Source organism: Listeria sp. MAN/IMW/UF555 (assembly GCF_058684075.1).
The window spans coordinates 1,210,031-1,267,701 of the sequence record NZ_JBZWZS010000001.1 but is presented as its reverse complement, the minus strand read 5'-3'; the positions used below and the strand labels follow the sequence as shown (position 1 = coordinate 1,267,701).

Genomic DNA, 57,671 nt, shown 5'->3' with positions numbered 1-57,671 from the left:
GGTGACGAAATGATAGTATCGGAAGAACAATTATTTTTAAATCAGCATCTAAGCACAAAAGAAGAAGTGCTAGCTTTTATTGCAGACAAGGCAGAAGAAATCGGTATCACAACAAATTCAGCTCAGGTGGAACGTGACTTATGGGCGCGCGAAAAAGAATACGCGACAGCAGTACAACAATTAATCGCCATTCCACATGCGAAAACAGAGGCAATATCGGAAGCGAAACTGCTTTTTATTCGCCTAGTTGAACCGATTGATTGGGATTCCAAAGAAGGCTTTAAAGCACAAGCTATTTTTGCGATATTAGTTCCAGCAAGCGAGGCAAGTCAGCAACATTTGAAAATTTTATCAAGTGTGGCTGTGAATTTACTAGAAGAAGCGTTTCAAGAACAAATTTTAACGATTCAAACGGAACATGAGCTAATGGATTACTTGAAAGATAATTTGGAAGGAGAATTGATATGAAAGTTGTAGGAGTTACGTCATGTATTGCAGGGCTTGCGCATACACCAATGGCAGCCAAAGCACTAGAAAAAGCCGGAGTGAAATTAGGACACGATGTCAAAATTGAGCAACAAGGAGCAATGGGCACTATCGATGAAATTACGCCAGCCGAAGTGAGCGCAGCAGATGTAGTTATCATCGCGGCGGATAAAGTAATCGACGGGGAAGACCGTTTCAAAGGAAAACCAGTCGTTCGTGTGAAAATTGGTCAATGTGTTGCGAACGGGGAAGCGGTGTTAAGTAAAGTAGTTGCAGCAATTGAAGCACGTAAACAAAAGGAGGCTAACTAAGTCATGAAAGGGAAATTAAACGAAGCAAAAGACCACTTAATGTCGGGTATATCTTACGCGCTACCAGTCATTATCGCAGGATCACTTGTTGTAGCTGTTGCAAAATTGATTGGAATTATCGGTGGCGTTACAAATTTAGATGCCTACGCAGATGCAAGCGGATTTTATCATTACGTTTACTTATTCCAAAATGTAGGTTGGGCGGCAATTGGTTTACTTAACTTAGTACTTGCGGGATATATTGCTTATTCGATCGCTGGAAAACCGGCTCTTGCTGCTGGTTTTGTCGGCGGGGTACTTGCTACTAGTACAAATGCTGGTTTCTTAGGTGCCGTGGTTGCTGGTTTCTTCGCTGGTTGGTTAACAAACTGGGTTAAAAAACATGTTCGTATCACTGGACCAGCTGCTAGTTCTTTACCACTAATTATTTTGCCACTTATTACAGTTGGTGCCACAGGGATACTGATGTCACTGATTCTCGGCGGACCACTTGGTTGGTTAAACCAAACGTTACTTGATTGGGTAACTGAAATGTGTAAAAACGATACAAACGTCATTATTCTCGCACTTATTTTAGGAGCAATGATTGGATTTGACCTTGGTGGACCGGTAAACAAAGCTGCTTGGATGGCTGGGAATGCGCTATTTATGAGTGGCATTTACCTACCTTCGATCATGATTAATGTCGCAATTTGTATTCCGCCACTTGGCTACGGAATCGCTACACTTTTACGCAAAAAGAATTATTCTACTACATTCAAAGAAGCTGGAAATGGTGCACTAATTATGGGACTGATTGGCGTTACAGAAGGTGCGATTCCATTTACACTACGTAGCCCTGGTAAATTAATTCCACTAAATGTGATTGCCTGTGCGATTGGTAGTGCAGTAACAATGGGACTTGGCGCTTATGTGAAAATGCCGCCGATTGGTGGAATGTATGGTTTCTTCACCATTGGTAACGGCTGGGCTTACTTAGTTGGTGGCTTGGTTGGTGCATTTATCATCGGAATCTGCGCTAACTTATTCGTGAATTTCACCGAAGAAGAAACAGCTGCTGCAGATGACGCTGTAGATGATATTGATATTAGTTTTGATGAAATAGAGATTAAATAATAGTTGGAGGATTTAATTAAAATGGCTAAAACGAAAGTACATGTAATTCCGCATTCACATTGGGATAGAGAATGGTATTTCACTTCAAGCCGTTCGACAATCTATTTAGTGAAGCATTTAAAAGAAGTGATTGAAACTTTAGAAGCGAAAGACGATTACCATTTTTACTTAATGGATGCCCAAAGTTCTTTAATAGAAGATTATTTACGCTACTGCCCCGAAGATAAAACTAGATTAGAAAAACTTATTGCTGAAAAACGGCTTATTACAGGGCCTTGGTATACACAAACGGACCAATTAGTCATTTCACAAGAATCAATCGTTAGAAACTTGCTGTATGGAACGAGAATCGCTCGCGAAATGGGACATAGTATGGCTGTCGGCTATGTCCCCGATGCATTCGGACAAGGCGGGAATATGCCGCAAATTTATAAAGAATTTGGGATTTCAAAGTTTCTATTTTGGCGCGGGGTTGCCGATAATCGCTTGAAACAAACCGAATTTATCTGGCGCGGTGATGATGGAACAGAAATGCTAGCAGAACAAATCCCATTCGGCTACTACTACGGAGCGAACATTCCGGAAAATGAAACAGAACTAAAAACGTATTTGGATGAGCAAATTGGCGCTCTAGAAGAAAAAGCATCCACGCCAAACGTATACTTCCCGAACGGCTTAGACCAAGCGCCAGTCAGAAAAAACTTACCAGAATTAGTTGCGAAATTTAATGAATTAGATTATTCGCGTGAATACCAAATCGCTTCTCCAGAAACATTTTTTGCTGATTTAGAAAAAGATGTAACTGATTTGCCAGTGATTGCTGGGGAATTAACAGAAGGTAAACATAGCCGTCTGCACAAATCGATTTTCTCCACTCGGGCAGATTTAAAACAAGCAAATAATGAAATCGAAAACTTTTTAAGCAATGTGCTAGAGCCGGTTCTGTCGATAAGCTACTCACTTGGAAATCGCTATCCACATAATGAGCTCGCGGAAATTTGGAAATTGATGTTTGAAAATGCTGCGCACGATAGCATTGGCGGCTGTAACAGTGACACGACTAACCGTGACGTCAAACATCGCTATAAATTAGCTTCTGATTTAGCAACCAATTTACTCGATTTAAACATGCGTCTAATTAGCGAAAAAATCGCACAAAAACAACCATTCCAATTTACCGTTTTCAACCCACTGCCATACGAAAAAAGTGGCGTGATTAAAATGACCGCGTATATCCCAGAAGACAATTTCACCATAGAAGATACGCGAGGAAACGAGCTTGAATACACAATTCTAGAGAAAAAGGACTTAACGGAATATGTCTTAAATCAACATATTTATCTGAACCCAAGCAAACCAGTTTATTTACCAGAAAAAGTCTTTTTAGCAACGATGCTAGTAGATGTGAACAGCATTCCAGCGCTTGGATATGACACAATCTACTTTAATTTAGAAAAAGAAGTAGCTGAACAACAACCAAAACAATCTGCTGAAACAAAAATCGAAAATGAGTTTTACAAAATTCAGTTAGCAGATAATAATTCATTAACAATCCATGATAAGAAATCCGGCAGAACCTACACAGACCAAATGATTTTTGTGGAAAATGGTGATGACGGAGATTCCTACAATTATTCGCCGCCGCGTAAAGATCTATTAATTTCATCTAAAGAAGCGATAATAGATAGCGTAGAGACGAGTGTATCGGGTATTAACCAAGCTTTAACTATTTCCTTCAAGTTAAATGTACCGTATAATTTAGAAGAACGTGCGAATGGTGAAAAAACAAAAGAAATGACAATCAAAACGTTAATTTCTTTACGGAAAAACGAAGAGCTTATTCGCTTTGATGTGCAAGTTATCAACCAAGTACTGAGCCATCGTTTATGCGTCACTTTCGCAACTGAAATAGCTAGCAAATTTTCCACAGCTGACCAATTATTCGCCCCAATCAACCGTCCTGTACGACTGCCAGAAATGGACGTATGGGAAGCGGAAGAATGGCAAGAAGCACCAATTTCGATTGAAGCAATGCAAAGCTTCGTAAGTTTACATGATGAATCGCACGGGGTTGCCGTAATGACAGAAGGCGTGCGCGAATATGAAATCATTGGTGAAAATTATGATACGATTTCGCTAACATTATTCCGCACATTTAGTCATATGGGTAAAACGGATTTACTGTACCGTCCTGGCCGCGCTTCCGGTGAATCCATCGTTGAAACACCTGATGCTCAATTACTTGGCGAAATAAATGCCACATTTGCGCTAACCTTATTTGAAAGCTCTTTTGACGAAGCAAACATTGCGAAAAAAGCAAAAGAATACTTATCAAACCCACCAGTTTACCAAATGTCTGATTTTCTTAATGGTCGATTGATTTACGTATACCGCGACGAAGAAAAAACATTAGACAGCACGTATAGCTTGGGACTCCCAGTGATAGACGGGGCGATTATTAGCGCGGTGAAAAAAGCTGAGGATAGTGATGCCTTCATTACCCGCTTTTTCAACCCTTATTTACAAAAAGAAATTGCCATCCCAGAAATTTTCCAAGGCAAAGAACGCCACTTGGATGAAAGCAATGAAGCTGAAACAAAAACAACCTTAACACACGCTAAAGTGCAAACATATTTATTTGAAAAGTAAAGTTTAACTACCTCAAAAAGGAGCTGCTTATGATGGGATATTTCGCTTATAAACGTTTAGAAACACTATATGGCATGCTCCTTGATGCGGGTAGCCACCTGTCAGCTCAGAAACTCAGCCAAGATTTACATATTTCAGAACGAACAATCCGAACGGACATAGCCAAATTAACCGAATTCCTCAAAACAAACGGAGCAACTATTACACTAACTAGAGGAGCTGGTTATAAAATAGAAATCCTTGATTCTACTGCCTTTGAAGCATTTCAGGCCGAAAAAAATAAACCGAAAAATGCGGATTATTTTGACTTAGATAACCCGGAAGAACGCGTGAAATACGAGATATTCTTACTACTTTCTAGCGCTGATTATATTAAATTAGAAGATTTGGCAGACACCCTTTTTGCTAGCCGGGCGACGATCTCTAATGACATGAAACAGGTCCGAACAGTTATCGCATCTTATGATTTAACGCTCGTCTCAAAACCAGGATGCGGCGTGAAAATTGTTGGAGAAGAAGAAAAAATGCGCTACACACTAACGGCTCTGATTGCCTCAAAAAAAGCGCCAGAGTCCTACTTAGAAACATTTTTTGAGTGGCATAAACAAAAAGAGAAGTTGCAAAAGTTAATGTCAGCCGTGACGGATTATTTTTTTGCAACCAACATTCGTTTTACAGATGAAGCACTTCAAAATTTGCTCTTACATATGATGATTTTAGTAGAGCGAATTGAACTAGGGCATTCTTTAGAACAATTTGAGTTAACGGATGTTAGCGAAGAAGAAATCGCTATCGCAAATCATTTAGCTGGCATTCTAGCTTCTCTTTTTGAAATTGAAATCTCAGAAGGGGACAAAAACTATTTGCTTCTCCAAATTGCTAGTAAACGGATTTTGAATGTGGAAGATAAAGAAATTAGCGAATTCGATGATTATGCCTATATTGAAGGGATGTTAAATCGGATTGAATCGCAATATTTTTATCGTTTGCAAGATGATTTACAGCTAAAAAAAGATTTAATCGCACACATTCATTCCATGCTATATCGCGTGAAATATCATATGACTGTAAAAAATCCAATGACCGAGCATATCAAACGATACTACCCACTGGCTTACGAAATCACGCTAGATGCAGTGGAATCACTAAAAAAAGATTATCCATACGATATTAATCAAAATGAATTAGCTTATTTGGCGCTTCATATCGGTGCTTCATTGGAACGAAACTATCAAATATCCTATTATCGCCATAAATCAGCGCTCATTGTGTGCGGTTCGGGATTTGGAACTGCACGAATTGTGGAAGCGAAAGTAAAATCAGCCGTAAGTAATTTAGACATTACTAAAGTTGTTTCCATTCAAGAATATAATCGTTTTATTCATATTGAAGAAGATATTATTCTTTCCACCGTCAGAATTCCAGAAAAAAACAAACCAGTTATTAAAATCAGCAATATCCCAACGAACGAAGAATTGAAAATGCTTGGAGCGATTATCGAGGAGCAGACAGACCCTAATCGTGGCTTTTTATCTTCCTTCTTTGACGCTGCGTTTTTTGCAAGAAGTACGCTTACTAATAAGACGGCGATTTTGGAAGAGATGGTTGAGTCACTAAAAAGCAAAAATATTGTTGGCGACGAGTTTTTGAATTCTGTAATAGAAAGGGAACGGCTCGGTTCAACGGTACTCGGAACTGGAATCGCCATCCCGCATCCTCTAGGCTTAATGGCTAAAGAGACGAAAATCGTCATCAGAATTTTAGATAATCCGATTAAATGGGATCAAAAACAATCTGTTCACGCTGTCTTTTTATTATGTATTAGTAAAAATGATTATGAAGAAGCAATCAATATTTATGAATTACTTGTGGAATTAGTTCGCGAAGAGTACGGCGAAAAACTTGCGGCTTTACAAAGTTTTACGGATTTTACTAGTTTAGCGAACGATATTTTAAAGAAAAAGTAAAAGCTACCTCCTTTTTATCAAGGAAGTAGCTTTTTTGATGAAGTTTTAGTGAACTTTTTGATTTTACCATTTGGTCAAAGGCGATTTCATGGTACACTAGTAAGGAGAATAATTATACAGATGGAGGATTTAATGAATAGACAAACAGAATTTATTTTGCTTATAATAGGCGCTTCTTTTAGTATCATCACTTTTTTTGCAGCAGCATTATATGCACTGGTTTTTGGATTTAGCGCAATTGTTTTATCGGGTTCACCAACGACTTATGGTGGTTCTGAAGAAATGATTATGTCTTGGATATTTACTTTCTTTTCTATTATTGCTGTGATTTTTACAGTAGCATCAGCTGTTTTTGGATTTATTGGAGCTTTTAAAATTAAAAATAACAGCTCTAAAGTAAAAACAATTGCTGTTTGTTTTATCGTTTTAGGAGGATTGCAAGTTTTTTCAATACAAGGTATTCTATTTTTAATCGCAGGAATTTTAACTCTTACAAAAAAGGAATACAAAACAAATTTTAGAGAAAATGAGGGGATAAAATGGGAATAGCAGTCTTCTTTCCAATATTTTTGATTTTTGCTATGTTTCTAGGACTCGCAGCAAAAGTGCTATTAGCTATTTGGATTTATAAAGATGCAGAACAACGCGGTATGAATGCGATTCTGTGGTGCCTATTAATGATTTTCATCAATGTAATTATTATTCTAGTTATTTATCTTATCGTTCGTACAAAAGGCGAGGTAATGAGAAAAAACTTAGGTCTACTTATTAGTGGAATTGGTGTAGCAGTAGTAAATACCTTTATCGTCATTATTGCCTGCATTTTCTTGCTATTTTTCGTAGCAAACGATGGTGGAATGCATAATATGATGAACGATTATAACTACGATTATGACAATGAATATCAATATGATATGGACAACTGGCAAGAATTTTAATAACATCTGTAAGAATCTGCTACCAAATATGGAGCAGATTCTTTTTATATTTACATAAAAGGGGTATAGACTATAAAAAAGTGAATCTCGACAAGGGGAATTGTTGAATGGATACGGTTATTTTAATAACGGTTATTATCGTTATAATGGGGTTAGCGTTTGATTTTATAAATGGGTTTCACGATATTGCAAATGCCGTTGCTACGAGTATTTCCACTAGAGCGTTAAAACCACGTGTGGCGATTGGGATTGCTGCTGTGATGAACTTTTTAGGAGCGATTTCTTTTACTGGAGTAGCCGAGTCGCTTACAAAGAGTATAGTGGATCCTTTTTCATTAAATAACGGAGAATTTGTGGTTTTATGTGGTTTAATTGCTGCGGTGATTTGGAATTTGATGACTTGGCTTGTGGGGATGCCGAGTAGTTCCTCGCACGCTCTTATTGGTGCGATAGCAGGTGCTTCTATTGCTTCTGCTAGTAGTTTTAGCGTGCTTAATTGGTCTGGATTTACAACGATTATTATCGCGTTAATAATTTCGCCAATCATTGGTTTTACAGTCGGCTATTTAATATATTCGCTGTTTAAAACCCTTTTTCATGATAAAAAACTTGGTAAAATGAATCGGCGTTTTCGTTTTATTCAAATTGGAACTGCTGCCGTTCAAGCATATTCTCACGGAACGAATGATGCCCAAAAAACAATGGGGATTATCACGCTAGCTTTAGTTGCAAGTGGACTTTTAAAAGAATCAGCTGGAATTCCATTTTGGGTTCAAGTTAGCTGTGCGGCTTCCATGGCGATTGGTTCATCTGTCGGTGGTTACCGGATAATCAAAACAGTTGGAACAAAGATTATGAAAATTACACCAGTAACAGGAGTAGCTTCGGATTTAAGTTCGCTTTCGGTAATCATGTCAGCTACTTTAATCCATTTACCAGTGAGTACAACGCAAGTAATCGATAGCTCCATTATGGGTGTTGGAACTGCTAATCATAAAAAAGAAGTAAACTGGCGTACCGGTAAAAATATGGTGGTCACCTGGTTCATCACGTTACCATTAGCTGGACTCTTAGCGGCAGTGGTATACTGGATATCAGCAGCCATTTTCTTATAATTAGGAGGAATTTAAATGAAAATAGAACATGTAGCTTTATGGACAAAAGATTTAGAAAAAATGAAACAATTTTATGTGACTTATTTTGGTGCAACAGCCAATGAGTTATACGAAAATAAAACAAAAGGCTTCAAATCCTATTTTCTCTCTTTTAAAAGTGGGGCAAGGCTGGAAATTATGAGCCGCATCGATGTTGCTGGAAAAAACACCGGCGAAAGTTTAGGCTGGGCACATATTGCGATCGCAACGGACTCAAAAGAAGCCGTGGATGAACTAACAGAAAAAATAAGACAAGCTGGTTTTAGTGTCGCTGGTGAGGCGAGAACAACTGGAGACGGCTACTATGAAAGTGTAGTTCTTGATCCAGAAGGCAATCGAATAGAAATCACTTGTTAGTACCTATTTGTCACTAACTTATTTATCATGTAGTATACAGTTATACATATTATTGATGAGGTGAATTTATGGATATTGTAACTAATAAAATTGTCGTAGAGAAATACAACTTTGAAACAACGATGGAAGAAAATCAACCGTTCGAAAACAAAATTGAATTAGAAGTCCATGAAGTAGAACCAGTTGATGGAAACGTAGAATTAATGGCTAAAGGTAAGATTTTTAAAATCACGATTCCGTTTTTACTAGTTCTTGAAAATTTCCGGATTGACGGTCGAATTAGCCGTATTATCCAGTTAAAAGACTTTTTTGGTCAATTTTCTGACTTAGAAGCAAAAGATGTGGAAGGTTTATCAAATCCACTAATTGATTATATTAAACGTCTTACTTACGATGTGACCGAAATTGCATTTGATGAGCCAGGGGTTAGTTTAGATTTTAATGCTAATCATAACGGCTAGATAGGAGAAGAAATGCGCCAATATATGAAAATGGTACGCCCATTTGATTTTGTAATTATCGTTGCACTGATTTTGGGTTCGTTTTTACCACTATTGTTATTTTCCGTTGCTGAGGCTAAAAATACCGGCGATGAAGTCGTAGCAATCATTTCACAAAATGGCAAAGTAATTCGGGAAATTCCGCTAACAGGTCATAAAGGAAATGAGCAATTTACGATTAAAGGAAAAGGCGCACAATATAATTTGATGGAAGTAGACGGCGAGCGAATTCGCATCAAAGAAGACAACAGCCCTGACCAAGTTGGTGTGAAAATGGGCTGGAAATCTAAAGCTGGTGACACCATTGTTTGTTTACCCCATAAAGTATTCGTGGAAATAAAATCAACACAGAAAGATAGCAAAGATCCTGATACAGATTTAATTGTGCCAAATTAGAAAAACAGCAAGCCCAGTATTTGGGGCTTGCTGTTTTTTATTTAATCAAGGAGTTCGATATATCCTTCTGTTCCATTTATTCGAATACGTGCGCCATCCTGTATAATTTTAGTGGCATTTTCGACACCAACAACAGCAGGGAGACCATATTCCCGAGCAATTACTGCACCATGTGTCATCAGCCCGCCAACCTCGGTGATAAGCCCTTTAATCGAAACAAACGCGGGAGTCCAGCTTGGATCGGTAAAAGCTGTAACTAAAATATCGCCATCTTCTAAATCAGCTTTTTCCATATTTAAAATAACGCGTGCCCGACCTTCAACCACACCCGATGAAACAGGCAGACCGAGAATCGTATTTTCCGGAAGGTTTTCGCGGTGATATTGCCCGCTAATCATTTCGCCGTCCGATGTAAGAATCCGCGGTGGCGTCAATTTTTCATAAGAAGCAAAATCGCTTTTTCTAGTATTAATAAGTTGATAATCAGCTTTATTTGTACGTACAACTTCGCGTAATTCCTCAAAATAAAGGAAATAAATATCTTCTTTTTCTGAGATAACGCCACTTCTCACAAGCTCTTCGCCAGCTCGGAGTAACGCGCGCTTATAAATAAAGTAACGATTAATCATTCCGTATTTTGGATACTCGCGATAGCCGATGAAATTACGTAAAGTATCGATTTTCGTTTTTGTTTCGGCTGCTTTTTCAGCCCCGTCTGGAAGCTCTGCCAACTGTTTTAAAAGGGTTTGTTCTTTTTCGCGCGCTTCTTTTTCGCCTTGTTCGAACTTGTGTTTACTTGCATTTGGTTCGAAATTTTTAATATTACTCAAAATTAATGGGACGAGCGCTAGCGGGTTTTCAATCCAGCGCGTTTTTGTTAAGTCGATTTCGCCGGCACAGCGCATTCCGTATTTTTCTAAATAGGCTTCAATTGCATGTTTTGCTTCTTTACCACCTTCTAAATGAGCTAAATCAGCTAAGAAATCTGGATTTTTAGTTTGTTCTAAATAGCTTCTAACAGCAGGATACGGTCGAATAGCATCGGCTACATCTAACAATTCTAAGCCCATCTGTGAAGTAATATTATTGGGTGCAGATTCCGAAAGTGTATCTGCTACATTTTTTTCACCAAGCCATTTGCTAATATGCTCGTTTAACCATGCAGAAGCGTCCATACCAGCCATAATTGCATCGATGCTTGTCTGGTTAAATAAAACGCTTTTAAGCTCCAGAAGGTCCTCTACAATGAAATCAAACAAGGCGGAACCTGATTTCGTTTTAATCGTCTCATTAAGTTGGTTAATGGATGCTTCACTATTTTTTACTAATTCAAAAACGACAGCGGGATCAGGAACATTTCGTACAGGTGGTTTGCCTGGTGCGGTCGCATGATTGGGTGTGTTTTCCACTGGTAATGGTGGCAAGAAATCTTTTTTATTAATAACTGTCAAAAGAGCATCTTTAATTAATGGGTCAGACGCGCCAAGTGTATTTACCATCATATCTCTTGAAGTGGGGGAGGATAGGCTTTGGGTAATATCCACGAATAATCTTCCACCAGCTGGATACATCGAAGCAGGGGTTGTCATTAAATAAAAGGAAAGACCAAGTGGCTTCATTGCATCAGTCATCATTTGTTGATGAGCCACAGATATATAGACCCGATTTCCTGGCTCGTCCACCTCAGGAACTGGATAAAGCGTAGTAATCGGACGACTTTGAACAATATAAAATCGCCCCTCAGCCAAACACCATTCAATATCTTGTGGTTTATTAAAATGAGCTTCTACGGTTCTGCCAAGTTTAGCTAAAGTTAAAATTTGTTCATCGGTTAATGTTTGAGCTGTTTGCTTGGATGGCTCCAGTGGCCTCGTTTCCGTTCCGCCTTCTTTTAACCCATATATGGCGATTTTTTTAGTGGCAATGATTTTATTTGTAATAGTATTTTCTTGGACGGTATAGGAATCTGCTGACACTAAACCGGAAACTAGAGCCTCAGCTAAGCCGAAACTTGCATCAATAGCTAGCGATTTTCGATTAGACGTGATTGGATCTGCGGTGAATAGGATGCCAGAAGCTTCAGGGAAAATCATTTCTTGAACAACTACAGCCAAATGCACCTTGCTATGTTCAAAATGGTTTTCGTTTCGGTAAATAATAGCACGCTCGGTAAATAAAGAAGCCCAGCATTTACTAATATGGCGCAGTATTTCATCTCTACCAATAATATTTAAATAAGTATCATGTTGCCCAGCAAAGGACGTATGAGGGAGGTCTTCGGCGGTAGCGCTAGAGCGAACAGCAAATGCCGCCTTTGCATCAATATTCATAATAGCAGCATCAATTTCAGCGCTGATTTCTGGAGCAATCGGGATATTTTGAATGAGTGTGCGAATCTTTGCGCTAATTTCACGAATGGCCGCTGTGTTTTCGTTTTCTTGGAGTGTGAGTTGTTCCAGGAGTTGCTTGAATTCATGGTTTTCTGCTACGGTTTCTTTGTATGCTTCGGTCGTAACGGAAAAACCGGCTGGTACGCGCACGCCTTGAATCTTTGCGCACTCGCTTAAATTCATTCCTTTGCCACCAACTAAGGCTTCATTTGTTTCGTTGGTTTCCTGAAATTTCAATACGTATGACGTCATTTCGTTCCCTCCCAAATTTTCGCAAAAATAAATTCTTGACTGTAAAGCGGCAATGTTATATAATTAAAGTAGGGATTGCTTTACGTAAGTCTATTTAAGCGATTATATCTTTATAAATTTACCATGAATCCAGCTATTTTTCAATTAAAAACCAATATAAAAAGCAAAATTTCTCGTATTAAGAAATTTTGCTTTTATTTTTATTGCTCGAATTTACATAGTGATAAGTTTCTAGATTTAGCTTCTGCAATGGTTACAGCTGTTTCGCCGTTTGAGTTGTTTAAACCGCGACAGTTTTGGTCGTAATGGTATTTTTTACCAGTTGCAGTGATATAAACCATTTCGCCTTGTTTATTACTTGTATCTGGTTTCGGAGCAGAGCGTTTTGCTTCAGCTCGCTTTGCCTCAGCAGCTTTCTTTTCGGCGGCAGCTTTCTCGGCAGCCGCTTTTGCATCGGCAGCTCTTTTTTCAGCGGCAGCTTTTTCATCTGCAATTCGTTTTTCTTCTGCGGCAACTCGTTCACGTTCTACTCGCTCTGCCTCAGCTTTTTCAGCAGCAACACGCTCGGCTTCTGCTTTATCAGCAAGCTTTTTCGTGTAACCGGGGCTCATTTCTAATGATAGTGTTTGTTCTTTCGTTTTTCCATCAATAGTAATAGAAAGAACAGCATCTTGGGCACGGTCAAGTTCATTTACACGAAGGCTGAATTTTCCGTCCTCGTCTGCGGTTGCAGTTGCATCTGGATTATCAATAAAATCTAGCGTTACTTCAGCACCAGGGTTTGTTTTTCCTTCGACAACAATAGCTCCGTCATCCGTTGTTTTAAAGGTCTTTTCTGCTTTTAAAAGTGGTTCAACTGTGACTTTCTTTGTTTTTTCTTCTTGCTTAGGTTTCTCTGTGGATGCTTCCTCTTTCTCGCTTGGCACAATAGCAGAGCCAATAAAAATAGCTAAAATCGAACTAATAATTACAATTTGCGTTTTTCTACGTGGCCATTTTTTCTTTCTAAAACTTATAAGCCCATAAATCAACACACCAATACCTACTAGAAACAGTATTGTCCCAAATCCCGTCATAAAAAACTCCCTCTCCCTTTTTTTGTCTAACGATTTATTATAGGCATAATGTGAGGTTGTGCACAAGAGGGTTTAAGTAAAAAAAACTATTTTTTTGTACGTTCTGCTAAGGCATTGCATAAAATTCCAATAAAAAGCATTGAAATCATAAAAATTGTCACAGATTTCATCCATATTATATTAGAAAAAAAGGTGCTGTTGAAATTAAAAAAAACCAAAACAGGACCGATAAATGCTAGTAATAAGCTAATTGGAATCAGATAAAAGGCAAGTTTGCCAAGTTCTTTTAAGTTGTTTTTAATAGCAATCATCCTCCTTTTTTAAGCTTTCAACAGGAGTATACTATAAAAAATGGCAAAAAAGAACCCTCTTGAATAATACAGATGATTGCTTTATGATGAAGGAAAGACAAGCGTTTTGGAGGTGCTTAAAGATGACGAAACCAATAGAAGAAATCGGCGCAGAGATTGGCGCTAAAACAGAAAAAGTTGCATGTAAAACTGGAGAAATTGCAGGAACTGTAGCTAAAGTTTCTATTTATGGTTCGATTTGGGCTGTAAAAACTGGGGTAAACAAGTCTCGTGCCTTTACTCGAGGATTTAAACAAGGTTGGTCTGGTAAATAATATAGATAGAAAAGGGAGAAAGTGAATTGTTAAGTTACTTATCGACGCTAAACCCGGTACTTTTAGCATTACTAGCAGGAATCTTCACCTGGGCTTGTACAGCAGCGGGAGCTTCACTCGTGTTTTTCTTTAAAAATTTAAATAAAAAATGGGGCAATGTAATGCTCGGATTTGCTGCTGGTGTTATGCTCGCAGCTAGTTTTTGGTCACTTCTTGCACCGGCAATCGAAATGAGCAAGGATTTAGGGAAATTTTCTTTTATGCCAGCTTTAGTCGGTTTTTTACTCGGGGGCATATTTTTGCGTGTCATTGATCGCATTATTCCTCACTTGCATTTTGGATTTCCCGAACAAGCAAAAGAAGGTCCTAAAACATCACTTCGAAAAAGTATTTTGCTAGTGCTTTCGATTACGATTCATAATATTCCAGAAGGCGCGGCTGTTGGTGTGGCTTTTGGGGCTGTCATAACTGGTGATACGGAAACGCTTATTACTGCTATTGTATTAGCACTTGGAATCGGTATTCAAAATTTTCCAGAGGGAGCAGCTGTTTCGATTCCATTACGCGGGGAAGGTTTATCAAGAGGGAAGAGCTTTTGGTACGGACAGTTATCTGCAGTAGTTGAGCCGATTTTTGCCGTTATCGGTGCTGTTTTAGTTGTTTTTGTTACACCTATCCTGCCATTTGCGCTTGCATTTGCCGCTGGAGCGATGATTTTCGTGATTGTGGAAGAGCTAATACCTGAATCTCAAGTGGAAGGTTCAGCCGATTTAGCAACGGCTGCAACTATGGCTGGTTTTGCAGTTATGATGGTTTTAGACGTAGCTTTAGGATAAATAATAACCTGCCGTAGAAACGTTATTTAATATTTGCGAAATACGTTTTTTTACGGTAGAATAAATAGTGAAATATTTCACAATATGCTAGTTCTCAGGGGTAATCCTGTAACTATAAATTGGACACGGAAAAAAGCTCCCACTTTATCCGTGTCTTTTTTGTAACAAATGTTACGATTCTGTTGGTTCTATTTTCCTATTTTAGTACAAAAACTAGAAACTTGTTTTTTTTCATGTATAATTGTTTTATACGAAAAACTGGGGAAGGTTTTTCTAAAGGTGAGGTGCATAATGTGAAAATAAGGTGGATTAAAGTTTCACTAGTTACGATTCTCATTATTGCCGTGGTTTTTGTTGGTGTCATAGGGTTCCAAAAATACCAATTTTCAAAGTCGCGCAACAAAGTAATAATGCAGATGGACAGACTAATGAAAGACCAAGATGGAGGTAATTTTCGCCGCTTGGATAAGAAAGAGGATGGAGTAGAAATTATTTCTTATATTCCTAAAACTTCCACGAAACAAGACAACGAAATTATCCAGAAAGAAATTGAAAAGGCTAAATCTGCAGAAATAAAGAAATTAAACAGAGATAAAGATAAGCAAGGGATTATTTTTTACACTTATCAAAAGCAGAAAATGGCCGAGCAAGTAGTATCTTACAAAGCTGTCCAATCTGAGTACGTAAAAGAAGGTAAAACTAAATTTGTACTTAAGGACAAAAAAGATATTTGCAAAAACATTGTCACTGACGCCAAAACAGGCGCTCTGTTAACACTTGGGGATGTGTTAATAAAAAATGACGAAACAAAATTAAACTTAAAGACTGCAGCAGAGCAAGAACTTATTAAAACAGGGGACATTCCTTTAAAAGATGTTGGGAAACTCGGAGGAATAAAGAGCTTAGTGAAATGGGATCAAACTGATTTTGAACTTACTAACTCTGAACTAATTGTACTAGTTGAAGCACCAGGGATTTCTGGACCGAAAAAAGTAAATCTAAAACTTGCTGACATTGCTAGTTCTGTGAATAAACGTTACTTACCAAGCAGCGTAAAAGTCCCAGAAATACCAAAAGCAAAAACAAACAAACGTATTGCACTTACTTTTGATGATGGCCCAAGCGCTTCAGTAACACCAGGCGTACTAGATACATTGAAACGCTATGATGTAAAAGCGACATTCTTTGTACTTGGCTCTAGTGTTGTGCAAAATCCAGGTTTAGTAAAACGTGAATTAGATGAAGGGCACCAAGTTGGTAGTCACTCATGGGATCATCCACAGTTAACTAAACTATCGGAACAAGAAGTTTACAACCAGATTCTACAAACACAAAAAGTTGTTTTTGATCAAACAGGTTATTTTCCAACGACAATGCGTCCTCCTTATGGCGCAGTAAACAAAAAGGTTGCTGATGAAATTGGACTTCCGATTATTCAGTGGTCTGTTGATACAGAAGATTGGAAAAATAAAAACGCAAAAGTAGTTACTCAAAGAGTCCTTGCTGGTGCAACGGACGGAGCGATTGTGCTAATGCATGATATTCATAAAACAACTGCTGCGAGCTTAGATGAAACGTTGAAACAACTGAAAAGTCAAGGCTTCGAATTTGTAACTATTAACGAACTTTATGGCGAGAAATTGCAGATTGGTAAGCAATATTTCGATAAAACAGAGTCGAGAATGGTGAAGTAAAAGAAGAGTAGCTAAGATGAGTAATCATTTTAGCTATTTTTTTATATTTCATGTTAAGTTTCCTTTACGTAAGAGGATTTTTATTTTATACTAAGTGTAAACATATCTTTACATGGTGGTGGTTATTTGAAAGTTAGTAATAAAGTGAGGCAGTTGCGAGAAGAAAGAGCTATTGGCCAAAATGAGTTAGCTCTTGCATTAGAAGTTTCGCGACAAACAATCCATGCCATTGAAAAAGGGAAGTATAATCCTAGTTTAGAGCTGAGTTTGAAGATGGCGAGGTATTTTCATTTAACGATTGAAGAGATTTTTCAACTAGAGGAGGATTAGTATGAAACGATACATTATTAATCGAGGTATTACGGTAGTTGCAACAATTATATATATGTTTCCACTTCTAGGAATTATTAAAGGGGAAAAAATATTTGGGGATATCGTTACGCCAATTGTTATGATTATTACGGCTTTAATTGGGACACTAACTTCTATGTTCTTATTTGAAAATAAATCAAAGCGAGAATATGAGAAAGATAAACTAGAAAAAGATGAAAGATATGTCAACAATCGCAAAACGTTTTCTTATTATGCGCTTATCGTTTTAGCTTTGACGATACCAATTGTGTTGATTGTTCTTAATTTATATGGGATTGAACAAATCTCCATTTCGAGTTTGACAATCATTTTTCTTATCTTCTGTTTTGCATATATGATTGCGCTGGAAATTATCCGAAAAAAAGTATGATTTTAAGCAAAATAAAAAACATCCAACTTTTTCGTTGCATGTTGCCTAGCATTTACCAAATTTTGGTGACAATGCCATAAATACTATTACGTGTAATCCAACCATTCACGTGTTTGTGATTATTAGAAATTTGATATTGTTTGCCGCGAATTTTACTAATCTTATGTGTAAAAAAGCTGCCGCGAACTTTGCAAAATACAATGTCATTTACTTTGAGTTCTCTCGTGCCAATCGGTTCTAAACGAACAGGTTGCATCGATTTAATCAAAGGCAACATCGAATTTCCGCCTTCTTTATAACGCTCAATGGTTTCGCCACGTCTGAGTATTTCTACTGCATCAAGACTTCTCATAATTATGCTCCTTTCTTGTTGTTAGTGCCAGAATAACAAAATAGTAAAGTGAAGTCAACGAAATTTTTCGCTGATTTTTTTGTGGAGCGAAAAAACTTATAGTAACAAGCTCGGTAACAAATATGAAATTGATACTTCGGAATTTCCAATTATAGCCTATTTTAAAAGCAAAAAGCAATTCTGTTATAATAGAATAAAATCAACTTTAAAAAGGAGTTTAAACGGATGATTAGAGCGATTTCTGTAGATATGGACGGGACTTTTTTAGATGGAAATGGTGAATATAATCGCGCTAGATTTGAGAAGATTTATGCAGAATTAGTGAAGCGTGAGATTAAATTTATTGTTGCGAGTGGTAATCAATATTATCAGCTAAAATCATTTTTTCCTGGAAAGGATGAGGAACTTTTTTATGTGGCGGAAAATGGGGCGGTTATTTTTCATCAAGGGGAATTACTTAGTGTGAATCGTTTTGATGAAAGATTGGTTCAAAAGATTTTGCGGACGTTGATTCAAGAATATCAGGATTTGCAAGTGATACTTTGTGGTGTGAAGAGTGCGTATTTGTTAAAAGCTGCCGATCCGGATTTTAAAGCATTCGCGAAAAAGTATTATTTTGAGTTGCAAGAGGTGGATTCGTTCGATGTGCTTCCGGATGATACGTTTATTAAGTTCGCGCTTGATGTGGAAGTGGCTAAAACTGGGCAAATTGTGGAAGATCTGAACCAAACGTTTGCTGGGGAAATTCGCGCTGTGTCGAGCGGGCATGGGAGTATTGATATTATTATTCCGGGTGTGACGAAAGGGAGCGCGATTCAGCAACTATTGAATGAATGGCAAGTGGCGCCAGATGATTTACTCGCTTTTGGCGATGCGAATAATGATATCGAAATGTTGCAATTAACGTCGCATAGTTACGCGATGCAAGAAAGTAGCCCGGAAGTTCTTGCAACTGCAAATCATGTGGCTCCTTCTAATAAGGAAGCGGGCGTGTTACAAGTTATAGAAGATTATATGGAAAAAAGCCAAAGACCATGAAGTGGTCTTTGGCTTTTTTGGGGAGTGGTAAATGTGCCGATGTTTCGTAACGGTTATATACTAAATCAATTTACCAGTGTAGATTCTACAATATCTTTTCTGCGATAAACGTTCAGAATAAGGCCGAGTAGTGCAGCGTAAACTAGTAACATGCTTCCCCCGTAACTGATAAACGGCAGGGGGACTACCATGATTGGAACTATTCCAAGCCCCATAAGAATATTCCAAAAAGCTGGAACGGTAAATAATACAGCCCCTCCGATTGTTAATAATCTGCCGAATAAATCCTTTGTTTTAAAAGCGTTTAATGAAATCCGCAATATAAATACAAGCAGTAGTAGACAAAGGAAAATTCCGAATACCCAGCCAAAAGAGTAGACAAGGAATGGAAAGACAAAATCTGTGTGTGCTTCAGGGATTGTCAGATTGTTGTGAAGTCCCTTGCCGAACCAACCAGCCTGCGAAAGGATAGCTTTCACAGATATGAGATTATCAGAGAGATAACTACTAGAGAATTTAAGAATCATCGTACTAATGAAAATAACACCTACAAGCAAATTACCAAGCACTACTTTAATGGCAAATTGGTTACGACGATAATAAAAAATATACATCACTAATACACACAAAAAGTATATAATACTAAATACAAATTGGCTGAGTATAATGTAGAAAATAACTGGGAGCCAAAATAGGATTAGTAGACCTACTAGTTTTTTCCAACCTTTAAAGTCAGTAACTTTGGTGAAAATACCAGCCCACGCTATTAAGAATAAATATAAGCATATAGCTGGACCATTAATCATAATACCCCCGAAAGAAAGCCATATTCCTCCTCCAGTAAGCGTAGTACCAACAAAAAAAGATGTGAAAAACAGGATTAAAGCAGCGCCATAAAAATACATCCATAAATCTTTCAGTTTCCTATAATCAAAGAAAAGAAATCCAATCAGAGCAAGAATCGCAAGGGCGAGCCAGACGATTTGTTTTTTTATAAAGAAAGAATTAGGTGATACTACATCACTCATCAGTGGAAGAAAACCAATACCGGCAAGTAGGATAAATAACGCAATAAGGAGCCAATCCATTCTTGGTTTATGAAGCTGATTCATGTTTTTGCCAACAGTCGAGGGATCTCCCATTTCTTGCATCGCCTTTTTATCCGCATCTTCTAAGGATAATCCTCTCTTTTGAAAGGAGTGACTTAGCTCTTCTAAGTGATTACTAAGCTCTTTTTTAATCATACTGTGAGCTTGTTTGGATTTTACTTTAGCTATTACTTTACCTAAATATTCCTCAAATATAGCAGAACTCATAAAGAAGCCTCCTCAATTAAATTTTTTAGTAATCCGCGTTGTTTAGAGCCTCTATGTTCACAAGTAGCTACAAATTTTTTCCCTTTTGCAGTTAGAGAATAATATTTCTTATCTTCTATCCATTTTGATGAGAGGATTTTCTTATTTTCAAGTAGATGTAAAAGGGTATACAGCTGACCTTCATTGTTTTTGAAGCTAAGTTCATTTTTTTGAAATAGTTGGGTGGAAATCTCATAGCCATGCTTTGCTTCATCGTGCAGTGAATCTAAAATGTTTTTAAGCGTTTCTTCTTTCCAGTAGTGAAGTTCTAGGTGAGATTGCTTCTTCCGGATTGTTTCTTTTACTGCAGTTTTTCGCTCCTCGGAAAAAGAAAAACCCTCAAAATCTTTTTTTATAGAATCCTTTAAATTATAGAATGGATCATCCATGATTATACCTCCTTTTTCATCTTGGTTTTTAATAATTCTCTGGCGTGTTTTAACCTGGTTTTCAATGTATTGCTATTTACACCAGTAATTTTGCTGATATTCGCTAAAGAGAGTTCTTCGTAGTAATGTAAGAAAACAACTTCCCTGTATTTTACGGGTAAATCCATAACCGCGCTCATTAAGCTGCTTGCTACATCTTTTGCGATAATTTCTTCCTCAACGTGTTTTGACTTGGACGGGAGATAGTCCCAAATTTTATCACTGAAATTTAGTTTGCGATAATGCCAACTACCCAAGTAATCTTTGCAATGATTAATAGCAATTCGATATAGCCACGTTTTTATGGATGACTTGTTATTAAACTGACCTAGCTTTTCGTAGCATTTAATAAAGATCTCTTGCGTTAAATCTTCCGCTGTCGTTCGATTCTTTACATAAGAAAAAACTAGATGCAGTACATCATCGCTGTAGTTATCCATTAACTGGCTGATTATTTGTTCGGTATTTTCTATGCTATTAATATTAATTCCTATTTCTTCAAGTTCAGTCATTTAAGTTTCACCTTCTTCTGCAATATTAGACGAAGCAAGTATCATTTGGGTTTGGAAAAATTTTATTTATATCCCTAAAATAGCGATAGTCATCTTATAAAGTATTAACTATCTGTTGAAAATACGCAATAAAAAAAAGACTGTAGACAAAATGATTGCTCTACAGTCTTTGGCTTTTTCTATTTCAATAAACTAAGGAATACAACACCCACCATAATTAACAGTATGCCAGAAAGGATAAAAGTCCATTCCAGCGGGCTTTTTTTCTGTTTGAAAATGAGGATACCGCCGATTGTTGCGACGATAACGCAAGCTTGCGAAATCGAGAAGCTCGTTGCGACACCAAGTACAGCAGTTGCTAAGAACATGCCTAGATTGGCGATTGACCACGATAATCCGGTCATTAAGTTAAATGTAACATTTTTTCGGGAAATAGCCGTCTTTTTCGCTAAGTTAATACCAATGGCGCATGTCAGCATACCGATTGCTTGTGGTAAAATGATAGAAAAGCCAGTGACATCAAAAAGCTGGTTTGTCACTACGTAAAGCGTTAAAAAGAACGAAGATAGAATAACGATACCGTAGACATGAAATGAAACCGACTCCGTGATATGATTCCCGCGTTTTTGAAACCCGGTCATTACTACCCCAATCAAGATTAAAATTACTGCTACAACTCCGATGATAACAGCCGTAACCGTTTGCCATTCCCGGAAAACAAGAACTGCAAAAAGCGTTGCGCCAACGAGTTGTGTACCATTTGAAATCGGCATTGCCTTCGCGACACTAGAAGCCGCAATTCCTTTAAACTGCAGTAATTGCCCAAAACTCCAAAAGATACCCGAAATAAAACTCACTATAAAAGAAAGAACTGTTATTTCTGGCGATAAAATCCAGAACAAAATGAAAGCAAATAATAGCGCGCTAATCGAAGTCCCCAGTAGTTGTTCCTCGGGGGTGCTTTTTCGTAAGTTCGCAATTATCGGCATAAATCCCCACCCAAGAACAGGGAGTAACGCAATAAGATAAATAGACATAAATAAGCTTCCTTTCTAGGTTAGTGGTGCTAATTTAAATCTACCATTCTCCAAAATGAACAGCAATATCCCAAAATTACGGTATTCAATGCGGTAATTTTCGTAGTTTTCTGGGGATGAGTCTTTGTAATAGAATAAGCGTAGGGAAAGGAAAATTAAAAATGAAAGCGGTAACGAAAATGATTGCAAATCGCGAAAAAAATATCATTCAGTTTCTAATGAAGACAGGTCAAACACGTGTTGGAACTATCGCGAATCATCTCGGACTTTCAGAAAAAACAGTCTCAAATTCACTGAAGGAAATCGATGTTTTTCTAAAGGATTTTGATATGACAGTGGTCCGTAAACCAAAAATCGGTGTGTATATTGAAGGTGATAACAAGGCTTTTGCCGAAGTTAGCCGATTCCTAGATAACCAAGTCAGCCAAATCCCATCTACTAAAGAAGAGCGGGTTATCTACATTTTTAGTAAATTGCTTAAAGCAGACGACTATATCACAATTCATCAACTGGCTGACGAACTTTATATAAGTCGGAGCACGATTGAGAAAAACATGGTTGAAGTTACGAAAATGCTGGAAAAAGAAGGTATTACTTTGTATAAGAAACCTAGTAAGGGTATGAAACTCCTTATTAGTGAACGAGAAAAGCGCGCCTTAACATCGAAATTTATTAATAATTTTTGGGGCAATAATTGGTATTTAAAGCAAGAAGGCGAAAAGGTCCTCCAAGCTTTTGACACGATTAAAGCCGATGTCACCGGAATTTTTCCAGAAGAGGGCTTGAAAGAAATTATTGCGATTGTTCAAGAATTTAGTGAGCGACATGATTTTGCTTTTACCGATTATGCGTTTCAATCGATTGTCATTCACCTTGCGATTGCTGTAGAGCGTATTCGAGCAGGAGAGTATATCGAAAATGTTGAGAGCGACCCAATGAAAGATGTATTTGATTCGCAGCGAAACAATACGGAAATCCTCGTTAGTATGCTAGAAGACCGTTTGGATATTAAAATTCCAGCATTTGAAGTTGGCTATATTCAGTTGCATTTAACAGCAGCATATAACCAACAGCATGATGAGTTACTTGTAAGTGTTCGACCAAAAGAAGACGATGTGGCAGAATTTGTCAGCACGTGTTTAGCGGAAGGTAATTATGATAAGAGCTTACTTGATGACCTGACGACGCATATGAAATCAGCCATTAACCGCTTAAAACTTGGTATGCATTTTAAAAACCCGTACCTTAGCAAAATTAAGCAAAACTTTCCCCAAGCGTTTGAAGAAGCGCTATATTTTAAAGCTAAATTTGAACAAAAGTACGATGTGCAAGTGAACGAAGATGAAACGGCGTATATCGCGCTACATTTTGAGGCATACAAAGAAAGAAGTCGTTCTTTCCCCGACCAAATTCGAGTTGTACTTGTATGCAGTACCGGGCTTGGTTCATCACGATTACTTGCGGCGAGAATTAAAAAATATTTTCCAATGATTACGATTGAAAAAATATTATCCGTTCAGGCGTTAATGGAAACCGAAGTCGATGTGGATTTAGTCATCAGCACGATTTATCTCGAACTGGAAGATATTCCAAGTATTGTTGTTAGTCCAATGATGAGTAAAGCCGATTTACAACAGGTTGAAAGTCAAATCGAACGAACGAGACGCAAGAAAAAGAAACGCAGCCAACCATTTGTTGACTTGATTGAACCGAAAACTATTTTTGCAAAGCTAGATGTTGCAACGATGGAAGACGCAATCGCGCAAATTGGTGATAAGCTTGTGGATCTTGGTATTGCTAAATCAGGGATTGTTGAAAGTGCGCTAAAAAGAGAAGCGTTATCGTTCACTTCTTTTGAAGAAATGGCGACACCGCACGCAGATCCTGCACTTATTAATGAATCGCACATCGCTATTGCTACACTTAAAAAACCAGTGAAATGGGGCTTAGTCGAGGTTGATAAAATCTTTTTTATCGCTTTGACCGAACAAAATGGTATTAATTTAGATGCGATGTATGAACAATTTTATAAATATATTGATAATAAAAAATGGCTTGAGAAGCTGACACAACTAAAAAGTGCCGCAGAAATTTATGAGCATTTGTTAAAGGATGGGATGTAATGGAAGTAAAAGATATTTTAACAAAAGAATTAGTTGTCTTTGATTTAGAGGCGACGACCAAAGAAGCAGCGATTGAAGAAATGGCAGAACTGCTAGATGAACGTGGTATTTTAGCGGATAAAGCGACTTATGTCCGAGCAGTTTTGGATCGTGAAGCGCATTCAACTACTGGAATAGGTAATAACATTGCTATCCCACATGGAAAAAGTGAAAGTGTCACAAAATCGGCCATCGTTTTTGCAAGAACGAAAGAAATGATTGAGTGGGAATCACTGGATGACGAACCGGTAAACATGATTTTCTTACTGGCGATTACTGATTCCGACAAAACAGACGGACATTTGAAAATCCTTGCTGAAATCGCGACGAAACTAATGGACGATGATATTGTCGAAAGTTTAAAAAATACACGAGATAAAGAAGAAGTTATTCGAATTTTAAATGGAGGCGTAGTAGAGATATGAAACGTAAAATTATCGCAGTAACCGCATGTGCGACAGGAGTGGCGCACACATATATGGCAGCACAAGCACTTAAAAAAGGCGCGAAAAAAATGGGCAACCTTATTAAAGTAGAAACACAAGGCGCAACAGGAATTGAAAATGAACTAACTGAAAAAGATGTAAATATTGGCGAAGTAGTTATTTTCGCAGTGGATACAAAAGTGCGTAACAAAGAACGTTTTGACGGTAAAGTCGTGCTGGAAGTTCCAGTAAGCGCACCAATTAAAGATGCGGAAAAAGTAATCAACGCAGCTCTTGCGTTAATTGACGAAAAATAAGGAGGATCTACCATGTTCAGAAAAATTGGGAGTGAACTGAAAAAACACGTTTTAACAGGTATTTCATATATGATTCCGCTCGTTATTGCAGGCGCCGTTATTATGGCGATTGCGCGGGTTGGTGGTTCGTTTTTCGGAATTACAGATATTTGGGACGCGAAATACGCAGACAGTGCGAATAGTTTAATTTCACTACTGCATAGTTTAGATGGTTTTGGTGGCTTGGCGCTTGGAATGATGTTCCCGGTTATTGCAGCATTTATCGGGTATTCCATTTCGGACAAATTAGCACTGGCACCTGGTCTTGTTGGTGGTTTACTGGCACGTGATATTGGCGCTGGTTTCCTCGGAGCACTTGCAGCTGGTTTAATCGCTGGTTACACATGTCTTTTAATTAAAAAATATGTGAAATTACCAAAAGCAGCGGCTTCAATTGTACCAGTATTTTTAGTACCAGTTTTTGGCACACTTATTACCGTTCTTATTATTAATTATGTGGTTGGTATTCCTTTTGCTGACTTAAATACAGCTCTTGAAAATTGGCTTAATGGTATGTCTGGATCAAACCAAATTATGATGGCGGCTATTATTGGCGCGATGGTTGGTTTTGACTTAGGCGGACCAGTAAACAAAGCGGCTGTAACAACGGCGATGGCTCTTTTAACAAGTGGAATTTATGCACCAAATACAGCAGCACAAGTAGCAATCATCATCCCGCCACTTGGACTTGGTTTAGCTACATTAATTGCAAAACGTAAATACAATGCAGAAATGCGTGAAGCTGGGAAATCCTCGCTTATCATGGGACTTGTTGGGATTAGTGAAGGAGCAATTCCTTTCGCGGTAGAATCTCCACTGAAAGTTATTCCGGCTACAGTGCTTGGTTCTGCTGTCGGCGGTGCGCTAGCTGTAGGTCTTGGCGCAATTAACCAAGCGCCAATCAGTGGTTTTTATGGCTGGTTCACAGTTGAAAATTGGCCAGTTTATATTTTAGCGATTGCAGTTGGAACGTTAATCGTTGCGGGTATGTCAGTCGCTTTACGTAAATCGAGTGCTGGTGAGGAAATGGCTGGTTCAAGCTACGATGACGAAATTGACGAAGCAGAATGGGAAGCTTAAAAAACGGAGGTAACTATGGTTAAAGCACATATTGTGAACCATACGCATTGGGACCGAGAGTGGTATTTCACCTCGGCCGATGCACTGGTTCTAAGTGAACAACTTTTTACAGAAGTAATTGACGAATTGAAAAAGCACCCAGAAGCAAACTTTGTACTTGATGGGCAGTTGTCGATTTTAGATGATTATGTCGCACTGTACCCGGAAAAATTAGCGGATATTAAACAATTAATTGCGGATAAACAACTTTTCATCGGTCCATGGTTTACACAAACAGATGCCTTTTTCGCGCATGGTGAGTCGATTTTGCGCAATGCGATGATTGGGATTTTTGATAGTAAAAAATACGGCGACTACATGAAAATTGGTTATTTGCCAGATACATTTGGTTTTAATGCCCAAATGCCGACTTTACTTGAGCATGCTGGCTTTGATAATGTGATTTTCTGGCGTGGGATTCATCTTGGTGAACATGTTGCGTCTCCGTATTTTAAATGGCAAGGACTTGGCGAAGAAGCGTCTATCTATGCGATTAACATGCCACAAGGATACGGCACAGGTATGCTGCTGGAACCAACTTCGGCATACGTGGATGGGCGCCTTGATCCAGCGATTGATTTTATCGAAAAATATAGTAAAACGACCGAAGTATTAATTCCATCTGGAAACGATCAGCTGAATATTATTAGCAATTTTGCCGAGAAATTAGCAGAAATCAACAAGATGGGACGCCATGATTATCAACTTAGCACCTATCAAGATTTTATTCAATATGTAAAAGAGTTACCAGATTTAGAAGAATATCGAGGCGAATTTAGAAGTCCGGTGCTTGCGCGAGTGCATAAAACCATTGGCTCCAGCCGAATGAATATTAAGCTAAAAAGCGCGTCACTCGAGCAAAAACTGCTAACACGTATTGAGCCACTTCTTGTTATTGCTAAAGCATCTGGAATTTCTATTAGCGAACGGTTACTAATGCATACGTGGAAGAAACTCCTAGAAGGTCAGGCGCACGATAGCTTGGCGGGCTGCGTTTCTGATCCAGTTGCCGAAGATATTTTGCACCGGATGAAAGAAGCTGACGAACTATGCGATAGTATTGAAAACACGATTGTGAAAAAAATTGCTGATGATTTGTCACTTGCGGCGAACGAAATTATCATTTTTAATACGGATTTACATGATTTTGACGGATATAAAGAAATACAAGTAGTAACTGAGCATAAAAACATCCATTTCCCAGCGTTTCCGGATGCAACGATTGTTCAAGAAGAGTTCATTCCATCGCGCGAAAATGTGCTAGAAGAAACGCCAGCCGGAAACCGGTTTATTGAAGAACCTGGCTACTATGTGCTTCAAGTGCGCATCAAAGTGGAGCTTCCAGGCCTTGGTTACCGGGTGATTGCTTTTGAAGAAAATGACCGCGAACTGGATTCGATGATTGCTTCCAATGATCTGGCAATCACGAATGATTTCTACAAAATCACTTTTGAAAATGGCGAAATTGCTCTTGAAAAACCAAACGGCGAACGCCTGACTTCTTTCATTACGCTAGAGGATGACGTGAACGCAGGCGATACGTATGATTATTCACCACTAGCTGGGGATATTGCAGAACTGTTCACTTTTTCCACAGCAAATACAGAGAAATCGAGCGAAGTCGAACGTTTAATTTTAACAGGAAAAAGCGATTTCCCGCTTGATCGTTTGACGAAAGAAGGGCACGGCGACCTACAAATCAAACTCATTTTAGAGGTGAAAAAAGGTAGCGAACTGCTGGATGTTAAAGTCGAAGTAGATAATCAAATTAAAAATCATCGCCTACGCTTAAAAGTAAACACAGGTGTGAAAACAGACTATAACATCGCCTCACTGCCATTCGGATATATCACAAGAAAACCAGTTGTACCAGCGAATTGGCAAGAAACGTATAGCGAAATGCCAATCGACATCGAACCACTGGAACAAAGCGTGACATTAACCAATGAAACAGCTAGTTGTACAGTTTTCACACGTGGGGTTAAAGAATACCAACAGTTGGATCAAGATATAGCACTGACGCTACTGGCAACAACCGGACAACTTGGAAAACCTGATTTAGCTTACCGACCAGGCCGGGCATCAGGCGACACAACGAAAAAAGGTCATGTGCTCATAGAAACAGAAGGTGCGCAGTTACTTGGCAAACATCAATTCACACTAGCCATCTATCTTGGCGACAAAGCTTTCGATGAACATAAAACAGCTGAACGAACAAAAGCGTTCAACCAAGCAAACGTGTCTTATCAACGCCAGCCGTTCAACCACTTTTTACATCGCTTGGACAACAAAATTCAAAAAACAGAACGAAAATTAGGTGCAAAACAAACATTAGCTATGTTGAATTTACCGGAAGAATACTTAGTGTCAGCGTGCCACCCATCCTACTACACAGCAGATAAATACATCATCCGCCTGGAAAACCCAACTAACACACCACAAAAGTTGGTATTACCGGATGTGTCATTTGAGTATGTGAATGCTATCGAAGAAGTTGTCGCAAATGACAACAACACGATTCCAGCATACGGCGCTGTTACGTTACGATTAGAAATATAGAATAAAAACTTGCTCAAAGCATTTATTTTGAGCAAGTTTTTTGTATTAGTCGTAAAAATTCCTTCGAAGCACTGGAGAAAGTTTGATTCTTTTTCCATACAATACTAATACCAGCAGTTAGAGGCGGCGAAAAAGGGATAAACTTTAAGTTAGTATTTTCCGTATTGATAATACCGTCAATGCAAAGAATACTTGCGATGTTCTCCTTAGCGAGCAAAGAAGCGTTATACAGTAAGTTATATCTCCCAATAACATTCAATTGTTCAAAATGCCCTCCAAGCCAACTAGCTAGCTGATTATCAATGAACGACTGGTTTGAAACGACAATCGGATTAGCATCAATATCACTAGGAGTTACAACTACTTTTTTCGCTAAAGGATGTTTTGTATTGACTAAAATCCCCCAAGTATCTTCTATAGTAAGTGGTAAATATTCATATTGTAGTTTTTCGACAGGGTTAATTACCAACCCAAAATCCAGTAATCCATGCTCAATTTTTTCTAAAACATCATCCGCATTGCCGCTATGCAATTGAAAAGTAATGTCGGGATGTTTCTCTCTTAGTTCATGTAACACGCTGCCGATAAATTCAAATCCTCTTGTTTCAGCAGCACCAATCATTATTTTTCCACTAATCGTCTCATTTTGCAGCAAATTCGAAGTAGTCAACTCCACTAAAGACAAAATTTCTTTTCCACGATTCGCTAAATAAAGCCCATCCTCCGTCAACGTAATAGACCTATTTCCACGAATAAATAAAGTTACCCCTAGTTCTTCCTCAAGTTCCTTCAATTGTTTAGAAAGCGTTGGCTGAGAAAGATGAAGCACTTCCGCAGCTCGACTAATCGTTTTTTCACGTGCAACAGTTAAAAAATAATTCAACACACGAAGCTCCATTAAAACCACCCTTTCCCATAAATAAAATGAATAGTTGGATATGCTTTATAAGTATTATTCAATTATAACTTCTCTCGCTATAATTAAATAGTAAAAGATTTTCGAGGGGGAAAGAGCATGATAGAACAAGATTTACAGAAAAGGCTAGTTGACCAAGAAATTCTCCAAGGGTCGGATTTGTTAGACGAAATTCACAAAGTAAAGCAAAACAATGAACAACTTATCATCGAACTAAACACCAAGTACCACACAAAAAAAGAAGTGACTAAATATCTCAGTGACATCACCGGAAAACCAGTCGATCCGTCAGTCGATGTCTCACTTCCTTTTTATAGCGACTTCGGGAAACATATTACTTTTGGGAAAAATATCTTTATCAATTTAAATGTAACTTTCGTGGATTTGGGTGGGATTACGATTGAGGATAATGTCTTAATTGGCCCAGGAGCAAGACTTGTGACCGTTAACCATTTAGTTAGCCCGAAAAAAAGACGTGGCTTAAGAGTAGCCCCAATTTGTGTGAAGAAAAACGCCTGGATTGGTGCAAACGCAACGATATTGTCAGGTGTAACAATCGGCGAAAATGCCATCGTTGCTGCGGATGCTACCGTCACAAAAGACGTCCCAGCAAACGTCATCGTCGCCGGAAGCCCAGCCAAACAAATCCGTAAAATTATCGAGGAATAAGGAGAGGTAGCAAATGACAATCAAAAACAAAGTAATTATTATAACCGGAGCATCATCCGGAATTGGTGAAGCAACAGCCATACTTTTAGCCGAAAAAGGGGCGAAGTTAGTTCTTGCTGCTCGTCGCGTGGAAAAACTGGAAAAAATTGTCCAAACCATTAAAGCGAGTTCAGGTGAAGCAATTTTTGCCAAAACGGATGTGACAAAACGCGAAGATAATAAGAAATTAGTAGAATTAGCGATTGAAAGATACGGAAAAGTAGATGCAATCTTTTTAAATGCGGGAATCATGCCGAATTCGCCATTATCTGCTTTAAAAGAAGACGAATGGGAGCAAATGGTTGATATTAATATTAAAGGCGTACTGAATGGAATTGCGGCAGTTTTGCCTTCTTTTATCGCCCAAAAATCAGGTCATATCATTGCCACTTCATCTGTTGCAGGTTTAAAAGCATATCCCGGCGGTGCGGTTTATGGCGCGACTAAATGGGCAGTCCGCGATTTAATGGAAGTTTTACGAATGGAGTCAGCCCAAGAAGGCACCAATATCCGCACAGCGACCATTTATCCAGCAGCTATCAATACGGAATTACTAGAAACAATCACGGATAAAGAAACCGAACAAGGAATGACGAGCTTATACAAACAATACGGCATCACACCTGATCGTATCGCGAGCATTGTTGCGTATGCTATCGATCAACCCGAAGACGTCAACGTAAACGAATTCACAGTCGGACCAACGACCCAGCCATGGTAAATAGAAAAGCCTTGAACTGATTGATTATTCGTTCAAGGCTTTTTTTGGTATTGCAGGAGCGGATTAAACATGGTATCTTAAATTGAAAGCGCTTAAAAAGGAGATGACCCAATGAACCGTAAACAATTAGAACAACTAAACCCAAAGTGCCTTTATGAAGTATATGATGACGAGCAAGAAACAAATGATTTTCGTGTGGGATATATCAGAGCTATTTTTGATTCGTTCATTATATTGGAAAAATACCATACTAGAGTGGGATTTGATGGTTTTGCACTCGTAGCAAATGAAGCTATTTTTAAAGTTCAACAAGATACTCAATATTTGAAGCCGTACCAAAATTTAAATCGCCCTCAGGAACAAATACCTGAATTAAGTAAGGAAGGCGACACACTATTGAATTTTCTGGAATGGACGAAAAAGAACAACAAATTAGTGGAAATAATGACTGTCTGGGATGAGCTAATTATCGGGACGATAGAAACAATTGAAGAGAATTTGGTGATGCTTAATACCGTTGTGCCTGAAGACTTTCAATCTGACGGGAAATGCTTTATAGAATGCGACAATATTGTTGATATTTGTATTGATACAGCACGACTGAAATTTATTACTACTTAACGTTAATTATAATTAAGAAAATTAATAATTCAAATAAAAAGTAAAAAAATTACAATTCCGTTCACCAAAAAAGAAAAATACATGCTATAATAATTTTGTAATATTAAGAAAAGGACCAGTTTTATTTCAATTAAAACTGGTCCTTTTTTAGAAAGAGAGGGCAGTGAGGTAGATAACGGGAGATAGAAAAAGAAATAAAAGGTAAGGCATCGACATCGAATGAAATTACATTAAAAGAGGGAGAGCTTGACACATGAAAATACATGCAAAAGCAAAAAAAGTACTAGTGAGCTTGATAGCATTTATGTTATTCTTTTCACTATTGCCTGGTTATGCACCATTAGCGGAAGATTCACCTGTAGAAGTGGATGCGCCAGACAAGAAAGCGGGAGAACAAGCACCAACAGAAGTTAAAGAAGAACGAACAGAAAATGAAGTGGTTTTTGATAACCACGACGGGAGCTTTACAAAACAAATCTTTGCGGATCCTATCAATATGGAAGTTGACGGGGATATGAAGCGCATCGATGCGAATGTGGAGAAAGAAGCAGATTCTGACATGATTGTTCCAAAACAAACCCCATTAGAATTAGGCTTCTTAGAAAAAATGGAAGACGGGGCATATCAGAAACTAACAAAAGCTGGCGCAGAAGTTACTTTTCGCTTAAAAGGAGCACGTACAGGCGAGAATGAACAAGCAGTAACAGACCAACCAGCGACCTACAAAGAAAATGAAGTTACTTATGAAAACGTATTTCCTAAAACAGATCTAAGGCATTTAACTTTTCCACAATCAGTTAAAGAAGACTTAGTACTACAGGAACCAAATCAAGTAGATACGTATGTTTATCAAATTGAAACAAAACTAGATTTAGAACTAGCGGAGAATGGCGATGTGCTATTCAAAAATAAATCCGACGAAACAATGTATACGCTTCCAAAACCAGTCATGACAGATTCCAATGTCGGCACTGAAACCGGGGAAGCGGCACAATCCGAAAATGTTTCCTTTAAAGTGAAACAACTGACCAAAACAGTGTATGAACTACAACTAAAAGTAGATACAGAATGGCTAAATGATGCCGCTCGCGAGTACCCTGTCTATATTGATCCATCTGTTCGTTTAGATAAAATTTATAATGCCAATATTAATTCGGCTAAACCAACCGAAACAAACATCGGTAGTAAACTATGGGATTCTGGCCAAAATGCTTATACTTTAAAACTCGGTAAATGGGACAATTCAACAGGAAATAATGCCGCTTTTTTAAAAATGGATACATCTACTTTAAATAAAGCGACTATTTCTAAAGCAACATTGAAAGTCTATAACATTTGGCATATGTCCCCAACGGTTAAAAATGATCTTTGGTATTACGAGGCAAATGCAAAATGGTCTCCGTGGCAAGTGACTTGGAATACAGTGCCACCTGTAACGAGATTAGGGAGTGTTAACGTTGGTCGTGGTGAGTGGGCGAACTTAGACGTAACCAAAACTGTCCAAGCATGGGCAAGTGGCTCACGAGTGAACAACGGTTTTCGCTTAGGTACTAACATTAACAAAAACTATTGGAAAAAAGTTGTAGCAAGTGAAAACAATAAAAATTATCCCTATTTGGAAGTGAATTATACGTACGCACAACCAGAAAAACCAACCGTAAAAACAAGTTCAAACGGTGTTGGAACTGGAACAGGATACATGGATTTATCTTGGAAAGCGGTTCCTGGTGCGACTAGTTATAATATTGTTATTTCTAATGGATATAAATACGAATATTTTAATACAAAAAGTACAGCAACCACTTGGAGTACCAAAGGAAAGAAAATTTTCCCAACAAATGACGAAATTGCTAAAGGAGAATTTGAATTCCATCATGATGGCAAGGGAACCGACTTCGCTCTTGATCCGCGAGCGCAATATGAAAATGCCTTTCAAGCCGGAAGTACTTTTGGACTTCGCAATTTAACACGCTATTTATTCAGAGTACAAGCCGTTTTCCCGGGTGGAGAAAGTCCGAATTCCGACTTAGTATTCGCCTACATGCCAATCGAAAAACCACAAGCTCCTGTTGCAAAAGCGTATTCTAACTTGGCACATAAAGAAACAGGTTACGTGGAACTTAACTGGGAAAAGAGCCCAATGGCAGATGGCTATAAAGTACTTGTCTTTAATGGGAAAGCCTACGAAGAATACGATGTCGGCGCAGAAACAAAGTGGACGACACAAAACAAAGGTATTTGGCCAACCAAAGAAGAAATTGCTGAAGGGAAATATGCTCTACACCATGACGGAAAAGGCGCAGAACTCGCAAAAGACCCTTCCCCAGTATATACCAATTCTGGCGGGAATTATAAAGAGCGCAAAAACTACTGGTTCCGCGTTATCGCTTATCAAAAAGCAGGAAATAACACAACTAGCGTGCAATCAGAACCAGCCACACCATCTATTCCAGAGGCACTCAATAAACAACTAGGAATGGTTGATTACTGGACAAGTGTGCCAGTTCGTGGTGGCGAAGTGAACGCTACAAACGGAAACTTTTTATTCCATGAAACAGATTTCAAATTAGAAGGGCGCGGTCCAAGCATTAATGTCGACCGTACGTTTAATAGCCAAGATGATGCAACTGGCATTTTCGGTAAAGGCTGGACAAGCACGCTCGAAGAAAAACTCGTAGAAGAAGAAAACGGTAATATCGTTTGGGTGGAATCGGACAAGAAAATCCATCGTTTCACTAAAAAAGGCGATAAATACGAAGCACCACCAGGCATTTACTCCGAGATTACTAAAAACGCAGATGGCTATTTGAAAATAGAAGAAGATAAGTCAGAAACACGCTTTTTAGCTGACGGACGATTAAAATCCGAAAAAGATACAAAAGGCAACGAATTAACATACGAATATACTGACGGCAAACTCACAAGCTTGCGCGACGCTTCCGGACGTACCGTTACTCTCACGTATGAAGGCGAGCTAGTAAAAGAACTTGTCGGACCAGAAGACCGTAAAATCAGCTACACGTATAATGACAAACAAGAGCTAATCAGTTCATCTACTGCCCGCGGGAAAATATATCGTTACGGCTACACAGATGGCTTATTAACCTCGATTTACGATCCAAAACATACAGAAGAAAAACCATACGAAACAACTTTTGCCTATGAAGAAGAAAAATTAACAGAAATAACCGATCCAGTCGGCAAAAAAACAACACTTTCTTATGACAAAGCAGAACAACAAACAACTTTAACAAACGAGAAAAAGAAGAAAACCATTTATTCCTACAATGATGCTGGAAATCCAAAGAAAGAAATTGTAGATGCAGATGGTCTCAAACTTACAACGACTTATACGTATGAATCAAACAACCTAGTAAAAGAAGTGAATCCTAAGGGACAAGAAGAAATGTACGCTTACGACGCAGATGGTAATATTACGAAAGCGACAGATGCATACGGAACAGAATCATACACTTACAATGATAATAACGATGTAACGAGCTCAACCGATACAGAAGGACGCAAAACAACCGTTACTTATGACGGAGCAGATGCGGTATCAGAAACACTTGCGACAGAATCCCAAGTATCCTCTGTAACACAGTATGACACCTATGGAAATCCAATTCGCGGTAGTGGCGAACTTTCTTCAGGCGGTAACTTACTTCAAAACAGCGGCTTTGAAAAAGGAGCAGGAGTTTCCAACTGGACACTGATTCAATCTGATGCAAAAGGTAGCATGACATTCGATAACACACAGTCAGCGCCAGGAGCACTAGGCGGTAGCGGTTCCGTTAAACTAACGAGTGAAGCAAGTTCTACTGTAAAAGGTTATTCATCCGTTACCCAACGCGTCGATGTAGAACCAGAAACAACGTATACATTTAGCGCCTGGATTAAAACATCCGGAATGACAAACGCCGATGCACTTCTCATTGGCCGTTTACAAGATGCGAATGCAAAAGATATTACCGATGCCGGCGTATGGCAATCCAACCGCGCCACATCCATCAAAAAGAATGGTGACTGGGTAAAACGCCAACTAACTTTTAAAACATCTAAAAACACACGCCAAGTCTTGCTTTATTTGGACAATGAACAACCAGCTCCACATAAAGGAAAAGGAACGATTTGGTACGATAATGTTCAATTTGAAAAAGGCAGTGTTGCTTCCAGTTACAACCCAGTAGTCAATAACAGCTTTGAAAATCATAATGGAACACTTCCGACTGGCTGGATGCGTACAGGCAATACCGCGCTGACACAAGCAAAAGTAGTCGATAATCAAAGCCACAGCGGTGATAGCGCCGTTTACTTCGAGCGAAAAGCAACAAGTGAAGCTTACACGCATATTGTCCAAGATGTACCCGTAAATCAAAAAGAAGCCAAAGCATTAACAATTTCCGCACTATCCAAATCAGAAGACGCCAAAGCAAACGGTTCTGTTGCAACGATGTCGAACGATTATTCGGTATGGGGCACAGTATATTATCAAGATGGCACAACTTCTTCTGTACAAGGTCAATTCCCACTCGGAACGAACGACTGGAACCGAAGTGCTGTAGTTGTTAAACCGACCAAGCCAGTCAAAATGATTAAAGTTTACACCATGTTCCGCAATGGTTTAACCGGAAAAGCTTGGTTTGACGATGTACGTGTCATAGAAGGCGAAGTATTAACAAAAAATGAATATGACGCTTCCGGCAACTATGTAACAGCCAGCTATGACGAAGAAGGCCGCAAAATCAGCTTCACTTACGATATTTACGGCAATAAAACATCCGAAACAGACGAAAAAGGCAACAAAAAAACTTTAACCTATGATGCAGACAACGCGCTTATAGACACCAAACTAGCGAACGGCACATCCGTAGCCTATAAGTACGACGACAATGGCAACACCACCGAAAAAAATGTCACTGCATCTGGCAAAACGCAAAAAAACATCTATGAATATGACGTAGATAACAAAATTACCGCATTTACCGATGCACTTAATCGCACAATCAAGTATGAATACGATGCAGCCGGTAATGAAACAAAAGCAATCATGCCAAATGGTCGCGTAACCGAAAGCACATACGATTCCGCTGACCGCATGGACGGGATTAAATGGAATGATAAACTAGCATTTAAATTCCAATACAATCCAAACGGCAACCAAACAAAAGTAACCGACGAAATTAACAACATCGTAACCGACAAAACTTACGACGATGCCAACCGAATCACCAAAGTAGCCGAACGAGGTGGCGACGTAAGCTACACTTACAAAGACAAACCAACAAAAGACAACAAAGGGAAAACAGACAAAGTCGGCGAAGTAGCCATTAACCACGGCGACTACACAGCAAAAACAAGCTACACTTACAACGACTTAGACCGGAATACCCGAGTAAATGACGGAAGCAAAAACGCCTATTTCGAGTTTGACGAATTTGGAAACATCAACGTCTACACAGCAGGAAACGGCACCGCAGCCAACTACACCTACGATAGCACCCAAAAAGTCACCAACGCAGCTATTAGTAGTGCAAGCGGCACCCAAATTTTAGACGAAAACTACACCTATGACGCAGCAAGCAATCGCACAAGCATCGACAACAAACAAGACGGAAAAACAACCTACGAATATGATGCAGTCAACCAACTAACCAAAGAAACACTACCAAACGGCACCGTAAAAGCATACACATACGATGGCTTCGGAAACCGTACACAAGTAGCAATCAGCGGAAGCGAGACAAAAACAATTGCCGCAAGTTATAATGATGGTAATCAACTGGTTTCGTGGAACGGAGAAGCTCTGACGTATGATGCCAATGGTAACCGTACAAGCGATGGCAAGTACACGTATACATGGGATACCGGCGACCGTTTAAGCAGCATCACGAAAAAAGGTGCGAGCGAGCCGTATACGAGTTATACGTACGATGATGATAACCGCCGCTTGTCGAAAACAGTCGATGGTGTGACGACGAATTATCATTATGACGGAGATAGTATTGATGTTCTGTATGAGACTGATGGTGATGGAAAAGTAGTTCGTCAGTATGTTTATTCGGATGATAATGTTCGTTTAGCAATGAAGATGAATGGAAAAACTCTCTATTATCACTATAATGCGCATGGTGACGTAATTGCACTCACGGATGAAGCAGGTAAGATTGTCGCAGAATATGCGTACGATGCTTGGGGAAATGTGCTGAAAAACACTGCCTCTACAAAAGAAGCCAAAGCCAATCCTTATGCATATGCGGGATACACGTATGACAAGGAAATCGAACAATATTACTTGATGGCGCGTTATTACGAACCAGAGCAAGGCGTGTTTACCGCTTACGATCCAGACCCAGGCGATGAAGACGACCCGCAGACGATGAATGGGTATAATTATGCGAATAATAATCCGGTGATGATGGTTGACCCGGATGGGAATTTAGCTTGGTGGATTGGTGCAGCTGGTGGAGGTGCTGCGTTGGAATTAGGTAGGTACTTAGTGAATAATCGTAAAAAAGGATATTCATGGAAAGGTGCAGGTAAAGCTGTTCTATGGGGTGCAGCAAAAGGTGTATTATCAACAGGAGGATTTAGGTATCTTCTCGGCGTTAGGAAACCTTTAACATATGTTATAAAAGGTGTAAGGAAGGGGAAAATACGACGTGAACTAAGAATTGGCATTAAAAGCATTAAAAGGACATACAGAAAATATACAAAAGTAAATAAAAAAAAGTCCAAACAGGTTAAAAAATTTGATTACAACAAAAAGAAAGTATATAAAGGGAAGATTGTAAAAAAAAGAAAAAGAAAATAAAAATATAAAAAAGGTTGAGGAAAATGAATATTCTAATTGGTTTAAGTTGTCTTATATTAAGCATGCTAATATTCGGTTTATGTTTTTATATTGCAGGAAAAGTAAGCAATGAAGTAATTGCATATATTTGGGTATGGCTTGGCATAGTTTTATCTTCTATAGGACTTATTATGTTCTGGATAATAACCTGAATTTTTAATAGAGTTCACATACCAAAAGATAATAATTTTAGAATCATTAATAATTTACTAATAAGGGGGAACCAAAAAATGTCCACAAAATTCATGTACGAAAGATTACTAAAATGCCAGGAAGTAAATAAACTAGTAGCTATCTACGCATCACGCGAAGACGATTATTTCGAAGCTGGCTACATTGAAGCAGTTACAGCGAGTGATGTTATGTTTCGTTCGCGACGTTCGGATGGTTACGAAGAAGGACATGTTGTTCTTCCATTAGAATTAGTGTACCGAATAGAAATTGACACAGCACATTTAAAAACAGCTGAACTACTCGCAAAACATCTTAATCAACCAATCAGCTCAGGATTATTTGAGAAAGCACCAAACAAAAAGCATTCTCTTTTCGAAATTGCCGCTGATTATGTATACCAAAGTAAAGAGATAATCTTTATTGACATCATAGGCGACGAGACGCCAGTAATTGGAATGATCGCTGAAAACGAATATGAAGGATTAGAAATTACTTTAGTGGATGACGAAGGTCGATTAGATGGGACTTGTTGGATAAAGAAAGAAGATATTCTAGCCCTGCGTTTCGGCGGCAGTGTAGAACAAGATTTGATGAACAAACTAAAAAAATAAACTAAGAATAAGCCCTCCACTTTTACAGGGAGGGCTTATTCTAAAAGTAAGAGAACCACTGTGGAGGTTAAATCATGATGAATCAAGAACTTATCAAACTGCATGAAGTGTTACTAAAGGATATTTCCAATTTAGATGATGCTGAAAAAATCTCCATCATTCAAGAACGAATTACACATGCCTTAAATCTAGATAAACGCAGGTGGGATGAGAAAATGCTTTCCAATGTTTCCATCCGCACAAAAAAAGCAACCCGACCGAAAATGCAGGTGGGAGATGTGTACGAAATTTATTTAGAAGAAGTAAACGTATATGGCTATGTAGCTATACTAAAATTGGAAGATGATAAAGAGGAAGATGATTTCTCCGTATTTGGGCTCTTTAATTATTTCAGTAAATTACCGGAGAAGCTTGAAAAAATAATAGCTAAATTAACTAGAGAAAATATCTTTATGTTTGCAGATTCAGGTCACACAGGAATTATTCGCAAAGAGTGGAAGAAAGTAACCAATTTAACATTTGATTGGCAAGTGGATTTTGCTAAATTAGAATATCTTAAAGTAGATAACGGAGGAGTCTTACGTCCTAATGAACGGTTCTATTATAAAAGTGTAGGTCATCCAAATAATGGAAATTATATGCGAATTGATTACAAAGAAGCCGTAGATATTAATAATCCATATGGACTAAATGGTCAACATTGGATTGAGGGATATTTGGCGGGAGCGTATAGTGGAAAGAAACTTATTGAAATAGCGGAAGAGGGCTTGAGTCAGGTGAAGTATGATTAAGAGCTCGAAAAGAAATCAATACTTGTTTTAAATGGGTATTCATCAAAAATAAAAAGAAGAAAATAACCAAATTAGGAGATTGAAATGGATTCAATTTTGAAATTAATAATGGATTTGGAATTCATCAGCATAATTATAATGTGTATAGTTATTATAGATTTTAAGAAAGACAACTTCTTTTCTAGGTGTATGCAAGTATTAATATTGTTAACTTTATTTGCGGTTACGGGAATAACTATCTACTTTTAAGAAGGATCGGGGGATAATATGTTACTTGTGATAATAATATATTTTGTTTTTCTACTTTTATTAATTATTGGCTATGAAACGAGACGTAAGAAAAACAATAAAACCGTCCTTAACAGTATAGCTATCATTATTTTCCTGCTAGCCCTTATAGTTTATTGTATAATGCTAGTCCCTCGGTTGGGTATTTAAGGAATGAAAGTCGCTATAGAAGTTAAGAACAAATTATTTTTATACTTAGTTTTAAACTTAAAGAAAAAACTTTTAAAGTACAGTTTGTTATAACATTGGTAACGGTGTTTGTCTGCTTTCCTACATATGTAATATTGTTTGTTTATAGGTTCTATATTCTTTTCTAACCCATGCAAGGAATAAAAATTTTAGAAAGCCTATTGCAAAATGCAGTGCAAAAACGTGAGGAGTGACAACATGATATACAGTGTAGGTATGACTACCATGGATTCATATGATGAAAAAGAACAAGAGTATTTTAGTATTATGTCTGAAATAAGAACAGTGGTAAATCCACTATTTGATAAATATGATATATATGAATATACAGTAGATAGAAAGAAGCGAAGTGAGCTAGCATTCCCATTAAAGCCTAAGCGTTTTCTAAATATTTTTAAGACAGAGCCGATGAGGGAAAACCCTGAAGTGATGGTATATAACAAATTTATAATTGTAACTAAAGGAGTCGATATAAAGGCATTACTTAGCGGAGTATCAGACCTTAATAGGCGCGAAAACATTGAATATTTTTTAGTGCAAAATACAATCATGACTTACCAGATTCTAGAAGGCGAAGCAATCAATTTCTATGCAAAAGACTTGAAATTTTTAGTTGATGAATTAGCTTTATAGCAGTGAACTATGTGAGGCAAATTTATGTTATTAAGAATACACCATCCCACCGAACAAACTAAAAAAAGAATTGGAGAAGCATAGATAAATGATTCATTTAAAAGGTATAACTACTGCGGGTGCTTATGATAATCAAGGTAAATATTTAGAAGAAATTCATGAAGATATTGAAAAAATAATGAAGCGGCTAATTCTTCAATTTGATATATATCAATTTCATATTTCCCATAATTTTGAGGCAGCTGCTGATAAATCAGTCCTTGTGAAACAAACTAGATTTAAAAAGACATATATTCATTTTTATAAAGAGGATGAAGAACGATTTAAAGAGGGATCTAGCTATGAACAGTATTTTTTATTAGAAAAAGATTGCGACATCTCTGAGCAGATAGATAAATTAGAGCTTAGCGAAATACCAAGGATAGAAAATATTAGAGCCAAATTGTTATCCATTTTCCCATTATTAGTCGTTTTATCAGATTCAAGTGAGTTAATGGCGTATTCAATGGAAAAATCGAATTTAGAGCTGATATAAATTCAGGAGGTATAAAGTGGGAAACCAAGAACAATTTATTGATTACTTTGAAGTTAAAGGGATTGCTAAATTTCGAAATAAGATACATAAAGCTTATAGAAATCTAACATTTCCAGGGCTAGACTTCCCGTATTGTGTACCTGACAAAGAATATAACTATTTATATTTCCCATTAGATGCTTTTGAAAATACGAAAGAAGGAAATCGAATTTTATCCGTACTTTTGTTAGATAAAGAAAAAGATATATATTTTCACTCAGATGTTTTTGGAATGTTTTTAACAAGTTGGCTATTACTTGGAAAACTAAAAATAAAAAGTATAAATGAATGGGATGGGGTATTCAGCGAGAATATCCTCACAAAAGGATCAAGAAATCCCATTAATTTAGTTGATATTAGCCCTACAATATTCCTGCTAGATGGGAGTATATTAATAAAGTTTGATCGTAGTTCTCATTTAGTCATCATTGGATTTTCTAATAAAATAGAGCAAATGAATAGTGAGATTCGACTTTCTAAAGATGAAGTGGTAGATTATTTTATTAAAAAAGATGCAGCAGATGAGTCAGAAGCAGAAGATTTTAAAGAAGCATATTTAAAAAACTACTATTCATTGAGCATTTAAGACTAAAAAGTTAATAAAGAATCGCGATAACAATATAGAAAGTTGAATGAAAAATGGACTTTATTTTAAATGTTTTAATTAACATTATTGCTTTTGTATGCTTCTTAGTTGGTGGAAATGCAATTAAAAAAGAGGAGCAATTAATGGGAAAAGCGATTGGCAGTTTATCAATAGCTGGATTGGCGATAGTCGGAACGGGGTTAATTCTTTCTGGTCTAGAGGAACTGCACACATATATGTACATTATATTAGTAATTGAAATAGTGATACTTTTCGCAAATGTATTCATGAATTATTTAAGTAAATTCGGAAAATCGGAAGTTTTAATAGGTGCATGTGTATTAATTCTAACGATATTTAATTTATTTACTTATGTAACTTATGTGGTTTTGACTTTTGTTTTTTACTGAAAAACTGACGCTATAAAAGGAGGAAATTAGGAAACGATTATGATTGAATTTATTATCGATGTATCAATAAATTTTATTACATTTGCAATTTGTTTCATTCCGCTGCTTCTCTCAGAAAAAACTAAAGGTATCTTGGAAATCGTAGGTGCAAGCATACTTTTTGCGGGGATTATGATAGTTGGAACAGGTATTTTCATAAGCAGTAGTGAAACCCTAAAATCATATATTTATGTGACTTTGGTAGTGCAAATAATTATTTTGTGCATCGAGCTCATATTAGTTTTAAGGAGTAAACGTAAAGGAAAGTCTACAATTTTATCCATCCTATCAGCAATTTTAGGTATAGTCGCTTTAGGAATATATATTTATTATGTTATAGCGAGTTTTATTTAGTGAAAATTATTTTCCAAAGATAGAAAAAATTAATAAAAAGAAAAATTATTAAAGAAAAGATCACAAATGGTTTTAAAAAGGACTTAGAAGATAACTTGAAAGCGTATTTTAGTTGAGAGATTTTATATGCTAAAAGGAGTAATGCTATTGAATAGACCAGATATTATAAAATTAAATTCATTGCTAACTAAGAATATTGATAACATTGAGACGGAGGATAGTTTAAACGAAATAAAGAATAGAATTTATCAAGCATTGACTATGGATTTAAGGTTGTTTAATGAAAAACAACTATCAAGCGTTTCTATTCGGACGAAAAAAGCGTTAAAACCAAAGTACTCACTTGGAGACACTTTCCAAATATATTTAAATAAAGAGAAAGTCTATAGTTACGCAATGTGTGTAAAAGAAGAGAGACCAAACGAGGATATTCCTTATCATCTCTTTGCATTTTTTGATTTTTTTCCAAAAAAAGAAGCAGTGTTACAAGATTTAGAAGAGCAATTAGTCTCAGATAATGTCTTAATGTTGTCTCATTGTGGAGTTACGGGAGTACTTAATGGCGAGTGGCAAAAAGTAACCAAGATAGAACCATTATATTGCGATTTTTCTAAAATTGAATATGTGAGCAAAGAAGATGAAGGAGTTTTACGACCAAATGAAATAACATACTATAAAAGTATTGGCGATCCAAATAATGGAGAATTTACTAAAATTGATTATGAAGAAGCAAAAAAAATAAATAATCCATATGGAATTCCGGGGCAATTTTGGATAGAGGGATTTTTAGAAGATTTATATAAAGGGAAACCGATTTTTTAACTCTGGAGGAAGAGGATTTGAATCAAGTGAAGTATGAATGGGATAGGAGCGAAATATGTATTTAAAAGAAGTGAGATTATACAGCGATGAAGATGTTAGCAATATACCTTTTTCAGAAACATTTCACATCCAGGCAGAAGCAATTACAGATTTATTCTCCAGCTTATTAGGCAAGATTCGCACTGAAAATGTTAGTGTTATCAATATTAATTGTGCGGTAAAAGAAAATATGGAAATTCCAATGATAATCTCTACATTTCTAGATGTTTTTATCGAATATGATGTTTCGGAATTCAATAAATTAAATGAATTTGAGAAAGAACAACAACTTGTAAGATTACTGCAAAATGGCTTAGAGAAAACAACAGAAATTTTGGCTTTAGATAAATGGATTTTTGAACAGGTATTTAAAGCGATGGAGGAACGAAACTTTAAAAATTATTTTATTTGGAAGAAGCCTAAATCTAGTCCAGATAGAAAGCTCAGAGCCTATGTGGAAATTAATTGGGGAATTGAACAGACAGAAGCCTATATAATCATTGAAAATAGAAAGAAACAAGTGGAATTAAAAGAAAAAATAGTTTTGAAGCATCCAGGGCGTATAGGTTTAGATATATTGGGAGAACTTATATGGATAAATAACTATACGGTAGAATTGAGACATAAATATATCAAAAAAGAAGTATATGAATTTTCGGTCGCTGCTAAAGATTGAATCGTTATAGATTAATTAGATATTAATGGGATGAGAGAAATATTTTCAAATGATCCTAGAGGCGGGAAATTAATTATGAAAAATATAGATAATGACTTGTTTTTAAGAAAAAATCAATTAGAAGGAACGATGTATGTAGAATTTAAATACAGTTCCGCCGAAAAAGAATTTTGGAATGAAGATTCGTATTATATTAATAGCGATATTTTTGAATATTTACTTGGTGTTTTTGAAAAGAGTAAAGCGGATTTCAGTATGTTTGGGGAGAATTATTTTAGTTTTGTGGAAGTAGATAATTTAATAAATAGTCTAAAAAAGATAGATCTTGAAGGAATTGCAGATAAGGTTATAAAAAATAGTTTTAAAGAAGATAAATACATTGAAAAAATACAAATAATAAATTCATTAATCAGCTTGGTTCAGAGGTTAGAGGCTTGGCTAGTAAAAGCGATTGAGTTAGACGTTATTGTAATTATATTAGGACTCTAATATACAAAACTAAGCACCGGATATAGCGAAGTGGTTTTAGAAAGTGAAAATGAATTCAGCATTGTACAGCTTTCTAAACTTTGAAGAAAGTCTATAGGGAAGAAATAGCATTAAAAATAAATAATCCTTTATAGGGAGAAAATAATGTTAGACAAAAACCAATCATGTATCACAAAAGACGAATATTTTTCTCCTATCAAGAAGACTTTGGCATTACTGGAGCAGGTCGTATGTGAGAGTAGGAATTACAAGTAGGAGGGAGATAAGGTGAATAAAAAAAATAAATCTTGGAAATATTTTAAGTTAAGTTTATGCTTTTTGCTAGTAGTAACGGTGATTGTGTATTATTTATGGGAGTTACCAGGAGCTCAATCTATCATCGAGGTTAGTGTAGCTTTCATTCTGCTTGCAAATATATTTATGTTATTTGATTTAATTAAAAAAATGAATAAAAATAAAAAAATTCAAGGTTATCTTCAAACTATTTGTATAAGTATGTTTGTAATCGTTATTAAAAGTTCATTTTTTTTATATTAAAGTCTAAGGAGAACTTAAATATGCCTGATTTATTAATCTTTCTGTTAATAACAAATATAATAATTTTAATCTATTTCCAAGTGTTTTCAGATAATACCCCTAAAAAATATAGAAATACATATATAATGACCGTTTTTTTGATTGTTTTTATGATTTTTGGATTATATGAGTACTATGCTATTAAGGAATTGTTTAATTAGTAAATTATTGATAGCTTTTTTGATCGAAATCTAATAATCATAGGCATATTGCAAAATTTAAAATAAGGGAATGAATGATTTTATGTATAATTTATCCGGTTTTGAGATTGAAGAAAGAATAAACAAACTCATTCATGTTGAAAAAACACTACCAAAACAAATATTTTTCGAACCAAATAAATACAACTACTATTTTGAAGAACCAGAGGCTATCTCTATAGACGATGAGGATTTTATCAAGATGATAAAACAGTTTGTTGAAAAGACGCATGATAAGGAAGCCTATATCAGTGAAATTTTGGAAGAAAAGAAATTTTTGCAGAAGTGGAAAATAAGCTTAGAGTTAAGACGGAAAATAGACTTTTCTCAGAGCGACAGTGATATTATTAATGATTTAGATATTGATAATATAATGGAAAAAAACGTGCTCATCCATTTTTTCATGTATTTTCCATCTGAGCAAATTTTTATTTTAGCTGATGGATATTCAGAAATAGCCGTATTAGCCATTGATAAAAAGCTCGATGTGGATGTTAGTTGGTATGAGGTTGAGGAGTATTGCTCTGTCGAAATAATTAAAAAGAGATTCAGTAATGGATTAATAAAGAATTATAGAAATTTTTCTTAGATGATATAGCACAACGAATTCAGCGGGGAGCTAGGAAATGAATATTCTAATTGGTTTAAGTTGTCTTATATTAAGCATGTTAATATTCGGTATATGTTTTTGCATTGCAGGAAAGGCAAGCAAAGAAGTAATTGCATATATTTGGGCATGGCTTGGCATAGTTTTATCTTCTATAGGACTTATTATGTTCTGGATAATAGCCTAAAGCTGAAAAATTCAAAATCGTATTTCAGCTAAGAGAAAAAGGTAGTCTACATTTTAGAAAAAAGTATTTTCACACTGGAAAATCAAGGATAAATAAAAACTAGTTACAACATAGAGAGGAGATTATTCAATTGCTATTAACAATTTATATATTTCTAGTAATTATTTGTTTAGTAACTTGTCTTAATTTAGAGCAGAAAAAGAGCAAAGTTTTGTTTTGGTTAGTGTTTGCTTTGGGCGTATTTTTTACAATACAGATAGGCGATTTATTTTTATGAAAAACGGTGATAAATATTGGATGTTTTTGCTGATTGTCTAGGATTAACTATTTCTGAAAAAGAAGGTGAACCACATGTTAAATAGAGAACAAATAGAGATTGTCAGAGCCGAAGATGCACTCGAGTATGGAAGTGATATAGGAATTGACGGAGCGGACCAAATATATATTTATTATTTTAAAGACCCGGAAAAACCGTTAGAGCAAGATGTAGAAGATATTTGCGATGCTTTTGGCGAATATATGATTTCTGCTTATTTTTTGAATGATGAAGATTCTTCATATACAGAATTGCAAGGAGACGAAATAGGTGGATATAAAAAGGTTATCTTGCAGGGTGAATCGCAACAACTTAAACAAGAAATGTTCCGTTTGTTTATAGAAGGATATTATAGTCCATATCTGAATAGGCTATTTTTATTTAAACAAAAAATAGAATTAGATTGTAGGAAACAAATCGAATTAGAAGATGGCATGGTTATTATCACTCCTATACTTGATGTTAGAGCGATAGGTATATTTTCAAAAGGGATAGATTTGGTGCGGCTTTTTCAACAAATTACTAATACAGAATTACTGGATACTGTACAAGGAACAGGAGCAAAATCTCGATTGATTGAGGATCATAATGAAAATTTGAGAAATGAGATTGGGTACTTAGTTGACTATAAGGCGGTATTACCAAAGCAAATTTTTAAAAAGCCGGAGTTATATGATTTTTATTTTACCGATTTCTTTCATTGTTATGACGATGACTTCATAAACGACTTAAATAAAATTGGACAACTGCTTAAGCAAGAAAGTGTCAGGTTGTTTACGCCACATTCTTATTATGAAACTATAAGAAAATTTATTTTTAAAAAGATAAAACAAATAGATGTTCCATATGCTGAATTAAGTACAGGTATAACGGAAAAGGAATATGGTGAAATTTTATGGTGTGGCGAGACAGAAAAAATGAATTTTACGGCTTTTGATTATTTATACTGGTACTTTAATTCCGACTGTTTTATTTTTGGTGATAAAGAGAGTGAAATTAGTATTTTGGCAATTAAAAAATCTCTTTCCATCAAAAATCCACTTGAAAATTGGAAAGAAGTAAAGTTGTTCGCGGCGAATCCAGGAGAAGAATGGGGTCCATGGCTGAAAGATGAGGAGAAATTTCTAGCAGAACTGATAGCTAATTATAAATAGGGATGATAGAAGTTGGTTGTGAGATAGAGAAATGTTAATTTAGGACAATATTTTAAGAGTCAGAATAGCAGCAGGCGGATATATTTCAATTATGAAATTCGAGGTCTAAGGAGGGACTATAATCAATGCTAAAAATAAAAAAACAAGCACAATCTATTTATGCTTTTAAAGAAACTGGAGGAGAAGTACTTAATTTCCAAAAAGAACAAGACTGTTTGAAACTTTTTTCTGGGGAAGAAATTTTATGTGAAATAAATGATGAAATAATTTCGAATCGGTATTTCAGAATTAACAAAGTCATATTGTCAGATGAGAAGATTTGTATTTTGTGCAATGATGAGGCGCACAGTTATTTAATTATCTCATGTATGACAAGGGAGACGTTTAAATACAAATTAGGTGAAGGTGCAATCGATTTTATCCTAGTGAATGATGAAGCTTATATTATTTACTCAGAAGAAGGCATGTTTGGGAGTGAGGAGAATTTACCTATAACAGAACTAGGACTTATTAAAATAGATATATTTACAGGAGAAATTACAGGGCTCTTAGATGACACCATTTTAGAAACGCTTATTGATGTACAATCGATTAGCTGTAATAATAAAAGCATACGGATACTGTGTTATGAAGAAAATGGTGATGACTTTACTTTAGACTATGATTTATCCTCGAAAAAAGTTCAAAATAAAGTCGTATTAGACTATACTGTGAGCGGATTGTTGAGTGTGCGTGATAACTTTTACGCTTGGTACCGGAACCGTATATATCAGGTGAATGAAAGTATGGAAATTACAGAAGAAATCATTATAGATAAAAAAGTGTATGATAAGTCATCCTCCATAAGTAACGGATATAGTGAAGTAGTTTTAGAAAGTAAAAATGAATTCAACATTGTCCAGCTTTCTAAATTATAGAGGAATAGCAGGTGCGCTTTTTTCCAAACTAAATAGCTTGTCACATGAACTGCAACATTATTATCAGTAGAATATCACGATACGCAAAAATGGGAGTGATTAGAATAATCTTTTTAACTAAAGCATTAGTAAGTCTATTATGCATTTTAATCGGATTGTATAGTGGGGAGTTATTGCGAACAATAGAACAACTATCCAATAGGATACCTAAGCTAGTTTTTACATTTATAACCATATTATGTATTTTAGAACTCGGTTATTCTGTAGCTTGCTCTTTTATTTTCTTTATCATTTGGGATGTACGAAACGATACCACCCTGTTTCAGACGATTGTAAGTTTAATAGTTACTAGTATTCTTCTGTACCTCTTTAAGCAGAATACCAAAAATAGCATGATGATTATTTTAACCATTATATGGTGCGCACTGATGACTTATTATTTCGTCTATCTGTTTAATCATTTCTTTCTATTAGTTTAAAACATGGAGAAAGGGGCGTTTATGAATATACTGCTTAGTTTACTTTGTATTTTGGTAGCACTATTTTCAAGTTATATCTTAAAAGTATATAGAGATATAAATGATGATTATAAGACAGGGTGGAAGGAGAAATTTGTATATGTAATTTGTGTAGGCATTATACAATGTAGTCTTACTCTTTCTTATGCCCTATTTGTAGTCTGGGATAATCAATTCAGAAACAATATATTAGTAGCAGTCACTTTACTGAGTATCGTATTTACCATAGTGGGATGGATTTTATGCTATTTGAAAAAAAGTAATATAGGCATCCTTATTTCAGTGGGATGGGGTATATTAATGTGCTGTTATGTCATTTATTTGTTCGCTATATCTTTTGTTTTCTAGTACCTTGGCATAAAACTTAAACTTGGAGATGAAATATGAAAAAATTAAACTATTTTTCTATAGGATTTGATTATGATAAAGAAAAGAATCCAATTATGTCATTTGACAGTCAAAGTCACTGTATTTCAGAAATGTATTCAGGTGCATTTAAACCAATGGTGACAAAAGAGACTTCTTGTATTGATATTAATTGTATACCAACGGGAAAAAAAGTGGATAAATCTCATCACCTCGATGCCATTTATAGAGTTTATTTTGAAAATAAGTTGTTTGATTTAAATAAGTTTAATGATGAAAATGACTCAGAAAAGAAAAAAATCATTTTAGAACTGCTTCACATAGGTGCTATAGAAGCGTGTCGTGATTTGGGATTAGATAAGGCTAGATTTATTGAGGCATACGAAAAGGTAAAAGAATTAGACTATCAAAATAATTACTACTATAAAAAACCAAAATCCAGTCCAAATAGAAAACAAAAAGCACAAATTTATATTGAGCACGGCTTATACAAAGCTGACATATATATCGTTATTTTTAACAAAGAACAGAAAATCATAAGAAAAGAATTTATCCTCAGTGATTTACCTAATCCATTTGTATTTTCCGCACACCTAGGAAATTTAAAATGGATAGACAATGATCGTTTAGTTCTAGCTCATAAGCAAAGAAAAGATATATTATACAAGGTTGATATAATTTGAAAAGAGCGGATTGATTAAATTAAACAGATTGATTGTTTGCTGAATCTCCAATAATTCAAATTCTTCTAGAAAAGTAACAAGGAGGTACTTTATATGTTGACGATTTTAAAAACTATCATTTCGCTTGAATTTTTAGCTATAACTACCTTATGTTTTATATTTTTCGATAAATATAGAGGGAAGAAAAACAAATTAATAAGGTTTATGCCATACTTATTTACTGTAGTAGGTGGTATTATCTTGTCTACGTTTGTTTTCTTTACAGTGTGAATGAGGGGGAGCGGGCATGCTAGAATTTTTATTAAGTGTGATAGCAGTTTTTACAATAACATTGCTAATCGTCATTGCTTTTTTATATTTTAAACTATATGAAAATAAAAAGACTTTGTATACGTTATGCTCACTATATTTTTTATGTTTACTAATTTTTGTGTTTACATTAATAAAAGATTTTTTGTATATTCCATAACAATTACTCATAGAAACGAGAGGATCTTATGATAAGCCTAGAATGGGAAGAACTAGACCAACTGGAGATAGAAGAAAAGGTTCAAGAGGTATTAGATTATAGCTATAATACCTGGATGTCTGATAAGAAGAATATTCGTTATTTTGTACGGGCGTTTTATATTAGATGGGATATGTTGGTTGATATGTATGAAGTGGAAGATGATGAGACAGAAGGCGATAAGTTGAAATATATGTATGATTTCGGCATTAATGAGCTGGGAAATATAACAGAGGTCGGCTGGATAATAGGTTATTGCATGCTAATTAATCCAATCTATTTTGAAGAAAATGATAATTATTTGGAACTTGAGGAGAAAGGGCAGGAAATGCTTCGTAATGTAGCAATAAATAACCCGGATGACGTCTTTTTGACTTCTTTTGGTATACCTGAAAAGGATTATTTGAAATGGAAAAGAGCGAACAGAGAGCAACTTATTCAGTACGGGGAAGATAATTTTAGCTATGACTCAGAGTTTTCGAGATATTTTAAACATATTATAAATTGCAGGGCGGATGAAGAGGTGGAAAAAGAAAGCTTTCTGAAGAAGATTGTGCGCAAGTGGAAGCAACGGTGAGATTCCATTTGGAGGTGGGAATATCTGCTAAAAAAAAACGAAAAAAATTCTCAATGAAATTAAAACTATTATCCAGCAAAAACCTTTTGATTATGAGAAGGCAGAAGATTTGATAAGTGAGTTAAATCTTGAAAAGGCCCCACTAGAATTGGAGAACATCTTACTAGCTAGCATAAATAATAGCGATGAGAATGCTCGAATATTTGCCTATGAGTATTTATATTATTTTGATAGTGAAGCAGTTTTTCAAGCAGCCCTCATAGGGACAACGGACGACGATGATTTAGTTCAAATGTGCTCCATAGAGATTTTAGGGAATTTGGCTAAAGTTGAAAGTCTCCCGTATTTAAAGAAGGCGTTGGGCGATAACAACCCTAATGTACGTTGCTTTGCGGCTGAATCAATCGGTTTTGTAGGAACTGACGTAGCGAAGAAAATGCTGGAAAAACAGTTAGATAAAGAAACGGACTCTTTTGCAAAAGTAGGAATATACTCAGCCTTGCATTTTCTGGGTGATGAAGCAATGCTTTCCAATATTATTGCCCTACTAGATGATAGCTACCATTTGACGATAATAAGGAGCCTGAGAGTGCTAGAAGACTGTATCAATCAAGCTAATAAAGAAATGATAAAATCTAGTACCAAGAACCTTTTAGAGCGGGATATTCCAATATCAGTGAAAGATGCAGCAGAAATTGTTTTGGAGAAAATTAAAAGAGAGTAAATTTTATGCCAAGTTTAATCATAATTCAAAAAGGAGTTTATACAAATGACATACGAAGAATTCACAGAATTAGCTCAAAGCTTTTTAAAGAAAGATGAGGATGGCCAACCGTTAACGCACGGTGAGAAATTAATTGTCGCGCAATATATTTATGAAGATTACGTGCCGATGGATGGTTTTCTATTAACGTACTTTAATGTTAATGCAGACATGTTGGACCTTTTAATAGAGGCATATACGAAATTGGACGATAAAGCCAATCTAGAACTAGTCCAAGCATTTGCTACATGGACTAAAAAAATTAATCGTTTAGATGATTATTCTGCGGTTATTTCTAAGTTAAGTGATGAAGACTGGGAGTTTTTAGATAATATTTCAGATAACTATCCGTTAGGTGAAGAAGAGTCTTATTCCAACATTTTACTTGAAGAATAAAATGCCAAAAGAGGTCGAATCTCGTCTTTTTTTTACCTATTAACAGAACATGTCGATTTTGTGTATAGAGTAAATTTTGGTAATTACTCGAATGCCAATGCTTTACAAGAATAAAAATTCAATATGTAATTTTTTTGGAAAATCAAATAAAAGTTCCTTCAAAAATCACGTTGATTTCGGGCTTTTTGTATGATATTTTATAGAGGACTTGAAAAAAGTTTCACAATACATCTAGAGAAACGGAGGAGACATAATGAAACAAAGAAGTTGGCAATCTATTGTTGGTTTTGTATTTGGTCTTTTTATTATAGGAATCATTTTTGCGCTGATTAATTAATATTAGGGAAAAACATTATCAAAACTTACCAAGAACGACATCGGACTAATATAGGTGCAATGATTTTGGCACTTGTTATTTTACTAACATGAATTTGCCTTTTTTTGCGCCCTTGCAACGGAGAAATTAGATCAAGTTCAATTACAAGGTAGCGCTATTTCTAGATATTCTAAAAGAAAAAGCGGCATCGTTTACTTCATTTCAACAATAACAAAAGGAACTGATTCGCTGAAAACGGGTCAATTCCTTTTTTACTAGCAAGCTGTGTCAATCAAACAAATAAAGAAAAAGCAGAATCAGTGTTAGAAGGGATGAATGAGGATGATAGATTTTAAGCAAAATTTAACGGGAGCTGAGGTTGAAAAGCGCATAAAAAAACTTATCGATTTAGAAAAAAATTTACCGAAACAAATATTTTCTAATCCCTCAAAATACAATTTTTATTTTGAAGAACCAGAGGCTATTTATATGGATACGAAAGAATTCATCCATATGATTAAACAAATTGTGGAAATTACACAGGATGAGAAAGCATATATTAGTGAAATTTTGAAAGAAGATAAATTTTTACAAAAGAGCAAAACTATCTTTAATTTAAAGGAAGTAATAGACTTTACACAGGAAGAGGGTAGTATAGTAGAAAATTTGGATTTTGAAAATATAACCGAGACAACGATATTTTTATATTGCTATATGTATTTTCCTTCTGAGCAACTCTTTCTTTTCGTTAATGAATATTCAGACACAGCCCTGTTAGCGATTGATAAAAAACTTGATATTGATATTCCTTGGTATGATGTAGAAACATTTTTGACTGTGGAGAATCTGGGGATGAAAGATAGGCTATACAGGAAGTTCAGGAAGCGTTTAGTTAATAATTATAAAAAACATGAATAAATAAATCTTTAAAAAATTAATAATTATTTTTAATAAATCCAATCCTTTAAAAGGATTGGATTTATTTGGCTATCAACAGATTTTTTACGACTCTTTGTAAAGTTAGCTCTAACAAGGTATATCGATTTTTATGATTCTTTTTGTTCACCTTTTGTTCACATTAAGCTTTTTTTTACGAATTTTGGATGAAACCGCATATATTTAATGACTAATTGGTTATTTATAATGAATAGTAGTCGACTTACAATATTTAGAACGGAGGAGAAACGAATTGATCAGAAAAATCTTTATCGGGATTTTGTCATTTACTATCTTAATCCAAACTGTGATTGTTTCAAACTTCAATGTTGTTTATGCAACTACCGAAGAGCAACAACAAAAAGTTATTAAGTTAGAAAAAAAATCAACTAATAATAATATAATTTTAATAAAAGATGCTGTTAAAGATAAAGAATATAAATTATCTTTACCAAAATCTTTTAGTTTAGATGAGAAAAAGACAGGCAAAGAAGTTGAATATAACAAAGAAAAAAATGAATTAACAATTATAGGTACAGGGGAAGAAATAACTTTATATTTACTTGCTTCTCAAACAGGAAAATACGAACTAGAGCTAAAAGAAGGGGACAAAGTACAAGCAAAGTTAGATTTAATCGTAAAAAATGTAGATGAAGAAGTTGCAAAAACAGTCGAAAAATCAAATAGACAGTTACTGCGTTCATCCATTTCGGATAAACTATTTCTTCAAGCTGATTCAAGTAAAGCCACATTAGCTAATTATACAGAACAAATAACTTTTAACTATTCTATTAATTTTCTAGATGGTTCTACGACATTGAAAAACGGTAAATTAGTAATAGATTTTAATAACTCTAATCTTGAACTAGTGAATTATCCTAAAGATACAGCAGCAAATAGGAATATAAAATCAACATCTTATAGTGCGATTACAGGTAAATTAACCATTAACTTAGTGGATAATATATCTAGTGGTGCTCCATTTGATATTCCAATCGTTGTAAGAGCTGGTTATGGTGCAAAGCCAGGAGTACCAATGAATCTAAAAGCTACACTGTCAGGAGAGAACAGTGCTGGTGCCACATATACACCAGCAGAAAAAACAACCACCGTTAATTTAGAAGAAAATAGCAGCAATCTAGACTATAGCCCAATTACAGCAGGTGATAATAGCTGGGCTTTTAGTATGAAAGAACTCGCATTTTCACTTAAGCCAGGTGGATATACCATCCAATGGCCTGAAATCCAGAAGAAAAGTTCGGAAAATAAAAGTTTCAAAAATTTAAAATTAGAATTTCTTAAAGAAAATGGTGGGGATATTATATCTGTTAATACGGCAGATCCTTACGTAGTTAGATTCGGAGAGCCTTATTGGTCACAGCTTAGCACAGTTAATGGTAAAGCAAATGTACTTGTTAATGATGATGAGAAACAAGTAGTCGAATATGGACCAATTAACGCTAATATTTACCAAAGAATACAGGTATCAATGGCAGCGAAAATACCAGCAGATGCGGTTAAAGGAACAGAGTATACTGGTACTGTGAATGTATATGATGAAGATATTTTGGTAACTTCCATTAAAATTAAGACCGAAGTGACTGACTCAGCGACTTCAATAGCTGTTGATAGCAAAGTTTCTAAAACAAGCATATCAGAAGGCGATGTACTGGAATGGGGATTCATGCCTAGAATATCTTCTGCGGCACCAGGTGTTAATGATTTAGAAATTGTAGCACCAATTCCTAAAGGGATTAAAGTACTATCTTACATCCCGAACAATAACTCAATGGCAAGTATGAAAAAATTAGAGTACTATCAGAATGGTAAATGGGTATCAATGGCTCCACAAACTTCTAGTGGTTGGGATTTTTCAAAGATTGACCAGTCTGTTAATCGTATTGAAAAGCTAAAACTTACTTCTAGAGACGGAATTATTAATGATAAAGATATGCCGCCGTATACTCATGGAACAATACGAATGCAAAATACTGGTGTGAAAGCAGGAGAATCCTTTACACTCCGACCGGAATCTATCACTTATACAGACTCTGATAAAACCAGTAAAGCAATTGATACAACTGCAAGTAGCTATGAAAAGAAAGTTCAAGTAGTAGAAAAAACTTCTACTCCAGCGAAAATAAATGGCGATGTCTTCTTATCTTCAACTGCTGGTATTTATGGTAAAGGATTTGAAAGTACAATTTTCTTTAATGGCGACAAAATTGCACAGTCAGTACGTTTAGGTTCATACGGAAGTAAACTAGAAAATCCATATATTTTTGTAGTAGTACCAAAGGGTGTCGATGTAGAAACTATGAAAAATTTCATTCAACAACCATATAGAAGTATATTAAATTATACGTATGCTCCTGCTAATGGAACGAATACTCTTTACCCTAAATCCAGTGCAGATGTTAAGGGAAAAGAAACTTTATCAGATGGTTCCACATTGTATTACTGGGAAGCGCCGGATACTGGTTTAGCACCAGGCATGGAAAATTGCGAAATGCTAGCCTTAGATTTAGTTTTTAAATTAAATAAAGCAAACAGTGGCGCAAATAAAGTAGAATTTGGTATGGGATCAATGACAGATTCCAGTTGGAATTTATATGGTGCTGCTAATTCAGGATTTGAAACAAAAGAATTATCTGCCGAATTACAATCCAAACTTCCCGGGGTAACATCTACTAAATACTTGTCTAAATCGAAGACTGCAAATGTAGGTGCATCTAATAGTATTGCAACTAAAATGAAAATTAAAGGAAGTCAAGATAACGACTTTGTTGATGTTAGTGCAAATACAGCTACTACAATTCCAGGTAAAAGAGTAGATTATAATTTAACATTTGAAAATAATGGTACAAGAAGTATGAAGAACTTAGAAATTATCGATATACTTCCGCACAAGGATGATCAGTATGTTTTAGGCACTGGTCCACGCGGATCGAAATTTTCAGTTATCCCAACTAGTGAAATCGAAGTTCTTGTTAATGGGAAGAAAAGTGATTCAGCAACTTTAGAATATTCAACAAGTAATACACCTGAACGTTTCGATGCAAACGGGGAGGATGTAGCAGGTGACCCTTGGCAAATCGTGGCACCAACAAGTATGGCAGATGTAAAAAGTTTCCGTATTAAGCTACCAAATACAGAATTCAAAGTAGGAGACGAAATCAGCCTAAACTTTGAAGCAATAGTGCCAACAGATGCTCCAAGAAATGGTGAAATAGCATATAACTCGATTGCTTACCGGATTGATAAGGAAACAAGCTCTGGTACAAGCAAATTAGCATCAGAACCTCCTCGTGGGGGAGTAAAAAGT

Annotated in this window: 53 protein-coding genes (1 of these 53 cut by a window edge); 45 read left to right on the top strand and 8 right to left on the bottom strand. The window is 36.2% G+C overall.

Annotated elements, in window-relative coordinates; all coding sequences use genetic code 11:
- Positions 1-9 precede the first annotated feature (9 nt).
- The 11 genes from AC4PG8_RS06315 (at position 10) to AC4PG8_RS06265 (ending at position 9,874) form a co-directional block, all read left to right on the top strand.
- Entirely contained in the window at positions 10-468 is a 459-nt protein-coding gene (locus AC4PG8_RS06315; protein ID WP_003770368.1) for a PTS sugar transporter subunit IIA, read from the top strand.
- Positions 465-797 (top strand): PTS fructose transporter subunit IIB, encoded by a 333-nt coding sequence (locus tag AC4PG8_RS06310; RefSeq protein WP_003729043.1) that lies wholly within the window; start codon positions 465-467, stop codon positions 795-797. Before AC4PG8_RS06315 ends, AC4PG8_RS06310 begins: the two co-directional genes overlap by 4 nt.
- Positions 798-800: 3 nt before the next feature.
- Positions 801-1,913 (top strand): PTS fructose transporter subunit IIC, encoded by a 1,113-nt coding sequence (locus AC4PG8_RS06305; RefSeq protein ID WP_003723113.1) that lies wholly within the window; start codon positions 801-803, stop codon positions 1,911-1,913.
- A gap of 21 nt (positions 1,914-1,934) precedes the next feature.
- On the top strand, positions 1,935-4,562 hold the full coding sequence (gene mngB, locus AC4PG8_RS06300) for a mannosylglycerate hydrolase (protein ID WP_492170162.1): 2,628 nt from the start codon (positions 1,935-1,937) through the stop codon (positions 4,560-4,562).
- A gap of 32 nt (positions 4,563-4,594) precedes the next feature.
- A complete protein-coding gene (locus AC4PG8_RS06295; RefSeq protein ID WP_492170211.1) occupies positions 4,595-6,529 on the top strand; it encodes a BglG family transcription antiterminator in 1,935 nt (644 codons plus the stop codon).
- 132 nt (positions 6,530-6,661) lie between these two features.
- A complete protein-coding gene (locus AC4PG8_RS06290; RefSeq protein ID WP_033533551.1) occupies positions 6,662-7,078 on the top strand; it encodes a DUF4064 domain-containing protein in 417 nt (138 codons plus the stop codon).
- Entirely contained in the window at positions 7,069-7,467 is a 399-nt protein-coding gene (locus tag AC4PG8_RS06285) for a hypothetical protein (RefSeq protein ID WP_003770379.1), read from the top strand. The genes AC4PG8_RS06290 and AC4PG8_RS06285 overlap by 10 nt, the downstream gene beginning before the upstream one ends.
- A 107-nt stretch (positions 7,468-7,574) precedes the next feature.
- A complete protein-coding gene (locus tag AC4PG8_RS06280) occupies positions 7,575-8,582 on the top strand; it encodes an inorganic phosphate transporter (RefSeq protein ID WP_003770381.1) in 1,008 nt (335 codons plus the stop codon).
- A gap of 15 nt (positions 8,583-8,597) precedes the next feature.
- Entirely contained in the window at positions 8,598-8,978 is a 381-nt protein-coding gene (locus AC4PG8_RS06275; RefSeq protein ID WP_010990405.1) for a VOC family protein, read from the top strand.
- Positions 8,979-9,046: 68 nt separating this feature from the next.
- Positions 9,047-9,439, top strand: a complete 393-nt coding sequence (locus AC4PG8_RS06270) for a DUF1149 family protein (protein ID WP_003760399.1) — start codon at positions 9,047-9,049, stop codon at positions 9,437-9,439.
- Positions 9,440-9,451: 12 nt separating this feature from the next.
- A complete protein-coding gene (locus tag AC4PG8_RS06265; RefSeq protein WP_003760402.1) occupies positions 9,452-9,874 on the top strand; it encodes a NusG domain II-containing protein in 423 nt (140 codons plus the stop codon).
- Positions 9,875-9,915: 41 nt separating this feature from the next.
- Here AC4PG8_RS06265 and ppsA read toward each other — a convergent pair whose 3' ends face one another.
- Both ppsA and AC4PG8_RS06255 read right to left on the bottom strand, forming a co-directional pair.
- Positions 9,916-12,516, bottom strand: coding sequence for a phosphoenolpyruvate synthase (gene ppsA, locus AC4PG8_RS06260; protein ID WP_492170161.1), 2,601 nt, complete (start codon positions 12,514-12,516; stop codon positions 9,916-9,918).
- A 200-nt stretch (positions 12,517-12,716) separates the two neighbouring features.
- Positions 12,717-13,592: an Ig-like domain-containing protein gene (locus AC4PG8_RS06255; protein WP_185505432.1), complete on the bottom strand. Its 876-nt coding sequence runs from the start codon at positions 13,590-13,592 to the stop codon at positions 12,717-12,719.
- Positions 13,593-14,025: 433 nt separating this feature from the next.
- On the opposite strand from AC4PG8_RS06255, the gene AC4PG8_RS06250 reads away from it, so the two are divergent.
- From AC4PG8_RS06250 to AC4PG8_RS06230, 5 genes are all read left to right on the top strand, one after another.
- A complete protein-coding gene (locus tag AC4PG8_RS06250) occupies positions 14,026-14,217 on the top strand; it encodes a hypothetical protein (RefSeq protein WP_160464273.1) in 192 nt (63 codons plus the stop codon).
- Between the two features lie 26 nt (positions 14,218-14,243).
- On the top strand, positions 14,244-15,053 hold the full coding sequence (locus AC4PG8_RS06245) for a ZIP family metal transporter (protein WP_045553195.1): 810 nt from the start codon (positions 14,244-14,246) through the stop codon (positions 15,051-15,053).
- 293 nt (positions 15,054-15,346) lie between these two features.
- Positions 15,347-16,747 (top strand): polysaccharide deacetylase family protein, encoded by a 1,401-nt coding sequence (locus tag AC4PG8_RS06240; protein ID WP_492170160.1) that lies wholly within the window; start codon positions 15,347-15,349, stop codon positions 16,745-16,747.
- A 126-nt stretch (positions 16,748-16,873) separates the two neighbouring features.
- Positions 16,874-17,077: a helix-turn-helix transcriptional regulator gene (locus tag AC4PG8_RS06235; RefSeq protein ID WP_003760414.1), complete on the top strand. Its 204-nt coding sequence runs from the start codon at positions 16,874-16,876 to the stop codon at positions 17,075-17,077.
- Position 17,078: 1 nt separating this feature from the next.
- Complete coding sequence (locus tag AC4PG8_RS06230; RefSeq protein ID WP_492170159.1) at positions 17,079-17,489, top strand: 2'-O-methyl transferase; 411 nt, start codon at positions 17,079-17,081, stop codon at positions 17,487-17,489.
- A gap of 52 nt (positions 17,490-17,541) precedes the next feature.
- On the opposite strand, the gene AC4PG8_RS06225 is transcribed toward AC4PG8_RS06230, so the two are convergent.
- Positions 17,542-17,841: a hypothetical protein gene (locus AC4PG8_RS06225; RefSeq protein ID WP_003729029.1), complete on the bottom strand. Its 300-nt coding sequence runs from the start codon at positions 17,839-17,841 to the stop codon at positions 17,542-17,544.
- A 225-nt stretch (positions 17,842-18,066) separates the two neighbouring features.
- Here AC4PG8_RS06225 and AC4PG8_RS06220 point away from each other — a divergent pair, with 225 nt between their 5' ends.
- Positions 18,067-18,879 (top strand): Cof-type HAD-IIB family hydrolase, encoded by an 813-nt coding sequence (locus AC4PG8_RS06220; protein ID WP_010990410.1) that lies wholly within the window; start codon positions 18,067-18,069, stop codon positions 18,877-18,879.
- 65 nt (positions 18,880-18,944) lie between these two features.
- On the opposite strand, the gene AC4PG8_RS06215 is transcribed toward AC4PG8_RS06220, so the two are convergent.
- From AC4PG8_RS06215 to AC4PG8_RS06200, 4 genes are all read right to left on the bottom strand, one after another.
- Positions 18,945-20,195, bottom strand: a complete 1,251-nt coding sequence (locus AC4PG8_RS06215; protein WP_492170158.1) for an FtsW/RodA/SpoVE family cell cycle protein — start codon at positions 20,193-20,195, stop codon at positions 18,945-18,947.
- Positions 20,192-20,623, bottom strand: coding sequence for a PadR family transcriptional regulator (locus tag AC4PG8_RS06210; RefSeq protein WP_010990412.1), 432 nt, complete (start codon positions 20,621-20,623; stop codon positions 20,192-20,194). The genes AC4PG8_RS06215 and AC4PG8_RS06210 overlap by 4 nt, the downstream gene beginning before the upstream one ends.
- Before the next feature lie 2 nt (positions 20,624-20,625).
- Positions 20,626-21,174, bottom strand: a complete 549-nt coding sequence (locus AC4PG8_RS06205; RefSeq protein ID WP_194320069.1) for a sigma-70 family RNA polymerase sigma factor — start codon at positions 21,172-21,174, stop codon at positions 20,626-20,628.
- 179 nt (positions 21,175-21,353) lie between these two features.
- Positions 21,354-22,211, bottom strand: coding sequence for a GRP family sugar transporter (locus AC4PG8_RS06200; protein ID WP_185625691.1), 858 nt, complete (start codon positions 22,209-22,211; stop codon positions 21,354-21,356).
- Positions 22,212-22,372: 161 nt separating this feature from the next.
- Between AC4PG8_RS06200 and AC4PG8_RS06195 the strand changes: the two genes are divergently transcribed.
- Genes AC4PG8_RS06195 through AC4PG8_RS06175 form a run of 5 tightly spaced genes read left to right on the top strand, consistent with a single transcriptional unit; the run spans position 22,373 to position 28,832 of the window.
- Entirely contained in the window at positions 22,373-24,334 is a 1,962-nt protein-coding gene (locus tag AC4PG8_RS06195) for a BglG family transcription antiterminator (protein ID WP_492170157.1), read from the top strand.
- Positions 24,334-24,798 (top strand): PTS sugar transporter subunit IIA, encoded by a 465-nt coding sequence (locus AC4PG8_RS06190; protein ID WP_185330543.1) that lies wholly within the window; start codon positions 24,334-24,336, stop codon positions 24,796-24,798. The genes AC4PG8_RS06195 and AC4PG8_RS06190 overlap by 1 nt, the downstream gene beginning before the upstream one ends.
- Positions 24,795-25,115 (top strand): PTS fructose transporter subunit IIB, encoded by a 321-nt coding sequence (locus AC4PG8_RS06185; protein WP_003722977.1) that lies wholly within the window; start codon positions 24,795-24,797, stop codon positions 25,113-25,115. The genes AC4PG8_RS06190 and AC4PG8_RS06185 overlap by 4 nt, the downstream gene beginning before the upstream one ends.
- 12 nt (positions 25,116-25,127) lie before the next feature.
- Positions 25,128-26,234 (top strand): PTS fructose transporter subunit IIC, encoded by a 1,107-nt coding sequence (locus AC4PG8_RS06180; RefSeq protein WP_003760429.1) that lies wholly within the window; start codon positions 25,128-25,130, stop codon positions 26,232-26,234.
- 15 nt (positions 26,235-26,249) lie between these two features.
- Positions 26,250-28,832, top strand: coding sequence for an alpha-mannosidase (locus tag AC4PG8_RS06175; protein WP_492170156.1), 2,583 nt, complete (start codon positions 26,250-26,252; stop codon positions 28,830-28,832).
- Between the two features lie 22 nt (positions 28,833-28,854).
- On the opposite strand, the gene AC4PG8_RS06170 is transcribed toward AC4PG8_RS06175, so the two are convergent.
- Positions 28,855-29,730 carry a LysR family transcriptional regulator gene (locus AC4PG8_RS06170; protein ID WP_045554339.1) on the bottom strand — a complete coding sequence of 292 codons (876 nt, stop codon included), beginning with the start codon at positions 29,728-29,730 and terminating at the stop codon, positions 28,855-28,857.
- 117 nt (positions 29,731-29,847) lie between these two features.
- On the opposite strand from AC4PG8_RS06170, the gene AC4PG8_RS06165 reads away from it, so the two are divergent.
- From AC4PG8_RS06165 to AC4PG8_RS06055, 23 genes are all read left to right on the top strand, one after another.
- Positions 29,848-30,417 (top strand): DapH/DapD/GlmU-related protein, encoded by a 570-nt coding sequence (locus tag AC4PG8_RS06165; RefSeq protein ID WP_003760436.1) that lies wholly within the window; start codon positions 29,848-29,850, stop codon positions 30,415-30,417.
- Positions 30,418-30,430: 13 nt separating this feature from the next.
- On the top strand, positions 30,431-31,177 hold the full coding sequence (locus tag AC4PG8_RS06160; RefSeq protein WP_492170155.1) for an SDR family oxidoreductase: 747 nt from the start codon (positions 30,431-30,433) through the stop codon (positions 31,175-31,177).
- Between the two features lie 195 nt (positions 31,178-31,372).
- Entirely contained in the window at positions 31,373-31,798 is a 426-nt protein-coding gene (locus tag AC4PG8_RS06155; RefSeq protein ID WP_185505496.1) for a hypothetical protein, read from the top strand.
- Between the two features lie 253 nt (positions 31,799-32,051).
- Positions 32,052-38,612 (top strand): DNRLRE domain-containing protein, encoded by a 6,561-nt coding sequence (locus AC4PG8_RS06150; protein WP_492170154.1) that lies wholly within the window; start codon positions 32,052-32,054, stop codon positions 38,610-38,612.
- A gap of 269 nt (positions 38,613-38,881) precedes the next feature.
- Positions 38,882-39,436, top strand: coding sequence for a hypothetical protein (locus AC4PG8_RS06145; protein WP_185540622.1), 555 nt, complete (start codon positions 38,882-38,884; stop codon positions 39,434-39,436).
- A 74-nt stretch (positions 39,437-39,510) separates the two neighbouring features.
- Complete coding sequence (locus AC4PG8_RS06140) at positions 39,511-40,227, top strand: hypothetical protein (RefSeq protein ID WP_160464262.1); 717 nt, start codon at positions 39,511-39,513, stop codon at positions 40,225-40,227.
- 675 nt (positions 40,228-40,902) lie between these two features.
- Positions 40,903-41,337, top strand: a complete 435-nt coding sequence (locus AC4PG8_RS06135; protein WP_492170153.1) for a hypothetical protein — start codon at positions 40,903-40,905, stop codon at positions 41,335-41,337.
- 88 nt (positions 41,338-41,425) lie between these two features.
- Positions 41,426-41,872, top strand: coding sequence for a hypothetical protein (locus tag AC4PG8_RS06130; RefSeq protein WP_492170152.1), 447 nt, complete (start codon positions 41,426-41,428; stop codon positions 41,870-41,872).
- Positions 41,873-41,888: 16 nt separating this feature from the next.
- Complete coding sequence (locus AC4PG8_RS06125) at positions 41,889-42,497, top strand: hypothetical protein (protein ID WP_492170151.1); 609 nt, start codon at positions 41,889-41,891, stop codon at positions 42,495-42,497.
- A gap of 53 nt (positions 42,498-42,550) precedes the next feature.
- Positions 42,551-42,907 carry a hypothetical protein gene (locus AC4PG8_RS06120; protein WP_492170150.1) on the top strand — a complete coding sequence of 119 codons (357 nt, stop codon included), beginning with the start codon at positions 42,551-42,553 and terminating at the stop codon, positions 42,905-42,907.
- Positions 42,908-43,441: 534 nt separating this feature from the next.
- Entirely contained in the window at positions 43,442-44,122 is a 681-nt protein-coding gene (locus AC4PG8_RS06115) for a hypothetical protein (protein WP_225903290.1), read from the top strand.
- A gap of 55 nt (positions 44,123-44,177) precedes the next feature.
- The gene (locus tag AC4PG8_RS06110) at positions 44,178-44,837 is read left to right on the top strand and encodes a hypothetical protein (protein WP_160464257.1); all 660 of its coding nucleotides are present in this window, start codon (positions 44,178-44,180) and stop codon (positions 44,835-44,837) included.
- A 75-nt stretch (positions 44,838-44,912) separates the two neighbouring features.
- Complete coding sequence (locus AC4PG8_RS06105; protein ID WP_160464256.1) at positions 44,913-45,326, top strand: hypothetical protein; 414 nt, start codon at positions 44,913-44,915, stop codon at positions 45,324-45,326.
- 267 nt (positions 45,327-45,593) lie between these two features.
- Entirely contained in the window at positions 45,594-45,863 is a 270-nt protein-coding gene (locus AC4PG8_RS06100; protein ID WP_492170149.1) for a hypothetical protein, read from the top strand.
- 282 nt (positions 45,864-46,145) lie between these two features.
- Complete coding sequence (locus AC4PG8_RS06095; protein ID WP_160464254.1) at positions 46,146-46,691, top strand: hypothetical protein; 546 nt, start codon at positions 46,146-46,148, stop codon at positions 46,689-46,691.
- Between the two features lie 556 nt (positions 46,692-47,247).
- Entirely contained in the window at positions 47,248-48,366 is a 1,119-nt protein-coding gene (locus tag AC4PG8_RS06090) for a hypothetical protein (RefSeq protein ID WP_492170148.1), read from the top strand.
- Positions 48,367-48,491: 125 nt separating this feature from the next.
- Positions 48,492-49,283, top strand: a complete 792-nt coding sequence (locus AC4PG8_RS06085) for a hypothetical protein (protein ID WP_492170147.1) — start codon at positions 48,492-48,494, stop codon at positions 49,281-49,283.
- 901 nt (positions 49,284-50,184) lie between these two features.
- The gene (locus tag AC4PG8_RS06080; protein ID WP_160464251.1) at positions 50,185-50,850 is read left to right on the top strand and encodes a hypothetical protein; all 666 of its coding nucleotides are present in this window, start codon (positions 50,185-50,187) and stop codon (positions 50,848-50,850) included.
- Between the two features lie 497 nt (positions 50,851-51,347).
- Entirely contained in the window at positions 51,348-51,935 is a 588-nt protein-coding gene (locus tag AC4PG8_RS06075; protein ID WP_492170146.1) for a hypothetical protein, read from the top strand.
- Between the two features lie 58 nt (positions 51,936-51,993).
- Positions 51,994-52,659 (top strand): HEAT repeat domain-containing protein, encoded by a 666-nt coding sequence (locus tag AC4PG8_RS06070; protein WP_492170210.1) that lies wholly within the window; start codon positions 51,994-51,996, stop codon positions 52,657-52,659.
- A 45-nt stretch (positions 52,660-52,704) separates the two neighbouring features.
- Positions 52,705-53,094 (top strand): DMP19 family protein, encoded by a 390-nt coding sequence (locus AC4PG8_RS06065; protein WP_185548042.1) that lies wholly within the window; start codon positions 52,705-52,707, stop codon positions 53,092-53,094.
- Positions 53,095-53,752: 658 nt separating this feature from the next.
- Positions 53,753-54,328 carry a hypothetical protein gene (locus AC4PG8_RS06060; protein WP_194322506.1) on the top strand — a complete coding sequence of 192 codons (576 nt, stop codon included), beginning with the start codon at positions 53,753-53,755 and terminating at the stop codon, positions 54,326-54,328.
- 271 nt (positions 54,329-54,599) lie between these two features.
- Positions 54,600-57,671: the 5' portion of a LapB repeat-containing protein gene (locus tag AC4PG8_RS06055; RefSeq protein WP_492170145.1), read on the top strand. Its footprint extends 2,970 nt past the window's final position; 3,072 of the gene's 6,042 nt are visible here — the first part of the coding sequence; its start codon is at positions 54,600-54,602; its stop codon lies off the right edge, out of view.

Coding starts and splice junctions, on each gene's coding strand:
- AC4PG8_RS06110 (WP_160464257.1), top strand. CDS start 44,178: ATGTATTTAAAAGAAGTGAGATTATACAGCGATGAAGATGTTAGCAAT.
- AC4PG8_RS06285 (WP_003770379.1), top strand. CDS start 7,069: ATGGGAATAGCAGTCTTCTTTCCAATATTTTTGATTTTTGCTATGTTT.
- AC4PG8_RS06180 (WP_003760429.1), top strand. CDS start 25,128: ATGTTCAGAAAAATTGGGAGTGAACTGAAAAAACACGTTTTAACAGGT.
- AC4PG8_RS06275 (WP_010990405.1), top strand. CDS start 8,598: ATGAAAATAGAACATGTAGCTTTATGGACAAAAGATTTAGAAAAAATG.
- AC4PG8_RS06165 (WP_003760436.1), top strand. CDS start 29,848: ATGATAGAACAAGATTTACAGAAAAGGCTAGTTGACCAAGAAATTCTC.
- AC4PG8_RS06195 (WP_492170157.1), top strand. CDS start 22,373: ATGAAAGCGGTAACGAAAATGATTGCAAATCGCGAAAAAAATATCATT.
- AC4PG8_RS06305 (WP_003723113.1), top strand. CDS start 801: ATGAAAGGGAAATTAAACGAAGCAAAAGACCACTTAATGTCGGGTATA.
- AC4PG8_RS06130 (WP_492170152.1), top strand. CDS start 41,426: ATGATTCATTTAAAAGGTATAACTACTGCGGGTGCTTATGATAATCAA.
- AC4PG8_RS06140 (WP_160464262.1), top strand. CDS start 39,511: ATGATGAATCAAGAACTTATCAAACTGCATGAAGTGTTACTAAAGGAT.
- AC4PG8_RS06090 (WP_492170148.1), top strand. CDS start 47,248: ATGTTAAATAGAGAACAAATAGAGATTGTCAGAGCCGAAGATGCACTC.
- AC4PG8_RS06135 (WP_492170153.1), top strand. CDS start 40,903: ATGATATACAGTGTAGGTATGACTACCATGGATTCATATGATGAAAAA.
- ppsA (WP_492170161.1), bottom strand. CDS start 12,516: ATGACGTCATACGTATTGAAATTTCAGGAAACCAACGAAACAAATGAA.
- AC4PG8_RS06115 (WP_225903290.1), top strand. CDS start 43,442: ATGCTATTGAATAGACCAGATATTATAAAATTAAATTCATTGCTAACT.
- AC4PG8_RS06315 (WP_003770368.1), top strand. CDS start 10: ATGATAGTATCGGAAGAACAATTATTTTTAAATCAGCATCTAAGCACA.
- AC4PG8_RS06075 (WP_492170146.1), top strand. CDS start 51,348: ATGATAAGCCTAGAATGGGAAGAACTAGACCAACTGGAGATAGAAGAA.
- AC4PG8_RS06145 (WP_185540622.1), top strand. CDS start 38,882: ATGTCCACAAAATTCATGTACGAAAGATTACTAAAATGCCAGGAAGTA.
- AC4PG8_RS06085 (WP_492170147.1), top strand. CDS start 48,492: ATGCTAAAAATAAAAAAACAAGCACAATCTATTTATGCTTTTAAAGAA.
- AC4PG8_RS06175 (WP_492170156.1), top strand. CDS start 26,250: ATGGTTAAAGCACATATTGTGAACCATACGCATTGGGACCGAGAGTGG.
- AC4PG8_RS06150 (WP_492170154.1), top strand. CDS start 32,052: ATGAAAATACATGCAAAAGCAAAAAAAGTACTAGTGAGCTTGATAGCA.
- AC4PG8_RS06080 (WP_160464251.1), top strand. CDS start 50,185: ATGAAAAAATTAAACTATTTTTCTATAGGATTTGATTATGATAAAGAA.
- AC4PG8_RS06220 (WP_010990410.1), top strand. CDS start 18,067: ATGATTAGAGCGATTTCTGTAGATATGGACGGGACTTTTTTAGATGGA.
- AC4PG8_RS06250 (WP_160464273.1), top strand. CDS start 14,026: ATGACGAAACCAATAGAAGAAATCGGCGCAGAGATTGGCGCTAAAACA.
- AC4PG8_RS06230 (WP_492170159.1), top strand. CDS start 17,079: ATGAAACGATACATTATTAATCGAGGTATTACGGTAGTTGCAACAATT.
- AC4PG8_RS06270 (WP_003760399.1), top strand. CDS start 9,047: ATGGATATTGTAACTAATAAAATTGTCGTAGAGAAATACAACTTTGAA.
- AC4PG8_RS06200 (WP_185625691.1), bottom strand. CDS start 22,211: ATGTCTATTTATCTTATTGCGTTACTCCCTGTTCTTGGGTGGGGATTT.
- AC4PG8_RS06160 (WP_492170155.1), top strand. CDS start 30,431: ATGACAATCAAAAACAAAGTAATTATTATAACCGGAGCATCATCCGGA.
- AC4PG8_RS06265 (WP_003760402.1), top strand. CDS start 9,452: ATGCGCCAATATATGAAAATGGTACGCCCATTTGATTTTGTAATTATC.
- AC4PG8_RS06065 (WP_185548042.1), top strand. CDS start 52,705: ATGACATACGAAGAATTCACAGAATTAGCTCAAAGCTTTTTAAAGAAA.
- AC4PG8_RS06205 (WP_194320069.1), bottom strand. CDS start 21,174: ATGACTGAACTTGAAGAAATAGGAATTAATATTAATAGCATAGAAAAT.
- AC4PG8_RS06170 (WP_045554339.1), bottom strand. CDS start 29,730: ATGGAGCTTCGTGTGTTGAATTATTTTTTAACTGTTGCACGTGAAAAA.
- AC4PG8_RS06215 (WP_492170158.1), bottom strand. CDS start 20,195: ATGAGTTCTGCTATATTTGAGGAATATTTAGGTAAAGTAATAGCTAAA.
- AC4PG8_RS06210 (WP_010990412.1), bottom strand. CDS start 20,623: ATGGATGATCCATTCTATAATTTAAAGGATTCTATAAAAAAAGATTTT.
- AC4PG8_RS06095 (WP_160464254.1), top strand. CDS start 46,146: ATGTATAATTTATCCGGTTTTGAGATTGAAGAAAGAATAAACAAACTC.
- AC4PG8_RS06060 (WP_194322506.1), top strand. CDS start 53,753: ATGATAGATTTTAAGCAAAATTTAACGGGAGCTGAGGTTGAAAAGCGC.
- AC4PG8_RS06225 (WP_003729029.1), bottom strand. CDS start 17,841: ATGAGAAGTCTTGATGCAGTAGAAATACTCAGACGTGGCGAAACCATT.
- AC4PG8_RS06185 (WP_003722977.1), top strand. CDS start 24,795: ATGAAACGTAAAATTATCGCAGTAACCGCATGTGCGACAGGAGTGGCG.
- AC4PG8_RS06120 (WP_492170150.1), top strand. CDS start 42,551: ATGGACTTTATTTTAAATGTTTTAATTAACATTATTGCTTTTGTATGC.
- AC4PG8_RS06290 (WP_033533551.1), top strand. CDS start 6,662: ATGAATAGACAAACAGAATTTATTTTGCTTATAATAGGCGCTTCTTTT.
- AC4PG8_RS06310 (WP_003729043.1), top strand. CDS start 465: ATGAAAGTTGTAGGAGTTACGTCATGTATTGCAGGGCTTGCGCATACA.
- AC4PG8_RS06255 (WP_185505432.1), bottom strand. CDS start 13,592: ATGACGGGATTTGGGACAATACTGTTTCTAGTAGGTATTGGTGTGTTG.
- mngB (WP_492170162.1), top strand. CDS start 1,935: ATGGCTAAAACGAAAGTACATGTAATTCCGCATTCACATTGGGATAGA.
- AC4PG8_RS06190 (WP_185330543.1), top strand. CDS start 24,334: ATGGAAGTAAAAGATATTTTAACAAAAGAATTAGTTGTCTTTGATTTA.
- AC4PG8_RS06280 (WP_003770381.1), top strand. CDS start 7,575: ATGGATACGGTTATTTTAATAACGGTTATTATCGTTATAATGGGGTTA.
- AC4PG8_RS06105 (WP_160464256.1), top strand. CDS start 44,913: ATGAAAAATATAGATAATGACTTGTTTTTAAGAAAAAATCAATTAGAA.
- AC4PG8_RS06295 (WP_492170211.1), top strand. CDS start 4,595: ATGGGATATTTCGCTTATAAACGTTTAGAAACACTATATGGCATGCTC.